General features: G+C 68.0%; 48 protein-coding genes, 1 tRNA gene and 1 riboswitch (1 of these 50 running past the window's edge). Of the genes, 26 read left to right on the top strand and 23 right to left on the bottom strand.

Annotated elements, in window-relative coordinates; genetic code table 11:
* Nucleotides 1-1,138: the 3' portion of an ATP-dependent helicase HrpB gene (gene hrpB, locus ACGLYG10_RS06815; protein WP_244542610.1), read on the top strand. It extends 1,670 nt beyond the left edge of the window; 1,138 of the gene's 2,808 nt are visible here — the last part of the coding sequence; the start codon falls outside the window, past its left edge; it ends in the stop codon at nt 1,136-1,138.
* Between the two features lie 155 nt (nt 1,139-1,293).
* On the opposite strand, the gene ACGLYG10_RS06810 is transcribed toward hrpB, so the two are convergent.
* The 3 genes from ACGLYG10_RS06810 to ACGLYG10_RS06805 all read right to left on the bottom strand — a co-directional run bounded on the left by ACGLYG10_RS06810 (nt 1,294) and on the right by ACGLYG10_RS06805 (nt 2,737).
* Nucleotides 1,294-1,713, bottom strand: a complete 420-nt coding sequence (locus tag ACGLYG10_RS06810; protein ID WP_073329522.1) for a nuclear transport factor 2 family protein — start codon at nt 1,711-1,713, stop codon at nt 1,294-1,296.
* A gap of 400 nt (nt 1,714-2,113) precedes the next feature.
* Nucleotides 2,114-2,202 (bottom strand) — tRNA-Ser (locus ACGLYG10_RS16190).
* Between the two features lie 88 nt (nt 2,203-2,290).
* Entirely contained in the window at nt 2,291-2,737 is a 447-nt protein-coding gene (locus tag ACGLYG10_RS06805; protein WP_073330435.1) for a nucleoside deaminase, read from the bottom strand.
* Nucleotides 2,738-3,081: 344 nt separating this feature from the next.
* On the opposite strand from ACGLYG10_RS06805, the gene betT reads away from it, so the two are divergent.
* Nucleotides 3,082-5,220, top strand: a complete 2,139-nt coding sequence (betT, locus tag ACGLYG10_RS06800) for a choline BCCT transporter BetT (protein ID WP_073329519.1) — start codon at nt 3,082-3,084, stop codon at nt 5,218-5,220.
* Here betT and ACGLYG10_RS06795 read toward each other — a convergent pair.
* A complete protein-coding gene (locus tag ACGLYG10_RS06795; RefSeq protein WP_139240884.1) occupies nt 5,175-5,834 on the bottom strand; it encodes a hypothetical protein in 660 nt (219 codons plus the stop codon). The genes betT and ACGLYG10_RS06795 overlap by 46 nt on opposite strands.
* A 302-nt stretch (nt 5,835-6,136) precedes the next feature.
* Here ACGLYG10_RS06795 and upp point away from each other — a divergent pair, with 302 nt between their 5' ends.
* Nucleotides 6,137-6,775 carry a uracil phosphoribosyltransferase gene (gene upp / locus ACGLYG10_RS06790; protein ID WP_073329509.1) on the top strand — a complete coding sequence of 213 codons (639 nt, stop codon included), beginning with the start codon at nt 6,137-6,139 and terminating at the stop codon, nt 6,773-6,775.
* 73 nt (nt 6,776-6,848) lie between these two features.
* Here the strand turns inward: upp and ACGLYG10_RS06785 are convergent, their stop codons facing one another.
* The 3 genes from ACGLYG10_RS06785 to ACGLYG10_RS06775 all read right to left on the bottom strand — a co-directional run bounded on the left by ACGLYG10_RS06785 (nt 6,849) and on the right by ACGLYG10_RS06775 (nt 9,741).
* Nucleotides 6,849-7,733, bottom strand: a complete 885-nt coding sequence (locus tag ACGLYG10_RS06785) for a MetQ/NlpA family ABC transporter substrate-binding protein (RefSeq protein WP_073329506.1) — start codon at nt 7,731-7,733, stop codon at nt 6,849-6,851.
* Nucleotides 7,734-7,900: 167 nt separating this feature from the next.
* A complete protein-coding gene (locus ACGLYG10_RS06780; protein WP_073329503.1) occupies nt 7,901-8,647 on the bottom strand; it encodes a methionine ABC transporter permease in 747 nt (248 codons plus the stop codon).
* Complete coding sequence (locus tag ACGLYG10_RS06775; protein ID WP_073329500.1) at nt 8,644-9,741, bottom strand: methionine ABC transporter ATP-binding protein; 1,098 nt, start codon at nt 9,739-9,741, stop codon at nt 8,644-8,646. The genes ACGLYG10_RS06780 and ACGLYG10_RS06775 overlap by 4 nt, the downstream gene beginning before the upstream one ends.
* Nucleotides 9,735-9,825, bottom strand: a riboswitch (SAM riboswitch). (Overlaps the previous gene by 7 nt.)
* Before the next feature lie 204 nt (nt 9,826-10,029).
* Between ACGLYG10_RS06775 and ACGLYG10_RS06770 the strand changes: the two genes are divergently transcribed.
* A complete protein-coding gene (locus tag ACGLYG10_RS06770; protein WP_083565705.1) occupies nt 10,030-11,229 on the top strand; it encodes an alpha/beta hydrolase in 1,200 nt (399 codons plus the stop codon).
* Nucleotides 11,230-11,261: 32 nt separating this feature from the next.
* Here the strand turns inward: ACGLYG10_RS06770 and ACGLYG10_RS06765 are convergent, their stop codons facing one another.
* From ACGLYG10_RS06765 to ACGLYG10_RS06740, 6 genes are all read right to left on the bottom strand, one after another.
* Nucleotides 11,262-11,825 carry an arsenate reductase/protein-tyrosine-phosphatase family protein gene (locus ACGLYG10_RS06765; RefSeq protein ID WP_083565786.1) on the bottom strand — a complete coding sequence of 188 codons (564 nt, stop codon included), beginning with the start codon at nt 11,823-11,825 and terminating at the stop codon, nt 11,262-11,264.
* 225 nt (nt 11,826-12,050) lie between these two features.
* A complete protein-coding gene (locus tag ACGLYG10_RS06760; protein ID WP_073329494.1) occupies nt 12,051-13,106 on the bottom strand; it encodes a LacI family DNA-binding transcriptional regulator in 1,056 nt (351 codons plus the stop codon).
* A gap of 23 nt (nt 13,107-13,129) precedes the next feature.
* Nucleotides 13,130-14,578 carry a glycoside hydrolase family 13 protein gene (locus ACGLYG10_RS06755; protein WP_170866477.1) on the bottom strand — a complete coding sequence of 483 codons (1,449 nt, stop codon included), beginning with the start codon at nt 14,576-14,578 and terminating at the stop codon, nt 13,130-13,132.
* Nucleotides 14,575-15,390, bottom strand: coding sequence for a carbohydrate ABC transporter permease (locus tag ACGLYG10_RS06750; RefSeq protein WP_073329489.1), 816 nt, complete (start codon nt 15,388-15,390; stop codon nt 14,575-14,577). The genes ACGLYG10_RS06755 and ACGLYG10_RS06750 overlap by 4 nt, the downstream gene beginning before the upstream one ends.
* A 9-nt stretch (nt 15,391-15,399) precedes the next feature.
* Nucleotides 15,400-16,362, bottom strand: coding sequence for a carbohydrate ABC transporter permease (locus ACGLYG10_RS06745; RefSeq protein ID WP_083565703.1), 963 nt, complete (start codon nt 16,360-16,362; stop codon nt 15,400-15,402).
* 1 nt (nt 16,363) lies between these two features.
* Nucleotides 16,364-17,659, bottom strand: coding sequence for an ABC transporter substrate-binding protein (locus ACGLYG10_RS06740; RefSeq protein ID WP_073329486.1), 1,296 nt, complete (start codon nt 17,657-17,659; stop codon nt 16,364-16,366).
* 148 nt (nt 17,660-17,807) lie between these two features.
* Between ACGLYG10_RS06740 and ACGLYG10_RS15860 the strand changes: the two genes are divergently transcribed.
* A complete protein-coding gene (locus ACGLYG10_RS15860) occupies nt 17,808-18,266 on the top strand; it encodes a hypothetical protein (protein ID WP_139240883.1) in 459 nt (152 codons plus the stop codon).
* Between the two features lie 86 nt (nt 18,267-18,352).
* Here the strand turns inward: ACGLYG10_RS15860 and ACGLYG10_RS06730 are convergent, their stop codons facing one another.
* On the bottom strand, nt 18,353-19,288 hold the full coding sequence (locus ACGLYG10_RS06730; protein ID WP_073329481.1) for a hypothetical protein: 936 nt from the start codon (nt 19,286-19,288) through the stop codon (nt 18,353-18,355).
* Nucleotides 19,289-19,503: 215 nt separating this feature from the next.
* On the opposite strand from ACGLYG10_RS06730, the gene ACGLYG10_RS06725 reads away from it, so the two are divergent.
* The 4 genes from ACGLYG10_RS06725 to ACGLYG10_RS06710 all read left to right on the top strand — a co-directional run bounded on the left by ACGLYG10_RS06725 (nt 19,504) and on the right by ACGLYG10_RS06710 (nt 22,383).
* Complete coding sequence (locus tag ACGLYG10_RS06725) at nt 19,504-20,193, top strand: flavodoxin (RefSeq protein ID WP_073329478.1); 690 nt, start codon at nt 19,504-19,506, stop codon at nt 20,191-20,193.
* Between the two features lie 29 nt (nt 20,194-20,222).
* On the top strand, nt 20,223-21,617 hold the full coding sequence (locus tag ACGLYG10_RS06720) for a ferric reductase-like transmembrane domain-containing protein (protein WP_083565701.1): 1,395 nt from the start codon (nt 20,223-20,225) through the stop codon (nt 21,615-21,617).
* Nucleotides 21,618-21,835: 218 nt separating this feature from the next.
* Nucleotides 21,836-22,114 carry a type II toxin-antitoxin system RelB family antitoxin gene (relB, locus tag ACGLYG10_RS06715; protein WP_073329473.1) on the top strand — a complete coding sequence of 93 codons (279 nt, stop codon included), beginning with the start codon at nt 21,836-21,838 and terminating at the stop codon, nt 22,112-22,114.
* Complete coding sequence (locus ACGLYG10_RS06710; RefSeq protein WP_073329468.1) at nt 22,111-22,383, top strand: type II toxin-antitoxin system RelE family toxin; 273 nt, start codon at nt 22,111-22,113, stop codon at nt 22,381-22,383. The genes relB and ACGLYG10_RS06710 overlap by 4 nt, the downstream gene beginning before the upstream one ends.
* Before the next feature lie 739 nt (nt 22,384-23,122).
* Here ACGLYG10_RS06710 and ACGLYG10_RS06705 read toward each other — a convergent pair.
* Nucleotides 23,123-24,145 carry a LacI family DNA-binding transcriptional regulator gene (locus tag ACGLYG10_RS06705; RefSeq protein ID WP_073329463.1) on the bottom strand — a complete coding sequence of 341 codons (1,023 nt, stop codon included), beginning with the start codon at nt 24,143-24,145 and terminating at the stop codon, nt 23,123-23,125.
* 293 nt (nt 24,146-24,438) lie between these two features.
* Here ACGLYG10_RS06705 and ACGLYG10_RS06700 point away from each other — a divergent pair, with 293 nt between their 5' ends.
* The 5 genes from ACGLYG10_RS06700 (at nt 24,439) to ACGLYG10_RS06680 (ending at nt 32,067) form a co-directional block, all read left to right on the top strand.
* Entirely contained in the window at nt 24,439-27,579 is a 3,141-nt protein-coding gene (locus ACGLYG10_RS06700) for a glycoside hydrolase family 2 TIM barrel-domain containing protein (protein ID WP_073329457.1), read from the top strand.
* Nucleotides 27,579-29,018 (top strand): MFS transporter, encoded by a 1,440-nt coding sequence (locus tag ACGLYG10_RS06695; RefSeq protein WP_073329452.1) that lies wholly within the window; start codon nt 27,579-27,581, stop codon nt 29,016-29,018. The genes ACGLYG10_RS06700 and ACGLYG10_RS06695 overlap by 1 nt, the downstream gene beginning before the upstream one ends.
* A gap of 223 nt (nt 29,019-29,241) precedes the next feature.
* A complete protein-coding gene (locus tag ACGLYG10_RS06690) occupies nt 29,242-29,979 on the top strand; it encodes a hypothetical protein (protein ID WP_073329447.1) in 738 nt (245 codons plus the stop codon).
* Between the two features lie 271 nt (nt 29,980-30,250).
* Nucleotides 30,251-31,159, top strand: coding sequence for a fructose bisphosphate aldolase (locus tag ACGLYG10_RS06685; RefSeq protein WP_073329444.1), 909 nt, complete (start codon nt 30,251-30,253; stop codon nt 31,157-31,159).
* 26 nt (nt 31,160-31,185) lie between these two features.
* Nucleotides 31,186-32,067, top strand: coding sequence for a fructosamine kinase family protein (locus ACGLYG10_RS06680; RefSeq protein ID WP_073329439.1), 882 nt, complete (start codon nt 31,186-31,188; stop codon nt 32,065-32,067).
* Nucleotides 32,068-32,207: 140 nt separating this feature from the next.
* Here the strand turns inward: ACGLYG10_RS06680 and ACGLYG10_RS06675 are convergent, their stop codons facing one another.
* From ACGLYG10_RS06675 to ACGLYG10_RS06660, 4 genes are all read right to left on the bottom strand, one after another.
* Nucleotides 32,208-33,080 carry a DUF5926 family protein gene (locus ACGLYG10_RS06675; protein ID WP_073329435.1) on the bottom strand — a complete coding sequence of 291 codons (873 nt, stop codon included), beginning with the start codon at nt 33,078-33,080 and terminating at the stop codon, nt 32,208-32,210.
* 141 nt (nt 33,081-33,221) lie between these two features.
* Nucleotides 33,222-34,913, bottom strand: a complete 1,692-nt coding sequence (locus ACGLYG10_RS06670; protein ID WP_244542608.1) for a DUF5129 domain-containing protein — start codon at nt 34,911-34,913, stop codon at nt 33,222-33,224.
* A 35-nt stretch (nt 34,914-34,948) separates the two neighbouring features.
* A complete protein-coding gene (locus tag ACGLYG10_RS06665) occupies nt 34,949-36,583 on the bottom strand; it encodes a DUF5129 domain-containing protein (RefSeq protein WP_244542607.1) in 1,635 nt (544 codons plus the stop codon).
* Nucleotides 36,584-37,093: 510 nt separating this feature from the next.
* Nucleotides 37,094-38,128 (bottom strand): LacI family DNA-binding transcriptional regulator, encoded by a 1,035-nt coding sequence (locus ACGLYG10_RS06660; protein WP_073329429.1) that lies wholly within the window; start codon nt 38,126-38,128, stop codon nt 37,094-37,096.
* Nucleotides 38,129-38,232: 104 nt separating this feature from the next.
* Between ACGLYG10_RS06660 and ACGLYG10_RS06655 the strand changes: the two genes are divergently transcribed.
* From ACGLYG10_RS06655 to ACGLYG10_RS06645, 3 genes are all read left to right on the top strand, one after another.
* The gene (locus ACGLYG10_RS06655; RefSeq protein WP_073329426.1) at nt 38,233-41,340 is read left to right on the top strand and encodes a glycoside hydrolase family 2; all 3,108 of its coding nucleotides are present in this window, start codon (nt 38,233-38,235) and stop codon (nt 41,338-41,340) included.
* 4 nt (nt 41,341-41,344) lie between these two features.
* Nucleotides 41,345-41,815, top strand: a complete 471-nt coding sequence (locus ACGLYG10_RS06650) for a NanQ anomerase/TabA/YiaL family protein (RefSeq protein WP_073329424.1) — start codon at nt 41,345-41,347, stop codon at nt 41,813-41,815.
* Nucleotides 41,816-42,032: 217 nt separating this feature from the next.
* Nucleotides 42,033-43,523, top strand: a complete 1,491-nt coding sequence (locus tag ACGLYG10_RS06645) for an amino acid permease (RefSeq protein WP_073329421.1) — start codon at nt 42,033-42,035, stop codon at nt 43,521-43,523.
* 693 nt (nt 43,524-44,216) lie between these two features.
* Here the strand turns inward: ACGLYG10_RS06645 and ACGLYG10_RS06640 are convergent.
* Complete coding sequence (locus ACGLYG10_RS06640) at nt 44,217-44,804, bottom strand: TetR/AcrR family transcriptional regulator (RefSeq protein ID WP_073329418.1); 588 nt, start codon at nt 44,802-44,804, stop codon at nt 44,217-44,219.
* A 263-nt stretch (nt 44,805-45,067) separates the two neighbouring features.
* Here ACGLYG10_RS06640 and ACGLYG10_RS06635 point away from each other — a divergent pair, with 263 nt between their 5' ends.
* From ACGLYG10_RS06635 to ACGLYG10_RS06625, 3 genes are read left to right on the top strand one after another with little or no spacing between them, the layout of a single operon-like run.
* The gene (locus tag ACGLYG10_RS06635; protein WP_073329414.1) at nt 45,068-46,024 is read left to right on the top strand and encodes an aldo/keto reductase; all 957 of its coding nucleotides are present in this window, start codon (nt 45,068-45,070) and stop codon (nt 46,022-46,024) included.
* A 54-nt stretch (nt 46,025-46,078) separates the two neighbouring features.
* Nucleotides 46,079-46,498, top strand: coding sequence for a nuclear transport factor 2 family protein (locus tag ACGLYG10_RS06630; RefSeq protein ID WP_073329411.1), 420 nt, complete (start codon nt 46,079-46,081; stop codon nt 46,496-46,498).
* On the top strand, nt 46,474-47,502 hold the full coding sequence (locus ACGLYG10_RS06625) for an aldo/keto reductase (protein ID WP_083565698.1): 1,029 nt from the start codon (nt 46,474-46,476) through the stop codon (nt 47,500-47,502). The genes ACGLYG10_RS06630 and ACGLYG10_RS06625 overlap by 25 nt, the downstream gene beginning before the upstream one ends.
* 546 nt (nt 47,503-48,048) lie before the next feature.
* On the opposite strand, the gene ACGLYG10_RS06620 is transcribed toward ACGLYG10_RS06625, so the two are convergent.
* Nucleotides 48,049-49,458: a family 4 glycosyl hydrolase gene (locus tag ACGLYG10_RS06620; RefSeq protein WP_073329408.1), complete on the bottom strand. Its 1,410-nt coding sequence runs from the start codon at nt 49,456-49,458 to the stop codon at nt 48,049-48,051.
* Nucleotides 49,455-50,204, bottom strand: coding sequence for a DeoR/GlpR family DNA-binding transcription regulator (locus tag ACGLYG10_RS06615; RefSeq protein ID WP_073329405.1), 750 nt, complete (start codon nt 50,202-50,204; stop codon nt 49,455-49,457). The genes ACGLYG10_RS06620 and ACGLYG10_RS06615 overlap by 4 nt, the downstream gene beginning before the upstream one ends.
* Before the next feature lie 111 nt (nt 50,205-50,315).
* On the opposite strand from ACGLYG10_RS06615, the gene ACGLYG10_RS06610 reads away from it, so the two are divergent.
* The 6 genes from ACGLYG10_RS06610 (at nt 50,316) to ACGLYG10_RS06585 (ending at nt 56,751) form a co-directional block, all read left to right on the top strand.
* Nucleotides 50,316-51,329 (top strand): carbohydrate kinase family protein, encoded by a 1,014-nt coding sequence (locus ACGLYG10_RS06610; RefSeq protein WP_073329402.1) that lies wholly within the window; start codon nt 50,316-50,318, stop codon nt 51,327-51,329.
* On the top strand, nt 51,326-52,216 hold the full coding sequence (locus tag ACGLYG10_RS06605) for a carbohydrate ABC transporter permease (protein WP_234415993.1): 891 nt from the start codon (nt 51,326-51,328) through the stop codon (nt 52,214-52,216). Before ACGLYG10_RS06610 ends, ACGLYG10_RS06605 begins: the two co-directional genes overlap by 4 nt.
* Nucleotides 52,203-53,132 carry a carbohydrate ABC transporter permease gene (locus ACGLYG10_RS06600; RefSeq protein WP_083565696.1) on the top strand — a complete coding sequence of 310 codons (930 nt, stop codon included), beginning with the start codon at nt 52,203-52,205 and terminating at the stop codon, nt 53,130-53,132. The genes ACGLYG10_RS06605 and ACGLYG10_RS06600 overlap by 14 nt, the downstream gene beginning before the upstream one ends.
* Nucleotides 53,133-53,232: 100 nt before the next feature.
* On the top strand, nt 53,233-54,594 hold the full coding sequence (locus tag ACGLYG10_RS06595) for an ABC transporter substrate-binding protein (protein WP_083565694.1): 1,362 nt from the start codon (nt 53,233-53,235) through the stop codon (nt 54,592-54,594).
* A 58-nt stretch (nt 54,595-54,652) separates the two neighbouring features.
* Nucleotides 54,653-55,402 carry a PIG-L deacetylase family protein gene (locus ACGLYG10_RS06590; protein ID WP_234415992.1) on the top strand — a complete coding sequence of 250 codons (750 nt, stop codon included), beginning with the start codon at nt 54,653-54,655 and terminating at the stop codon, nt 55,400-55,402.
* 122 nt (nt 55,403-55,524) lie between these two features.
* Nucleotides 55,525-56,751, top strand: coding sequence for a Gfo/Idh/MocA family protein (locus tag ACGLYG10_RS06585; protein ID WP_211482992.1), 1,227 nt, complete (start codon nt 55,525-55,527; stop codon nt 56,749-56,751).
* Between the two features lie 55 nt (nt 56,752-56,806).
* Here ACGLYG10_RS06585 and ACGLYG10_RS06580 read toward each other — a convergent pair.
* On the bottom strand, nt 56,807-57,149 hold a 343-nt coding region (locus ACGLYG10_RS06580; RefSeq protein WP_432416217.1), incomplete at its 5' end, for an IS1634 family transposase.

The raw sequence follows: 57,149 nt of genomic DNA, 5'->3' as shown, positions 1-57,149 counted from the left end.
GGCCGGGAGACACGCCGCCCCGCCTGCCACCGCCACCCAGCCCGGCGCCGACCGCAGCGGGGCCGGCACGAAGCCGGCCGACGACCCCGCCACCGGCTTAGGCGGCTTGGTCGGTCCGAGTGCGGCTGACGCCGTCGGGCTGGTTGCGGCATTGGCCCACCCGGAGTGGATCGCCCGCCGTCGCGGCCCCGTGCCCGGCGCGGGACGTCCGGCCAGCTACGCCAGCGTCGGCGGGACCGGGCTGCGACTGCCCGCGGACTCACCGTTGGCCGCGGCGGAGTGGCTGGCGGTGTCCGACGTAGACCGCGCCCCGGGAACCGCCGAGGCGACGATCCGGGCGGCCGCACCGATCGACGAAGCGCTCGCGCTGGCGGTGGCCGACGCCTGGCTGACCGAGGACGCGCACACCCGCTGGGACGGAGACCGGCTGCGGGCGGAACGGGTGCGCCGTCTGGGCGCGATTCAGCTGGCATCCGTTTCCGATGGGGCACCGACACCGGCGCAGGTGGCGGACGCCGTCGTCGAACGGTGCCGCGGCGAAGGGCTCGGAGTGCTGCCCTGGCGTGGTGCCGCCGAGCTGCGGGCGCGGTTGGCGCTACTGCACCGGACACTGGGCGAGCCCTGGCCCGCCGTCGACGACGCCGCGCTCCTGCGGCGCGCCGACGAGTGGCTGATTCCGGCCGTAAAGGCGCTGGCAGCCAGGTCCGGCGGACGCTTCGACCTGAGTCGACTGGAAATGACGGCGTGCCTGCGCGCCCTGCTGCCCTGGCCGGCGGCGACGCGACTGGACGAGTTGGTGCCGGAGCGGCTGCAGGTGCCGTCGGGCTCGCACGTGCGCGTGGACTATGTGGGTGAGCGGGGCGAGACGCTGGAACGTCCGGTGCTGGCGGTGCGGGTGCAGGAGTGCTTCGGCTGGGCGGACACCCCGCGGATCGTCGACGGGCGCGTGAGCGTGGTCATTCATCTGCTGTCGCCGGCGCGGCGGCCGGTGGCGATCACCGATGACCTGCGCTCCTTCTGGCAGCAGGGCTACCCACAGGTGCGGGCCGAGTTGCGCGGGCGCTACCCCAAGCACGCGTGGCCGGAGGACCCGTGGACGGCGCCGGCCATCCGCGGCACCGGGCGACGCCCGAACTAGCGGCGTCCCTTCGTTTCTGGACCTGCCCTTGTCACCAAATGCACCACTTTCCGAGCGCCGACCGCCGTCAAGTGACGACTAACCGCGTGTCGCCGCGAGCGAGTCGGCAGATGCGCCAACGGCTGGGCGTAAAGCGGTGCATTTCATGACACCGTCTAGAAGCGGCTGGCGTCCAGGCGGCTGAAGCGCCAACCGGTTGGGTTGCGCGCGGTGCTGGCGGCGGGATCCGGGACGACGTACCCGACGATTTGCAGATTCCAGGTGCCGCGCGTGCCCCAAACCGTTGCGTTGATGCGGGAGCGGCCGCGCACCACGGGGAAGCCGTCGATGGTGTCGGGCTCGGCGGAGACGAGCTGCGAGGAGTGGTAGGTCAGGGTTCCATCGCGGATGTCGGACAACCACTCGACCTTGGGCTGGGGGTAGCCGGTCATATGGGTCAGGACGCAGTCCTCGGTGAGCAGGGCGTCGATGGCGGCCGTGTCCGCCGCAACCATCGCATCGCAGAGTAGGCGGTACAGCCGGATCGACGCGTCTTCGGAGTCGGCCGGGTGCACGGGCGGATTCGTCGCAGGCATAGTCCGGACTTTATGGCTTGACGACGACGCCGAACCAGGACGTGGCAGGACACCCGAGGTTGTGCGGACAACGGTCGGCGTGGGCGAGGTCGGCCCTCGCGAGTCCGCTCCCGGGCGTGCGTCTGGTACACCGCGGCTCGTACACGAGTTCCCCGCAAAGACACGAGTCTTGGAGGTTGGTGGGTGCAGGGCACGTGCAAAGCTCCGAAACTCGTGTTCCTGACGCAAACGCGTGTGCGTGGCTCCAGGGCACTAGCGGTCACGCCGCCCACCGCGCGGGCCCAGGCCCGCACCCGGGCGACGCTCGTTCCGCTGTACCCACTGGGACCCCACGGCGGGGAAGCGCTACATGGAAGAATCCCCGGACTCCGACTTCTCGTCTGGATTCCGGGGATCGGCTTGGCGGTAGCGCTGGGATTCGAACCCAGGGTGGCTATGAACCACACAGACTTTCGAGATCTGCACCTTCGGCCGCTCGGACACGCTACCTAGCAGATGGACAGGTTACACGCCGTGCCGCTCGATGCCCAGTCCCCGCGGCCTGCGAGGTCGCTCACGGCGGCGCGGAGGCGCTCACCTACTCCGACTGGCCGGGCCGCCGGATAGCGAAGAACTCCCGCAGTAGCGCCTGCGCCTCCTGCTCACGCAGTCCCGCCACCACCTCCACCTGGTGGTTGGTGCGCGGATCGCGCAGGACATCGCGCACGCTTCCGCACGCCCCGGTCTTCGGCTCCCAGGCCCCCAGCACCACCCGCTCCAGGCGGGCCAACTGCGCGGCCCCCGCACACATGGTGCACGGCTCAAGGGTCACCACCAGAGTGCAGCCGTCCAGGTGAGATTGTCCCAGCGCCGCGCCCGCCGCCCGCAGGGCCCGGATCTCGGCATGCGCCGTCGGATCATGCTCCGCCTCTCGCGCGTTGGCGGCCTCGGCAATTACCGTGCCCTCCCCGGACAGGACGACGGCGCCCACCGGCACCTCCCCGGACGCGCCCGCATGCCGCGCGAGTTCTAGTGCGCGGCACATGGCGGCGTCGTAGCGCTCGCGGAGCAGACCGGAAAGACTCACGCACCCACCCTGCCACAGTTCACCCACCCACCCCACAGTCGGACCAAAGTCCTACCCGACGGCCCGAAAACACCGCAACATCGGGCGGCTTGCGAGGCGCGGAAGGGAAATGTGGGAAGAATCTCGCCGACACCCGTTTATCCCCGACCTCATGCGGCCGTCAAGTCCCCCCGCCACCCGCATTTCGACCGCTTTCGCTTGCCAATCCGCGAGATCCCTGAAAGATTCACAATCCTGTAAACGCCACCACGGCCTTTTGCACGCGGCCACATGTGCGCCCATGCATCACCAGTGCATCCCCAATGCATCGAGGAGTGCCAGTGCCTGATTCACTCAGCAATCAGACGACACCAGCAACATCCGAAGCCCCTGAACAACGCCGTCTGAACACGGTGGTCTTCGCCGTCTCGGCGGCCATTATCGCCTCCATCACCGGCGCCGCCATCGTCGCTCCGGAGACGGTCTCCGCCGCCTTCAATGCCGCCGTGTCCTGGGCAGGACGCTGGTTCGGCTCCTTCTACATCCTGCTGGTGACAGTTGCGCTGGTGTTCGTGATCGTCCTGGCGCTGTCGAAGTTCGGGAAGATCCGCCTGGGGCCGGACAACTCCACCCCGGACTTCTCCACCTTCTCCTGGGCCGCCATGCTCTTCGCCGCGGGTGTGGGGACGGGAATCATGTTCTACGCGGTCGCGGAGCCGGTGGCCCAGTACATGAGTCCGCCGACCGGTGACGCCCAGACCGTCGAGGCGGCGCGCAACGGCATCGTGCTGACCCTGCTCCACTACGGCATCAGCGGCTGGGGCCTGTACTCGATCCTCGGTATGGCACTGGGCTACTTCGCCTACCGGAGGCACCAGCCGCTGGCCGTCCGTTCCACCCTGCGGCCGCTGCTCGGCGACCGCGTGGACGGCCTGCTCGGCGACGTCGTCGACGCCGCCGCCCTGGTGGGTGGGGCAGTCGGCATCTCCGCCTCGCTCGGTGTGGGCGTCGTCCAGTTGAACGTCGCCCTCACCATCCTGTTCGGCCTCCCGCAGGGGACCGCCACCCAGATCGGCCTGATCGCACTGAGCGTCATCATGGCCACCGTCTCCGCCGTTTCCGGTGTGGACCGGGGCGTGCGCGTGCTGTCCAATATCAACGTGCTGCTCGCAGTCGGACTGGCCCTGTGGGTGCTGCTGACCGGAAACACCGCCTTCCTGATCGACGCCCTGGTCGGCAATATCGGCGACTTCGTGACCCACTTCCCCGGCCTGACCCTGGAGACCTACGCCTACGACCGTCCCACCGAGTGGCTCAACAGCTGGACACTGTTCTTCTGGGCCTGGTGGATCACCTGGGCCGCCTTCGTCGGCATGTTCCTGGCGCGCATCTCGCGTGGCCGTACCGTGCGCGAGTTCGTGGTCGGCTCCCTGGTGCTGCCCTTCTCCTACGTCACCATGTGGGTGTCGATCTTCGGCAACAGCGCCTTGGACCTGATCCGCTCGGGCAACCTCGACTTCGCCGAGCTGACAGTGGAGCAGCCGGAACAGGGGCTGTACACGCTGCTCGGCTACCTGCCAGGCGGGAAGTTCCTGATCGCCCTGTCCCTGTTCATCGGCATCCTGTTCTACGTCACCAGCGCAGACTCCGGTGCCCTGGTCATGGCCAACCTGTCCAGCCGCGCCCTGCCGACCTACCACGGCGACCCGCAGGACGCCCCCGCCTGGCTGCGCATCTTCTGGGCCGCCCTGACCGGGGTGCTCACCATCGCCATGCTCGTGGCCGGCGGCATCCCCATTCTGCAGCAGGCCACCATCGTCATGGCTCTGCCGTTCTCCTTCGTGATCATCGCCGTCATGGCGGGGCTGTGGCGCGCCATGCGCACCGAGGCCACCCGCGAGCAGGCCCGCGGCATCGCCAACCGCAACCGGCTGCTGGGGGCCACGGGCACCGCCGCCGGCATGAACCGGATCCCCTGGCGCGACCGGCTGTCGCACACCTTCGACGTCGTCTCCCCGGCCCGCGCCCAGCGCGCCATGTCCAACCGCGTCGTGCCGGCCCTGGAGGCGGTCGCCGACGAGCTGCGCAAGGAGGATATGGTGGCCGAGGTCGTCGTCGCCGGCCCCGAGGCGCAGGATCCCGACGACGAGCGCAACTTCCTGGGCTCCGCCACCCTCGTGGTCACGCCCCCGCCCACGCTGGTGCAGGCGGCCGAGACGCAGGGCGAGCGTCGCACCGGCTCCCACTTCCGGTACGCGGTGCGCATGGTGCAGGCACCGGTGCCGGCCTTCGGCGTGGTGGTCCACGAGGCCGACGACCTCACCGTCCGCCTGGAGGTGCGTCCCCGCGGCGGCGGTCAGGGCTACGACGTGATGGACTGGTCGCGCGAGCAGGTCGCCCACGATGTCCTGGACCACTACGAGCGCTGGCTGGAGTACCTGGGCGCCGCCGAGACCGTCTGAGACCGAAGCCAAGGCTGCGCCATGGCCGGCACCGTATCCGAACCGCCTCCCATGGAGGCGGAGCTACTGCGCGCATCCGAGGAGCGCTCCGGGGAGTAGTCGTCTGGGATATCTCCCGTTTCCGTACCTACTTCGGTGCTTTCAACAACGTCCTCGACCACGCTGTAATTACCAGCATCATCGACCGTCAGTTGGATGAAGTGCCGGTCACTCCAAACACCGGGCGCCTCAGGATCATCCGCTCCCTCATAGGTGAAGGTTGTGGATACATTCACCTCCGCCAGGACCGTACCATCGTCTTGAGCCGCCGCCTGAAGCAGAGTCACCTCGCTGGCCGCGGAGGTGACCGGAGTTCCGTCATCACTCATCCCGTCTCGCACTTCAATTATGCTGGACTGCACGGATGTCAAAACAGAGCCCGTCGGGGCCTCCGGATCTGTCCACATATCGTCCAAACCATCCTGGTACTCCTCGATTGCTGCAACAATCGCGTCCGCATCCACAGCAGACTGGGGCGCCGCTGATTGATGCAGCTGAGGAACCACCGCCAGCGCAAAGGCAATTATCGCGACCACGCCTAGTACACGCGCTGCCGCCTTCCCTGTTGGACTCATCTTCGACCTCCAAGGGGGAATATCGCAGCGGCCTGCGTAACAGAGTCTCTCCGGATGAGAGGACTACTCGCTACCACTTCGTGGGATACATCATATCATGCGAATATGGCGCGGCTTCCGAACGGTCTCTTAATTCGCTCACGAGACGTCGAGCTGACACTAATACTACACATAGATTTCATCCTCTAACGCGTTCGTGTCCAGTGTTATGAGGCTGCTGGTGTTCAGACGGGACCACACTCCGCCGCCCGGCTCCGGCCTATTCCACCCTCAGCTCGTTTTGGGCGTCGTAGGCTTGGCCCATGCGCCTGCACGTTGCCGACCACCCGCTCATTGACCACAAGCTCTCCGTCCTGCGCGACGAGAAGACCCCCTCGGCCGTCTTCCGTCAACTCGTTGACGAGCTGGTCACCCTTCTCGCCTACGAGGCCACGCGCGACGTGCGCACCGAGAAGATCCGCATCCAGACGCCGGTAGCCGCCACGACCGGCCGGCACCTGGCCGAGCCGCGGCCGATCGTGGTGCCGATCCTGCGCGCCGGCCTGGGGATGCTCGAGGGCATGACCCGGCTGCTGCCCACCGCCGAGGTCGGCTTCCTGGGCATGAAGCGCAACGAGGACACCCTGGAGGTAGAGACCTACGCCAATCGGCTGCCGGATGACCTGTCCGGCCGCCAGTGCTTCGTCGTCGACCCCATGCTCGCCACCGGCCACACCCTCGTGGCCGCCATCAACTATCTGCTGGAGCGCGGCGCCCGCGACGTGACCGCCATCTGCCTGATCGCCGCCCCGGAGGGGCTGGCGACCCTGGAGGCAGCCGTCGGCGACCGCGCCGACGTCACCGTCGTCACCGCCGCCCGCGACGAGCGCCTGAACGAGCACGCCTACATCGTGCCCGGCCTGGGTGACGCCGGCGACCGCCTGTACGGCATCGTGGACTGAACGGGCCGCCCCGCCCACCCCTTGCGGGCGTGGAGCGGAGCGACCCGGCAGCGGTCGCGTCGGCGCGGAGGCGTCAGAAGGCGGGGATGACGGACTCGTCGGTCCAGGTCTCCTCGATGTAGGTACGCAGTTCGTCGGAGTTCAGCAGTTCGGCGAGCTCGACCAGGTACTCGTTGTCCTTGTCGGCGGTGCGCACGACCAGCTGGTTGGCGTACGGGGAGCCCTCACCCTGCTCCAGGACGAGCGCGTCCTCGCTGGGCTTGAGATTGGCGTCGAGCGCGTAGTTGCCGTTGATGACGGCCAGCTCGGCGTCGGCCATCGACGCGGCCACCTGGGCGCCGTCGACCGTCACCAGATCGAAGTTCTTCGGGTTGTCGGTCACGTCCAGGGTGGTGGGGATCTCGACGTCGGGGGCGAGCGTGATCAGCCCGGCGGTCTCGAGCAGCTGCAGCCCGCGGGCAGTGTTGGCGGGGTCGTTGTTGAGCAGGATGGTTCCGCCTTCGGCGGCCTCGTCGACCGAGCTGTAGCCCTTGTCCGTGTAGATGCCCATGGGCTCGATGTGGACGTCGGCGATGGCGACGAAGTCGTAGCCCTTCTCCTCGATCTGCTGCTCCAGGAAATTCGGCGTCTGATAGAAGTTCGCCGCCAGGGAGCCGTCGTCCAGGGAGGTGTTGGGCGTCTGGTAGTCGTCGATCTCGACGATGTCGAGGTTGAGCCCGGCGTCGGCGGCCAGGTTGTCCTGCACCCACTGGAGGATGGTGACGTGCGGCTGCGGGGTGGCGCCGATGGTGATGGTGGCCGTGTCGCCGTCGACTTTGATGCCGTCGACGGCGGCCGTGGTGCCGGATCCGTCGGTGGAGGTGTCACTGGAGGAGCCGCCGCAGGCGGCCAGGGTGAGGGCGACGGCGGAGGCGAAGCCACCGGCCAGGACGCTGCGGCGGGTGATGGTGGAGGTCATGATGCGATTCCTTGTCCGTGAAGGTGCCTGCAGGTGTCTGCAAGGCTTGCGGTTGGTTGGGTACGTGGGTGCCGGCGGACGGCTCGTGCCGCCGCGGGACCGGCCCGGGATGGGGCAGCCGAGCCGTTGGGGCCATGGGGGCTCCGGGGACTCCGGCTGGTCGAGGCTCAGCGGTGGTCGACCAGCCGGCTGAGCATGTCGCCACACACCTGGATGACGGCGACGATGAGCACGATCAGCACGACGACGATCACCATGACGTCGGGGTCGTTCTGCCGGTAGCCGTGCTGGATGGCCAGGTCGCCCAGGCCACCGCCTCCCACCGTGCCGGCCATGGCGGTGTAGCCGAGCAGAGTGATCAGGGTGACCGTGGCGGACTGGATGAGCGTGGGCATGGCCTCGCGCACCAGCACGCCCCAGGTGATCTGGCGGCCGGAGGCGCCCATCATCAGGGCGGCTTCGACCTTGCCGTGGTCGACGTCGTTGATGGCGGTCTCCACCAGGCGGGCGTAGAAGGGGATGGCGCCGATGGTCAGGGGCACGCAGGCGGCACCCCAGCCCAGAGAGGTGCCCACGAGCGCGCGGGTGAAGGGGATGAGCGCCACCATCAGGATGATGAACGGCATGGAACGGCCGATGTTGACGATCTGGGAGAGCACCTCGTAGACGGCCCGGTTGGCGTGCTGGCCTCGCTTGCCGGTGGTGACCAGCGCCAGTCCCAGCAGCAGGCCGATGACGATCGTCAGGGCGCCGGATACGCCCAGCATCTGGAAGGTCTCCAGCGTGGCCGGGCCGAGCTTGCGCTGGATGGCGGGGTTGTTGAACCAGGTGTCGTCGCCGCTTGAGGCCAGGGCGAGGACGCCGGCGCGGGCGGTCGCGGAGAGAGTCCCGGCGGCAGCGATCAGGCTGTTCATGCGCGCACCTCCGCGGTGACGCCCGCCTCACGCAGGGCGGTTAGCACGCCCGGCGCCTGGTCGGCGGGGATGGTGAGCGCCAGGCGGCCGACCTGGGCGGTGCCGAGGGTCTCGAACAGACCGCCGGCGACGTCGGCGCCCCGCTCGGCGGCGAGCGAGAGCACCTGCGCGGCGGCGGGCTGGCCGGGGTGGGAGGTGAGCGCGACGTCGATGACCACAGCGCCGTCGGCGAGCTCCCCGTCGGGGATCTCCGGGGTGGGGACGAGTTCGTGGGAGAGCCGGGAGTCGACGTCGGAGACGACCCTCTCAATCGGCCCGGACTCGACGACGCGACCGGCCTGAAGCAGGCTCACGGAGTCGCAGATCTGCCGCACCACGCTCATCTCGTGGGTGATGATCACGACGGTGACGCCGAGGCGGTCGCGCACGTCCCGGATCAGGCCCAGGATCTGGCGGGTCGTCTCCGGGTCCAGGGCGCTGGTGGGCTCGTCGCACAGCAGCACGGAGGGCTGGTCCGCGAGCGCGCGGGCGATGCCGACGCGTTGCTGCTGGCCGCCGGAGAGCTGGGAGGGGTAGGAGGAGCCGCGGTCGGCCAGACCCACCAGGTCGAGCATGCGGGCTACGGTGTCGTGGCGCTGCCCCTTGGGCACGCCGGCCAGTGCCAGCGGGTAGGCGACGTTCTGGGCGGTGGTGCGCGAGTCGAGCAGGTTGGCGTGCTGGAAGACCATGCCGATGGCGCGGCGGGCCTCGCGCAGGTCGCGGGCGGACAGGTCGGTCATGTTCTTGCCGGCGACGCGCACCTCCCCGAAGGTGGGGCGCTCCAGGCTGGTCAGGCAGCGCACCAGCGTGGACTTGCCGGCGCCGGAGGTTCCGACGATGCCGTGGATGGAGCCGGCATGCACGTCCAGGTTCACCCCATCGAGGGCGCGCACCGTGTTCCCGCCCGGGAGCTTGTACACCTTGTGCACGTCGCGCAGGGAGATCATGGGTTCCGCGGGCGCTGCCTGTACGGCGCCGGCTGGCGACTGCGCGCCGTCGGCCCCCACCGAAGCGGGTGGCGCGGATGCGGGTGATTGCGTCACGTGGTCCTCCATCGGTCCTGGCGGTAGCACCCTCACCGCGAACGGGGGTTGCTGCAACGTCGATGAGCCAGGTCTCTCGGTTGCTCTGGATGGTCGGTGCCTACGTTAGGCGGCGGGCGGGGCCCGGAGCAAGCCGACGGTCGAAAACGACGCGCGCATCACTGCGCGAACACGAGTTTGTGCCATGAACACGAGTCTTGGAGGTTTGCAGGTGCAGGACACGTGCAAACCTCCAAAACTCGTGTATCCGAGAAGAACTCGTGTGCCACCGATCGTCGCCGTCCGTGACAGGATGCAGCCATGGCATCCACAACGACGCCGGACCCGCTCGGCCACCCATCACCTGCCGGAGCCGCGTCGGCTCCGGAACCGTTGCCGGAGACGGTGCCCGACATCCTGGGCGAGCCGTGGGTCGCGCGCACCATTCCCGTCACCGACTCCCCCGCCGCCCCGGGCGCGGACCACGCCGTGCTCGTCCACCAACGCGAGGCCGTGCCGGCTCCGGGCCCCGACGGGCGGCCGGGCGCACCCCGGCATGAGCGCGCAGTGCTGTACCTGCACGGTCGCAACGACTATTTCTTCCAAACCTGGCTGGCCGACGCGTTTTTTGACGCCGGATACGAGTTCTACGCATTGGACCTGCGCGCCTGCGGTCGGGCGGGCGTGGGCTACTGGTCCCCGCACGACGTGCGCGACCTGCGCGTGCATGACGAGGAGATCGCCGAGGCCCTGCGGATCATCCGCAGCGAGCACGGGCACTCCACGGTGGTGCTCAATGGGCATTCCACCGGCGGGCTGCAAGCCGTCATCTGGGCCGGAGACCACCCCGGGTCGGTCGAGGCGGTCACGCTGAACTCCCCGTGGCTGCAGCTGAACTCCTCCGGCCTGGTGCGCTCCTACGGCTCGGCCCTCGTCGATCTGCTCTCGCGCCGCGACCCCGACCGCATCATCGACAACCCCGCGGAGCTCAAGGCGCTCGAACCGGCCGGAGCCGCCCCATCCGAGTCGTACACCGAGGGCGCACCGGCGGCCTCTCCACAACAGGCCGGCACCGACGCCGCCACCACCGTCCCCGTGGATACGGATCCGGGCCCCATCGAGGTGGACATCTACGCCCGCACCCTGCACCGCCGCTGGGGCGGGGAGTGGGACTGGGACCTGTCACTGAAGCCCTCGCCGTCGTTCCCGGTGCGGGCGGGATTCCTGGCCGGTATCCGCCGCCTGCAGCGGGAAGTGCACCACGGGCTCGGTATCGACGTGCCGGTGCTGGTGTGCTGCTCGACGGCGTCGGGCGGCCCGGGTATTTCGCGCCAGGAGGCGCTGCGGTGCGACACGGTGCTGTCGGTGGAGCAGATCGTGGAGCGGTCGCGGTTCCTGGGCGAGGACGTCACCGTGGTGCAGATCCCCGGCGGCGTGCACGACCTGGTGTTGTCACCCTCCCCCGTGCGCGAGGAGTACCTGTCCACGCTCACCGGCTGGCTGTCCGAGCGGCTGGGCTGAGCGCCCGGCCGGCCAGCGCACAGCGGGGCCGCTCACCGTGCCCCGGCCGCTCCCACCAGCTCCGCGAGTGCGGGGGCCAGGGCATCGCTGACGCGTTCGACGACGGCGAGGGTGTCGACGAAGTCGGCCATGGTGCCGTACCAGGGGTCGGGCACGTCCAGGTTTGCCGCGTGTTCGGGTGCGCCGGGCGTGCCTGCCGCCGCCGTCGGGTCGTACTCGCGGAACATGCGGATGCGTGCGGGATCGACGCCGAGGCGCTCGCTGCGGCGCCTCAAGACACGCCGGTGGGCGCTGGTCATGGCCAGTATGAGGTCGGCCCGGCGCAGTTCGGCGTCGGCGATGCGGTGGGCGGCGTGCTCGGCGATTGCGGCCGCGGTGGCGCGCGCGGCCGGATCGGCGCCGACGCCGTAGCCACTTTCGGTCAGGATGCGTCGGGCGCGGGGGTCCATGGGGTTACCGGACTCCTCGTCGGAGACGCCCGCAGAGGTGACGACGACGCTGCCGGGCCCGCCGGTGGGGACGTCGGCCGCGAGCAGCCGGTCTAGGAGCACGACCTCGGCCATGGCGGAGCGGCAGATATTGCCGGTACACACCATCACCACTTGGTAGGCGGCAGCCGGATCGCGCGGCACAGGCAGACGTCGTACGGCGTCAGCCGGCCAAGCAACCGCGACCGGGACGTCAGTCGGGTTGGGGGCCGCTGAGGTGTCGATCGCGTTGGGCTTTGCAGAGCCGAGTTGTGCAGTCATGGCAGGAGCCTGGCTGAGTCGGCGCGGTGTTTCAAGGTCAGATGTTGCGCTGCAAAACACAAAGCCGAGGGACTAGTCATCGACATGCCGATGGCTCTGAGCAGGCCCGGAAGAGTCTCTGACCACCAGACTGCCGTGAATCGTCTGGTGCTCGGGCAGAGTAAAGGCCTCATCCGGACTTCGGTTCGCCGCGATGGCGTCGACCAACCTGTCGGCCGCCAAACGTCCTTTAGTACGGATGGACTGCCGCACTGTGGTCAGGCTCGGACGCGCCCACCGCGCCTCGGAAATGTCGTCAAAGCCCGTGACCGAAACCTCTCCCGGCACATCCACACCGTGCTCGTTCAAGGCGTCCAACGCGCCGAGAGCGATTACATCAGAGAAGCAAAGGAACGCTGACGGGCGGTCCCCAGACTCCCAGATCCTACGTACCCATTGGCTGCCTGCCTCGCGCGTGCAGGGCAGCTCCGTCACGCGCAACCTCACATCGCTCGTAAGCCCACGATCTTCGATCGCGTCACGGACACCCTCGTACCGCCGCAGCAGCGTTCCATGCCAACCACTAGGGCCGGCATCCTGCCCAGACTCGAAGGCGAGTACCTGAATATCGCGGTGCCCAAGGTCAAGTAAGTGCCGGGTAACCTCCCCCGTTGCCTCGACCTCATCGAGCCCGACCGCGGGCACCTCAGCCAACGGGTCACCGTCTATGACAACAAACGGCATTTGTTGCCGTTGGATGGCCCTGATCTCGCTCCTGTCGCGCTCGATACCGACCACGAGAAAGCCATCGACCACGGACACCGGGACGGACTCGGCCAAAGAGCCCTTCAACGGCGGGATCAGCAGGAGGAACATCCCCTCACGAGTACAGACCTGGCCGATGCCTGCGATGAGTTCGGCGTAGTACGGATTCGCGAAAATGTCATCGATGGGCTGCGGCAGCAATAGGCCCATGTTTCTCGTGGTGCGGGTCCTGAGCATCCGCGCCGCCGGATCTCTCACATATCCGAGTTCTTCGGCCGCCTTATATATCTGCTCAACCGTGCTACGAGCCAGACGACCTGGATTGTTATATGCGAAGGAGACCGCCGACGTCGAAACACCGGCCCGCTCGGCGACGTCCTTCATCGTCGCCCGCGGAGCACGCGGCGTCACCGTACCTCCTCAACGAGCCTGACAGACCTTCCGGGAACCACCAACCAGTCACCGACAGCCGTCGGTGGTTTTGCGAAACGACCGCCAACGAGCGTCATCAAGTCCCGCCCGTGCGGCGGGACCAAGTCGGCGGGAACCACCGTCGCCGCCGAGTTTCGATTGATGAGTGTAGTAGTAGTCCCATTCATTGTGTTGTTCCTTAACGCAATGACGTCACCGACGGCATAGGGGATCTCGAGGCGTCCGCGCCCCAACGACATCGAGTCCCGTCGCGCTCCCGTAAAGGACTTGAAGACAGCCAACAACTCATGGTTCCAATCGTTCCGATCCCATGACATACAACCACGGCAGCCCGGATCATTGTCCCCACGCATGCCGACCTCATCTCCGTAGTAGATCATCGGCGCACCCGGGAACGCAAACATCAGGGCAAGCGCCTCACACACCGCTGCCACATCGTCGCCGCACTCCTGGAACAGACGCGGAGTGTCGTGGCTGCCCAACAAGTTCATCATTGCCGGCGCGGCGTGCCACGGGATCGCATCTTGAAGCGTCAACGCGGCGCGCGCCGTGGTCGACGCATCCGCCTTCCGCGTGGCCGCGTAAGCCAGGGCCAGATCACGCAACCCATAATTCATTGTCCCGTCGAAAGTGTCACCGTGAAGCCAGCGCGTTGGAGACTGCCACTCCTCACCGATCAGGCAGGCATCCGGAAAACGCTCCTTCACGACGCTCCGGAACCGCTTCCAAAATACATCATTAATGAAATACGGAACATCTAGTCGCCACCCATCAATACCGCGCTCGAGCCAATGCAGGGCCGCCCGGAAGTGGTGCTCTCGTACCTCCGGATTGTAAACATTCCACTTCGGAAGATAGGCGCACCCAGAGCACGTCTCATAGTTTGGCGCCGGATCGGACACGACAGGAAAGTCTTCGACCAAAAACCAATTGACGTACCTAGACTTGGCGCCCTTATCAAGCACATCCTCGAAGTACGGGTGATGCCAGCCGCAGTGGTTAAACACGCCGTCGAGCACTACCCGCATACCTCTACGATGCACCGCATCGAGAAGTTCATCGAAAGCCATGTCCCCGCCCAGAACGGGATCGATCGCGAAGTAGTCCTCACCGTCGTACCGATGGTTTGTCCCAGCAGTAAACACCGGGGTCAGATACAAGGCATTCGCGCCCAGCGACTGAATGTGATCCAAGTGCTGCGTAATGCCTTGAAGGTCTCCGCCGAAGAAGTTCTCACGAGTAGGCACACCGCCCCACGGCTCGACATAAGCCGGATCATTGCTAGGGTCGCCGTTGCAGAAGCGTTCCGGGAACACCTGATAGAAGACCGCGGACTCAAGCCACCGCGGTACCGACACCGGAGCATCGAGCCGAGCCCCTGCAGCTACTGCCGCATATTCCACTTCATAACCTTTCGTCGTCACTGCTTGACCCCACCCGAGGTCAACCCTCTGATAAGAGACCGCTGGAAGAACAGGAACATTATGATGGTCGGGACCGTCGCCATCAATGTGCCCGCCATCAGCAGGTGCCATGATGTGCCGTAGCGCCCCTGGAATGCCGTGAGACCGACTTGGATAGTACGCATCTCATCGCCGTTCGTGACCAGCAGCGGCCATAGAAAGTCGTTCCAGGCGAACAGCGTTGCAAATATGGTCAACGTGGCCAGAGCGGGACGCGCCAGCGGCAGGACTATCTTCACGAACACCTGAACCCTGTTACAGCCATCAATCCGCGCAGCGTCTTCCAACTCCATGGGTATCGTGGAGAAGTACTGTCGGAGCAATACAATCCCGAATACATCAGCCAGGCGCGGGACGATCAACGCAGAATATGTGTCGATCCACCCCAGGGTTACGATGATTGAGAAGGCTGGAATGATGGTAACAAAGGTTGGCACCATCATCGTGGACAGCAGAACGAAGAACAGCAGTTTCTTGCCTGGGAAGTTCAGTCTAGCGAACGCATAGGCCGCCAGCGAGTCCAGGACCAGATGTCCAATGACAATGCCGAGAGTCATTAGGATCGAGTTGAGGTAATACCGTCCGAAGGGCGCCGCCTGCCAAGCGCGTACGTAGTTCTCCCAGTGCCACTCTGTCGGAAGCACCGTCGTGAACACTTCTGACCGCTTCTTCACGGACGTCAATAACATCCAGAGGAATGGCGCCACCACCGTGAACGATCCTGCAACAAGCAGAACGTGGCGCACGCATCGTGTTACCCGTGTCTCATTCATGGTTGTTCCTCATGCCAAATCCGACTCACCAGAACCAGACCAGCGCCACTGCACTGCGGTCACGCCGAGAACCAATAGAAGACATACGAACGCAATTGCCGCCCCATAACCGAAGTCACCCAACCGGAACGAAGTGCGGTACATCAGCATACCGAGCACGTCAGTGCCGCCTGAAGGACCGCCTCCCGTAAGCACGTAGACCAAGTCGAACGATTGGAAAGCCGTGATAAGAGCCTGAATGACTACGAAGAACGTCATCGGCCGCAATAGCGGAATGGTTATATGTTTGATCTTCCTCCACGTCCCGGCTCCGTCTAACGCAGCCGCCTCGTAGCACGAGGCTGGAAGTGTCTGAAGTGCGGTCAGGTACATGATTGCATTGAATCCCAGGTTCTTCCAGACGGTGAGCAATATCAGCGCCGTTAGCGCGCTCCAGCGGTGACCGAGCCAGTCATAGCCGTTCACCCCCAACGATTCCAATATCTTGTTCAAGATTCCCGAGGGATCCAGCACGTACTTCCATATGATCGCCGCGGCGACCGACGACGACACCGTTGGCAGGAAGTAGATCCCGCGATACAAGGCGCGTCCCTTGATAGGAGCGTCCAACAACAGCGCGATCGTCATCCCCGACACCACAGACAGAACTGCCACGCCCGCGGCGTAAACGATTGTCACCAGCAGGGAGTTGATAACGGCCGGGTCATGAATCAGGCGTCTATAGTTCGCGATCCCCGTAAAGATCTGTTGCGTACCGAATCCGCTCCACGATGTCAGGGACAGGTATGCCGCGGATATCATCGGATATATTACGAACACCGCTATGACGACGACCGCCGGCGCCAGGAATGCCGCAGCTACCAGAGATTCGCGCAACTGTCGGGAGTACTGCCGTGACCGGGTCGGGCGCGACGATGACTCTGGCGTTGGAGAGCCGCGGAGAACCGCGCCCTCCCCGATCACAGCTTGCATGTCAGTTCCCTTCACTCAGAGCCTTGTTGACTGCGTCTTCCGCCGACTGCAAGGCTTCGTCGACGCTTAGGGTTCCGTTGAGCGCCTTCTCCACCTCAACAGCGAAGGCGTAGGAGGCTTTCGGGTACAGAGGAGTTGCCGGCCGCGTGTTCGCTGTTTCCATCGCGTCTACGTACGGCTGCAGCAGTGGCTGCGTCTCGGCGACCCACGAGGTGTACTCGTCCGACGTTCCTACATCCTGCCGAACAGGCAACATGCCCGTGGTCTTGCACCACTCCAGAACCTGATCGGTCTCAAGGAACCAGTTCAGGAATGCGATCGCTGCGTCCGCGCCGTCACCTTCGAACACCAGTGCCTGCTCGCCGCCGAGGTTTGTCGCCGCCTTACCATCCTCGGGGTATGGGGCCTGCCCGGACCCGAAGTCGAACGGCGGATCCTCCTGCCAGATCCCTACCATCCACGAACCCTCCTGGGCCGCTGCCGCAGATCCCTTCTCAAACTCACCCCATGACGTAGACGGTGATGGCACCAGACCCTCGTCAATGAGATCCACCCAGAACTGAAGCGCCTTCTTACCTTCTTCGGTGTTGAACGCCGCGGCTGTGTTGTCTTCGTTGAGGAACTGACCTCCGGCCTGCCACAAGTTGACCTGGAAATTCCACGTAAGGCCCTCACCGTTGTCCCCGGCCTGGGTATAGAGCTCATATGGCGGCTTCCCGGTCTTCTCGAGAATGGTCTTGCCGTTCTCCCGAAGTTCTTCCCATGTCTCGGGAGGTGTGGCCGGATCAAGACCCGCCTCTGCGTACAGGTCCTTGTTGTACAGCAATCCGAGGTTGTTCGCCGATACCGGCACCGAACGCAGAGCGTCACCGTCGCTGCCGTAGGCAACGAGGCTCGGGTATATGGCGTCAACGACGTCCTGTGACAGCCCCGTTGAAAGATCCACAGTCTTCCCTGTCGCTGAGATCTGTGGCGCCCACACGAGATCGCCGATAACCATGGTCGGCAACGTATCGGTCTGCGCTGCGGTCTGGATCTTCGTCAGCATGTCCGAGTTGGGGACGTTCACGACAGTCATCTTCGTGCCGGGATGCTCGTCCTGGTACCGCTGGACCGCAGCGTCGAACGCGTCTGCGTTCGTACCATCCCAGTAGTGCCAGATCGTGACCTCGCCGGACGCTTGGGATGCGCCGTCGGCCGACGAGCCGCTGCCTCCAGAGGAACCCGGCGCGCATGCCGCTACCGTGCCCAGAGTCGCGGCCACCGCACTTGCGAAGAGAAACGTGCGTCTGTTCATGTCAACTCCTTAAGGGGTTTCGCCACCATCGACCGATGCTGTGCCCCTCGTCACATGTGCATCGATTTACTATCATACACTACAGGCCCGGCGGTGTCGACCAGGCCACACCAGACAAGGGAGTCTTCAACACGACAACACGAACACGATGGCTTCGCGCGGCAGTCGCGTGCGCTGCATCGAGCGCACTGGCCCTCTCGGGCATCGTCCTCACGCCAGCAGCGGCTGCGGACGGACAACCGCCGGCGGCATCACGGGCAAGCAGATCACAGTAACGTTGCCAGAGCACAGCACCGCGATCTTCGTGGAGGCCGGCACCGTTTCCGATCACACGCCGACACATAATCCCACTACTCTTATACGGGTCCACTATGACGTGGGCTGGGGCAACAGCATCGCTATTAGGGGCAACGCCTATCCCTTCACCTGGAACGCCGGGCGCGGCGCTCACACCGTTAGCGACGACGTGTGGGAGTACAGAACCGAGCGCATCTCCGAGGGGCAGGCGTTCGAAGTCAAGGCACTCATAAACGATGAGACCTGGCAGACCGGCGGCAATGTCACGGTGACAGGAGGCTCGACAATAGATATTTACCCGACCTTCTGAACACCACCATCACTTTGTTTCGACGACCTCAGCGTGGTTCAAGGAAAGCCATTCCTTGAACCACGCTGTTCTCGAAGACCAAGAAGTTACCGTTCATGCAGGATCACGGAGAACCCCAGCGCGAAGGGGAAGCCCGGGCGCAGCAGACACTCGACGACCGGACGGGCCATGTCGGTCAGGCGCTCGAGTTCCAGCCCCTGGCCCACTTGACCGCTCTTGGACAGCAGGCTCTGGTAGGGGATGTCCAGATCCAGCAGGGTCATGTTGTCGGCCCGCTTGGCGTGCGCCCAGGCGCCGTCGTCCATGTCCAACAAGGTACCCAGGTGGAAATGCATGACCTGGCGCGCATCCACCTCGCTGGGCACGGACAGCAGGTGGTGAGCCTCGGGATCGCGGGGGGCGCGCAGCGTGAACAGCAGGATCGCGCCGTCGCGCGCCGCCCGCAGCATGAGGCGACCGATGTGGACGGCGAAGCGGGTGTGGTCAAGGCCGCTCGCCACTCCCATGGCCTCCTGGGCCGGCAGCGCCGGCGACAGGCGGATGGGGGCGCCGTCACCCGGATCGTTGATGGCGCGGCGGCCCGCCGGCGTGGCCGCACGCAACTGCAGTACCGGGCCGTCGTCGGAGTCGGGAGCGGCCGGCAGCAGGGTGGCGGTCTCAACGAGTTCCTGCCAGCCGTTGGGCGTCGCCGTGGGGCCGGGTTCGGTCTGCACGTACCCCAGGCCGAGGATGGAGGCGAAGTCGACGGCATCGGCGGGACGGTGCCAGGTGATGTCGGCGCCGTCGTGCCACAGGGGCAGGATGTCGTTGAACGGCAGCCCGAAGCGCACGTGCTCGGGCGCCGGCGGTGCCACATGACGGCCGTGCGAGCGCTCCCGCGGCCGGGACCGGCCCGGAATGTCGGCGCTGGAAACCGTATCCGGTCGGCGCCCCGGGAAGGGAGTCCAGGGTTCTGACCGCCCGCTCTCCGGGAGTCCCCGTGGCGCGGCCTGGCCCCGCTTGCCCCCGAAGTACTCGCTCATGGGGCCAGCCTAAGACGCCGACGTCGAAAAGGCGCTGTCGCGACGCGACCCCTGCGCGTTCGGCAGAACTGCGTTCACGGGGCGCTTCACCGCGCGGGTCATGCAGGTCATCCAGGCCCTCACCGGCCCTCCCTGACTGGGCCGGCCCTCAATAGTCTTCATTCATAGGCCCTCTGGCCCTGGGCATTCCTACAACACCACCGGAGAGTGATTCCATGTCCCAGCGCGCCCGCATCGTCGCGCTTGTTAGCGCCCTCGCCGTGGTCGTGGCCGCCGTCGTCGGCTATGAGCTGGCAGTAAGGCCCTCGGCGACGACGTCTACATCCGCATCGCGCTCGGCGGCCCCGGCGGCGCCCTCCCAGCGGCCGACCGCCGACGCCGAGAACACCCCGGCGGGCGACAGCTCGATCCTGGTCGTCTACTTCTCCCGCACCGAGGGCGTCTACGGGGGCGACCTGACCGTCGGCAACACGGCCCGCATCGCCCAGATGATTCAGGAGCGCACCGGCGCCGACTCCTACGAGATCGTCCCGCTCGCGGACTACCCGAGTGACTACCAGGAGACCACCGAGGTCGCCCAGGAAGAGCTCGACGCCGACGCCCGCCCCGAGATCCGCGACCCGCTGCCGGACGTGTCCGGCTATGACACGGTGTTCGTCGGCGCCCCCATCTGGTGGGGCGAGTACCCGATGGTGGTGCGCACCTTCCTAGACGCCGTCGACCTGAACGGCAAGACCGTCATCCCCTTCACCACCCACGAGGGCTCCGGCCTGGGCAACACCCAACAGCAGCTTGAGGCCCAGTACCCGCAGGCCACGGTACTCGACGGTCTGGCCGTGCGTGGCAGTCAGGCCGCCGACGCCCAGCCGGATGTGGATGCGTGGCTCGAAAACCTCGGTCTGTGAAGACTCGACCCGTACGCCCGGCTGCCGCGATGACACCGCCGAGGCAGGAGGATGGCGCGCCGAAACGGACGCGGCCGCGCGGTCGGCGGGGACGGCGCGACGCGCTGCGCCCACCGTCCTGGTGGGCCGCCTGGGCGGTCAGCCTGGCGGCGCCGGCGCCGCTCATCCTCCTGCTCAACACGCAGCTGCTGGCGCCCACCCGGGACCTGATCCTGTACGACTGCGGCGTGGCCGCCTACACCTGGTGGCTGGTTTCGGTCGCTCTCAGCACGCGCCCGCGGGCCCTGGATCGGCGCATCGGACTGCCGGCGCTCTACCAGTTGCACGGGGGGCTCGGTGTGCTCGCCCTGCTGCTCGCCTCCGCCCACGTACTCAACCTGTTCACCATGCACCCGATCATCTACTGGTCGGGTCGCGTGGCCTGGTATCTGGCCATCTTCGGCGCCGTATACGCGGCATTGTTCATGAGCGGTTGGCTGGTGGATCGCCTGCCCCTAGCGGCGGCCGTGAAGAGACGGCTCGGGCGTTTCCTCACCCATGAGGCCTCGGTGTGGATCCACCGGCTCAACTTCGTGATGATCGGCCTGGTGGTGCTGCACGTCCACGTCATTCCGCGGGTAAGCGCCGCGACCGGCTTCGTCATCGCCGTCGACCTGTACACCCTCGCCGCACTGGCCGTCTACCTGTGGGGCAAGCTGATCGCCCCGGCGGCGCCGAGCCGACAAGGCACCGTAATCGCCAACACCGCCCTGAACGACACCACCCGCCAGGTAGTGATCGCGCCGGCGGCGGGCGCGACGGCGTACGAGCCCGGCGACTTCTGCTTCGTCACCTTCCACACCCCCGGACTGCCCGCCCAGGCCCACCCCTTCTCGGTCACCTTCGCCCCGGAGTACGCCCGGGCCTCGGCGGCCGCGGGGAGTCCGACGACCGCAAGCCCCGCGCCCCTGGTCCTGACGATCCGGGGGGCGGGCGACTTCACCTCCCAATTGTCGCGGCTGCCGGTCGGCGCAGACGTCGCGCTCGAGGGCCCCTTCGGCCGTTTCAACCGGGTCATCGCCGCCGAGGATCGTCCCCTGGTCCTGCTGGGAATGGGCACCGGCATCGCACCCCTGGTGGGACTCGCCCAGGCCTACGCCGCCTCCCGGCGGGTGATGGTGCTGCACTCCGTCTCCCGCCCGGAGGACCTGTACTACGACGACGTGCTTAGCTCCCTGGCCCGACACAACCCCACCTTCCGCTACAACCATCACAGGCATCGCTACACGCGTGCCGATCTCGCCGCGCTCCTGGACGCCGATCTGCTCGCCCACGGGCGCTTCGTCGTCGTCGGCCCCGCACCGGCGGTACTGGCGATGCGGCACACGCTCCGGGCGTTGGGAGTGCCCGCCCGACACCTGCTCGACGAGCGGTTGACCATGTGACACCGGGAGCAGCGCATCTCGGATCGCGCGGCCGCGCACCGCGCGGGGCATGCACCCCGTGGGTGTCGAGGCCCCTCCCATCGGCTTCATGAGCAAGGTCATCACTGGCCGTTCCGTCGGCTAGCAGTGGTCCAGCACGAATCAGGGGCGATCACGGATACCGAACTACCTACGTTGTATACGTTGTTTACGTTGTAAACACTGCATACGATGTAGGCATGTCTTCGACACTCGGCAGCCCGATCTCCGTCAGGCTCCCTAAAGACCTACGTGACCGCGTAGCCGCCCTGGCCCGCACGACGCGCAGGAGCCAGGGCGATATCGTGCGTGAGGTTCTCGAACGCGATCTCGCCGCGTTGGAATGGGAACAGCGCATCTCGGATCGCGCGGCCGCGCACCGCGCCGGGAGGGCAACCGCCATTTCCGCCGAGGAAGTCGATCAACAACTGGGGCTTGAGGGCGACCCCGCCGCTGACGCCATCGACACGATCTCATGACGAACTGGCGGCTCGAGTACGATCCCGACGTCGTCCGCTGGCTGCGGAAAACGGACCCACAGGTGGCGCGCCGTATCCGCGATGCCCTCACGGCGGTGGTACGCACCGGAGATCCACGCATCCGCGGCAAGGCGTTAACCGGGCGGCTGGCAGGACTGTGGCGGTATCGAATAGGCGATTACCGCGTGATCTGCGACATCCAGGACTCCCGGCTGGTGGTGCTTGCGCTTGATGTCGGCAACCGCGACCACGTCTATGACCGAGGCTGATTCTCCATCCCCAGCGCAATGACGACGTCGGACTCCGCTTCCTCTTCGTCGGGCGCAGCGGCTGGCCGACGCCGAAACTACGTTCGCTTTCGCCACGTGACTTCTTTGGAGCATCGGTGTGAGCACGGTGCTTTAGGGGCTCTTCCGATTGTTGGGTGTGGCTGGTGTGTGCCCGGACGCCCCGCCGTGGGACGGAATGATGCTCCGAATTCGGCACAAAGGCCGTCACCGGCGAGGGCTAGGTCGTGTTGTGTAAGTCGTTTGTGCCGGTGGGGCGGTGTTGGCGATGTGGGTGGTGTCTGGTTCTGGTAGCGGATGGTGAGTTCGTCGTATCTGGTGGCTACGGCGCCCCAGCTTGAGTGGGCTGTGTGCACCCGTCGAAGGGGGCGAGTGGGTCTTGCACCGCCCCGGTTGGACCGCCCACGCCCCGTTGGACCGCCCACGCCCCGTTGGACCGCTGTAACCGGCGGCTACGGCGGTCCAACGGGGGAACAGGGGTCCAACGGGGGAACAGCGGTCCAACGGGGGAACAGCGGTCCAACCGGGGAACAGCGGTCCAACCGGGGAACAGGGGTCCAACGGGGGAACAGCGGTCCAACTGACCGGCTCAACAGCCACACACCGCCACCCAAGCACTTACACAATAGGACCTAGGGCCGATTTGGAAACCAAGCGCGTCTGGGGCGGTCCAAGTGCAGCCCGGCGGTCCAAGCAGGCGAAGTGGGGCCGGAGCCGGACGTCAGCGAGCGGGCGGGGCGGTGGAGCCGCGCACAACCAGCTCAGTGGGGATGACGATGCGCCTGCTGCCGTCCTGCACGCCGGAGGCCACCTGCTCGAGGACCAGGTTGACCATCTCCACGCCCGCCCGGTGGAAGTCCTGGCGAATGGTGGTCAGCGGTGGGAAGCAGTACTCGCCCAGCTCCAGCCCGTCGAAGCCGACCACGGACACGTCCTCGGGCACGCGCCGCCCCTGCTCATGGAGGGAGCGGATCAGGCCGATGGCCACCTCGTCGTTGGCGCAGAACACGGCCGTCACCTCCGGGTCGGCGGCCAGCTTCCGCCCGGCGGCATAGCCCGCGGCGGCGTCCCAGTCACCGGAGATGGCCTCGGGCACCTCCCGGCCGGCCTCCTCCAAGCAGGACGCCCAGGCGGCCGATCGGATCAGCGCCGACTGCGAGTCGGCCGGCCCGGTGATGTGATGGACGGTGCGGTGCCCGAGCTGGAGCAGGTGTCCCACCGCGGCGCGCACACCCCCGACCTGATCGGCCGACGCCGACGGGTAATAGCCCACGAGTGCCGAGTCGGATACGGCCACCGGCATACCGGCGGGCAGCGCCAGGTGCTCACGGCCCGCCCGCCCCGCCTGGACGACGACGAGCCCGTCCACCGCCTGCGCGGCCAACCGGTGGACGGCCGCCCCCATGTCCTCGGACTGGGGGCGGTCCACCTGCACCATCGACACGGTGTATCCGGCTTCCCAGGCGGCTTGTAACACGCCATTAGTGGTCTGAGCCTCGCCGGTGCGCAGGATCTGCTGGGTGAGCACACCGATGGCCTTGAAGGATCCGCTGCGCAGGGCCTGGGCGGCACGGTTGGGCGCGTAGCCGAGCTGCTGCATGGCATGCAGCACCCGCTCCCGGGTGTCCGGGCGCACGTTCGTGGCGCCGGCCGAGACACGGGACACGGTCTGGGAGGAGACGCCGGCCAGGCGGGCAACGTCGGCGACCGACGGTGCACCTCGATCGCGTTTTCTCCCAGCCACCTTCGTGAGCCTAGCAGCCCGTCCGGGCGCAAGCGGCAGCCCAATCCACGCCCACGGCAGTGATAACGTCATCATAGCAGATGTACGCCTCCTCAATGACACCTTCGAGTTACCCCACCAATTACTGAACTAACTCGCACCTTCTCAAGCCGTACCCCCTTATGTTAACGTCGACATGTGTGGGGCGCCAGAGCCCCGCCGCCCAGGCACTTCGCGCCGGCGCCACCGGCGTCGTCCGGCCCCGAACCCAGGCGGACCCGCCCGGTCCGCTACCGCACACAGGAGAGTCAACGATGATCCTTCCCGGGCACCACGAGGACCTCACCGTCCTGCACGAGGGCACCCTCCCCCACCGCGCCTACTACGTCCCCGCCTCCGCGCCCACCCACGGTGCGCCCTGGCAGCGAGAGACCTCAGACCGCTTTCAGCTGCTCAACGGCGACTGGGCCTTCGCCTACTACCCGGGCCCATACGCCGTACCCGAGGACTTCTGGGCGCCAGCGGCCCCCACCACCGACCTGGCTCGCATCCCGGTCCCCTCCAGCTGGCAGCACCAGGGATACGACCACCACCAGTACACGAACTACCGCTACCCCATCCCCCTGGACCCGCCCTATGTTCCGCAGGACAACCCCTGCGGCACCTACCTGCTCGACTTCGAGCACGCCGCCCCGGCCGCGGCGCCGTGCACCCACCTGGTGTTCGAGGGCGTCGACTCCTGCTTCTACGTGTGGCTCAACGGCCGCTATCTCGGCTACAGCCAGGTCTCCCACGCCACCAGCGAGTTCGACGTCACCGACTTCCTGATCCCGGGCACCAACCGGCTGGCCGTGCTCGTGCTCAAGTGGTGCGACGGCACCTACCTGGAGGATCAGGACAAGTTCCGCACCTCCGGCATCTTCCGGGACGTCTACCTGTTGGACCGCCCACAGGACTGCCTGTTCGACTACGCCATCACCACCGCACTCGACGACGCCGCCACCGTCACCGTCCGCGCCGGCTTCCGCGGCCAGGCGGTCCCCACCCGCCTGGAGCTGCGCGACGCCGCGGGCGCCGTCGTCGCCGACGGCGAGCTGGAACCCGCCGACACCGGCTCCCCGTACACCCACGCCACCGCCCTGCGCGTCGCCTCCCCGCACCTGTGGTGCGCGGAGGACCCCTACCTGTACACGCTGCACCTGACCACCCCCGGGGAGGTCATCACCGAGCAGGTCGGCCTGCGCGAGGTCACCACCGCGGGCGCCGTCCTGTACGTCAACGGCGCCCCGGCCACCCTGCGCGGCGTGAACCGGCACGAGTCCGATCCGGTCACCGGGCCGACGATCGACGTAGAGCACATGCTGCGCGACCTGCGCCTGATGAAGCACCACAACATCAATGCGGTGCGCACGGCCCACTATCCCAACGATCCGCGCTTCTACCAACTGTGCGACGCCTATGGGTTCTTCGTCATGTCCGAGGCGGACGTCGAGTCCCACGGCACCCAGGTGCGGGTGCTGGCCGACTCCTCCTGGGACAGCCAGGTGGAGCATTGGAACGAGCCCATCGCCGACAACCCCGAGTGGACCGAGCCCACCCTGGACCGGGTGCGCGCCATGGTCGAGCGGGAGAAGAACCGGCCCAGCGTCATCTCCTGGTCGGCCGGCAACGAGTGCGCCTACGGCTGCACCTTCGAGGCGGCGCTGGCCTGGATCAAGGCCGCCGACCCCACCCGGGTGACTCACTACGAGAGCGCCTTCTACCGCGACTCCAAGCGCGCCTACGACTACTCCGGCATCGACCTGTACGGGCGCATGTACCCGGGGCTGGACGAGGTGCACGCCTACCTGGACGCCGATCCGGACAAGCCCTTCCTGCTGGTGGAGTACTGCCACGCCATGGGCAACGGCCCCGGCGACCTGGAGGAGTACTGGGAGCTGATCCTCGCCGAGCCGCGCATGTGCGGCGGCTTCGTGTGGGAGTGGTGCGACCACGCCATCCGTGCCGGGACCGCCGACGACGGTCGCCCCGTCTACCTGTACGGCGGGGACAGCGGGGAGCTACTGCACGACGGGAACTTCTGCGTGGACGGTCTGGTGTCCCCCGACCGCGTCCCCCACACCGGCCTGCTGGAGCTGAAGAACGTGCAGCGGCCCGCGCGCGTGCTCGCCTTCGACGCCGACGCCGGCACCCTCACGCTGCGCAACGACCTGGACGCCACCGACCTGGCCGACTACCTGGAGGTCCGCTACGAGGTTCGGCGCGACGGCGTCGTCGTCGACTCGGGTGAGCTGGTGCTGCCGGATTCGGTACCGCCGCACACCGCCGTCACCATCCCCTGCGCCGCGAGGGTGCCCGAGTCCGGCCGCTGCCACCTACTGGTCTCCTACCGGCTCAAGGCCGCGGCGCCGCTGCTGGAGGCCGGGCACGAGCTGGGCTTTGACGAGGTGCCGCTGCCCAACGCCCACCCGCGCCACCACGTACTGGACCGGCTGGCCGCACTGGCCGGTGCGCCGTCGTCGGACACGACGGCGGCCACGCCCACGGTCACGACGGCGGGCCCGACCGGGCTGGTGGTGGCCGGGGAGTCCTTCAACTATGAGTTCGACACCCGCACCGGCCTGCTCAGCCGGCTCGTCGTCGGCGGCCGCAGCCTGCTGACCCGCCCCATGGAGATCAACACCTGGCGGGCCCCCACGGACAACGACGCCGAGGTGCGCAAGGACTGGGAGACCGCCCAATACCACCGCACCACCACCCGCGCCTACCGGGTGGAGGCCGAGGAGCGCGCGGACGCCGTCGTCGTGCACACGGAGCTGTCGGTCGGGGCGCCCGCGGTGCAGCCGGTGCTGCGGGCGGCGGGCACGTGGACCATCACCCCCTCCGGGCTGATCGAGCTGGACGCGCGGGTCATGCTCGACCCGGACTTCCCGCCGCTGCCGCGCCTGGGCCTGCGCCTGTTCCTGCCGCCGTCCATGACTGCTGTCGCCTACCACGGGCTCGGCCCGCACGAGAGCTACGTGGACAAGCACCGCGCCGGCTACCACGGCACCTTCCGCAGCGACGTCGACGCCCTACACGTGCCCTACCTGCGTCCGCAGGAGGGCGGCTCCCACGCCGACTGCGATTACGTCACCGTCAGCGACGACGTCGCCTCCCTGACCGCGGCCGGTTTCGGACCACTGTCCTTCAACGCCTCCCGGTACACCCAGGAGGAGCTCACCCGCGCCCGCCACGACGTCGAGCTGCGGCCGTGCGGCGCCACGGTGCTGTGCCTGGACCGGGCCATGGCCGGGATCGGCTCCGCCTCCTGCGGCCCCGCCCTGCGGGACATCTACCGGGTGGTCCCGGGGCACCTGACCGACCTGGGCATTCGTCTCTTCCTCCTCCCATCCATCACCCCCGCCCGCGGCGATTCCGTACTCGCGGGCTCGACTCACAGCGAGGTCAACTGATGCAAGAGAAGAAGTACCTCAAGTGGTACAACAAGGTCGGATACGGCTCCGGTGACGTGGCCGGGAACGTGGTGTACGCGCTGCTGTCCGCGTTCGTCATGATCTACCTGACCGACACGGTCGGGCTGAACTCCGGCGTGATCGGCACGCTCATGATGCTGTCGAAGTTCTTCGACGGCTTCTCCGACATCCTCTTCGGCACCCTGCTGGACCGCACCCGCACCCGTATGGGCAAGGCCCGCCCCTGGATGCTGTGGGGCTTCGTGGGCTGTGCGGCGATGATCATCGCCGTCTTCGCCATTCCCCCCAGCCTGGGCGAGACCGCCCAGTACGCCTGGTTCTTCATCGCCTACACGCTGCTGAACTCGGTGTTCTACACGGCCAACAACATCGCCTACTCCTCGCTGACCGCGCTGATCACCAAGAACAGCGCCGAGCGGGTGCAGATGGGCTCCATCCGCTTCATGTTCGCCTTCGGCACCAGCCTGCTGATCCAGACCTTCACCGTCAAGGGCGTGGAGCTGCTGGGTGGAGGCGCCGAGGGCTGGCGGACGATCGCCATCATCTACGCGCTCATCGGCCTGGCCGTGAACACCCTGTCGGTGATGTCCGTGCGGGAGCTGTCCCCCGAGGAGCTCGCCGACCGCTCCGACATGCCCACCGAGGACGCCCGCCGCGCCGCGGCCGCCGACGCCGCAGCGTCAGGCGGGGCCGACGAGAAGCTCCCGTTCAAGGAGTCCATGCAGCTGCTGCTGGCCAACAAGTACTACCTGATCATCCTGGTGGTGTTCCTGATGACCCAGATCTTCACCGCCACGCTGAACATGGGCATCTACTTCATGACCTACATCCTGGGCAACGCGAACCTGTTGGGTGTGTTCGCCTGGGCCATCAACATCCCGCTGATCGCGGGCCTGCTGGCCACCCCCTGGGTGGTGTCCCGGGTGGGCGGCATGTACCGGGTGAACATCGTCGGCTACATCATCGCGGTCCTCGGGCGGCTGGGGGTGGTCGCAGCGGCCTACGCGGGCAGCCTGCCACTGATGCTGATCTGCTCCGGGATCGCCTCCATCGGAATGAGCCCACTGCAGGGCACGGTCAACGCGCTGATCGCGGAGGCCTCCGAGCACACCCTCCTGCGCTCGGGCAAGCGGATCGATGGACTGATGTTCTCCTGCACCTCGCTGGGGGTGAAGATCGGCGGCGGTCTCGGCACAGCGCTCGCGGGCTGGCTGCTGGCCGCGAGCGGTTACATCGCCAACGCGCCGGTCCAGCCCGACTCGGCGATCAACATGCTGTACTTCATGTACCTGTGGATCCCGGCGATCGTCAACGGCATCATCCTGTTCCTGCTCTCGCGGCTGGACGTGGAGCGCGCCAACGATCGTTTGCGGGAGGGCAGCGAGGTCCGGGCAAAGGCCGCGGCGGAGCCGGCATAGGGGTAGCCGCCGTCGTCGTGCCACTCAGCCTGCGATTTACGACCCCGGGGTGCGTTTCACGACCACCCCGGGGTCGTATTTCGTACCCCAAGGTCGTAAAGCGCATGAGTCGGGCCGCAAAGTGCATGGCGCCGCGCCGGTTCACGGCACTGCTCCCGCACCAACGTGCCGTCACCCAGCGCGCCTCGCCACGGTTTCGCATCGGGCCGATAACATTTGGGTCATGTTCAACTCGGCGCTCTCCCGGCAGCAAGACCTCGAGCTCCGCTACCGATCGGCAGTAGTGCGCGACTTGCTGGCCACCGGAGTACGCGTAGCGCGCAGTGGCGGCCTGTCGGAGGTCAACCGCGATTCGGTGACCACCACACTCGCGGTCGGGCTCGGCCGCCTGTACGAGATCGTCCTGGGCCTGCGCAATCTGAACCTGTACGGGCGGTGGGCGCCGCAACCGGGTGATACCGGCAGTACCTACCCGGAGACCCGCCTCGATCTGTTGTCCATGCACGACGCGGTCTTCGACTTCCTCAGCCTGGCTCCCCACGGACTCACGCGCGCCGCCGGGCGCGGACTGAGTCGGATCAACACCGATCCAGCCGTGCCGCGACTCGTGTCCGCCCTGGGCGCCTACTGGGAGCCCACGCAGGGGGGCAGGGCGAGCAGCCAGAGCACGACGGGCGCGTGGAACGGCATCGAGGACGCCGTGCGACAGACCCCGGAGGAGCACGCACCAGATCTTCTCGGTGGTCCCAACGGTGAGCCCGCCGAGTATCTGGCTTGGCGGCGTGCGGCGCGCGCCTCCCGGGACTCCGAGCAATCCTCCGCAAGCGAGCAGCTGGCTGACGCGGTGGAGGCCATCTGGTTCACGCTGGGCGCTTGCGGGCGCGACGGCGCGCTCGGACATCCGGGGGAGATCTTCGCCGCCGAGGTACTACCCGACCGCACCGTGTCGGCTGCGGCCTAGACGACGTCGCACGGCAGCCCGGCACTCCCGGCGCGCGGTGCCGGGCGCGGCAAGCCGTCGGGGTCGGCAGGGGCGGAGTCCCGGCGGACCGACTCAAACGCGGCACCACGCCGCCGCGCCGCCGGTGCCGCGCCGACCACTATTGCCCGCAATCGACTCTTTTTATGAGAACCGTTCTCGCATACAATTGTTTATGCCCGAGCTGGCCCAGCCGCCAACGCCGCGACAACGTCGTCCCGAGCACTCGCACAATCCAGCCAGGAGGCACATCATGCCCACCCAATCGCGCCCCGACCACCGCACCCAGATGGACCGGATCCGGCACGGCGCCGGCTTCATTGCCGCCCTCGACCAGTCCGGCGGCTCCACCCCGCGCGCATTGAAGGCATACGGCATCGAACCCGACGCGTGGAGCAGCGAGGAGGAGATGTTCGATCTGGTCCACGCCATGCGCACCCGCGTCATGACCAGCCCCGCCTTCACCTCCGAGCGGATCCTCGCCGCCATCCTGTTCGAGCGCACCCTCGACTCCGAGGTCGAGGGCCGCCCCACCGCCGACTACCTGTGGGATGTCAAGGGCATCGTTCCCTTCCTGAAGGTGGACAAGGGCCTGGCCGAGGAGGCTCACGGCGCCCGCGTCATGAAGCCCATCCCGGGCCTGGACGACACCCTGGCCAAGGCCGTGGACAAGCATGTCTTCGGCACGAAGATGCGCTCGGTCATCCTGCACGCCGACACGCAGGGCGTCGCCGCCGTCGTCGATCAGCAGTTCGAGATCGCGGAGAAGATCCTCGACGCCGGGCTCACCCCCATCATCGAGCCCGAGGTGGACATCCACGCGCCGGACAAGACCGGCATCGAGCTGCTCCTGCTCGCCTCGCTCAACGCCCACCTGGACGATCTGCCTGAAGGCCGCGATGTGGTGCTCAAGCTGACCATCCCCTCGGTGACCGACTTCTACCACGCACTCATGCGCCACCCGCGCGTCGCCCGTGTGGCCGCCCTGTCCGGCGGTTACACCCGCGCCGAGGCCGTCCGGCGCCTGGCCCGCAACCGCGGCCTGATCGCCAGCTTCTCCCGCGCCCTGCTGGAGGGGCTGGACGTCTCGCAGACCCAGGCGGAGTTCGACGCCGCTCTGGAGGCCTCGATCGCCGAGGTGTACCGAGCCTCGACCACCTGAGCGCGACCGCGTGGAATGCTGGGCGGGTGAGTATCCGACCCGTATTCCGCAAGCAGGACGATCTGCCCGGTGCCACCCGTCTAGAGGCGCAGGGACTGGCCTGGCTCGGCCAGGCCATGGCCGACGGCGGCGCGTGCGTGGTGCCCGCGCGCGTCGGCGACGGCTGGCTGGAGGAGCCGCGGCTCACCGATTCTCGGGTGACACCGGCGGCGGCCGAGGCCTTCGGGCGGGCTCTGGCCGTCACCCACGCCGCCGGGGCGCCGGCCTTCGGGTGCGCCCCGCCCGGCTGGGACGGGCGCACCCAGATGGGGCGCAGCAACATCCGTCTGCGCCCGCACACGGCCGAGTCCGGCACGCCGCGCCGCTGGGGTGAGTTCTACGCTGCGGACCGCATCGCCCCCTACATCCGGCCGGGTCGGGATGCGGGCACGCTCTCCGCCGCCGATGCCGCCCTGCTGGAGCGGGTCTGCGCACGCCTGGCCGACGGCGACTTCGACTCCGCCCAGCCCCGCCTCATCCGCCACGCCGCCGCCGAGCGGGGCGACGCCGTCGCCGTGGCGCGTACGCACGGCGACCTGTGGACCGGCAACGTCTTGTGGGTGCCGACGGCGGAAGTGGCCGACTGGGCGCCCGCCGGCGCGGACCGCGGGGCGGGCGGAACCGTGGGCGTGCTGATCGACCCGCTCGCCCAGGGTGCGCACGCGGAGACCGACCTGGCGGCCTTGGGCGTGTTCGGGCAGCCGTATCTGGAGCGGATCGTGGCCGGCTACAACGAGGTCTCACCGCTGGCGGATGGCTGGCGCGAGCGTGTGGGGCTGCACCAGTTGCACCTGCTGATGATTCACGTGTTCCTGTTCGGGGGCGGCTACGGGCCCCAGGCGGTGGCACTCGCCCGCCGCTACGCCTGACCCGACGCCGGGCGTCGGCGCAAGCGCTGACGCCCAGTCGTCGCGGCTCTGGGCACCCCGCCGCAGGCTCGTGAGCGCCGTCGGCCGTTGCGGCCGGCCCTCACGACGGCGGGGCGTCCGGCCGGCGGGGTGCCATCGCCCTACAGGTTCACCTGGCGGGAGATGATGCCGGCCTTGGCGCGGCGGGCCTCGGCGTCGAGCGGGGCGCCGTCGGCGAGGGCGGCCTCGAGCCGCTGCGCCATGGCCCGCATGGGCTCGGTGAGTTCCTCGGCCTCGGTGCCGGGCACGAGCTCCCACACGGGGATGGCCAGGCCGCAGGCGCGGAAGGCGCCGAGGAAGCGGGCGCCCTCCTCCAGGTCGGACTCGCGGGCGGCGTGGATGCGGGCGAAGGCGTTGAAGAAGGCGTCCTCGTCCTCGCCGCGCACCCAGCGGACGAACTCCTTGCCGTTCATGCGGCACCAGTAGGCGTGCTCGACGCCGGGCACCGGCACGGTGGGGGCGATCCCCTCCTTGGCGTCCTCCACGATCCGGAGCGCCTCGGGTTCCTCGGCCTGCTCGGCGGTGAGCCAGAAGTCGAAGGACTCGCGCACGTCGATGCTGGGGGTGAAGTCGGGGTCGAGGATGTCCTGGAGGCGCTCACCCGGCTCGGGCAGGCCGCTGGGCGCGAGGCCGGTGCCGGGTTCGAGATCGAGCGCCTCCAGCAGGGCGGCGGCCACGTCTCGGCTGGCGTCTCCGGAGCGGACGGTGGTCTGCATGGCCACGAGCACCCGGCCGTCGGCGCGCTTGAGGGAGCGGGCCAGTTCGGGCAGGAGCGTGACCAGCTGGACCTCCTGGCCGCCGTGGTCGGCGTCCAGGCGCACCGTCATGGAGGCGGCGGGGATGATCTGCATCATCGCCACCAGGTCCGGCTCGGCGGGCAGCCCGGCGAAGGGGCGAGCCACGAAGGGGATCTGCTGCTTCTTGGCGGCCTTGCGGTCGCCGTCGCGACGCCGCTGGCGGTTCTTCTTCGACATGCGCGCCAGCCTACCGGGTGGGACCAGCCACGGGCGGCCGACCCCGGCGAGCCGAGGCAACCGCCGGTCGCCGACTGCGCCTGCGCCAAAGGCGGCCGGCTCCACGCGCCCCCGGCCGACCGCACAGCGCCGTCGTTCGCCTCAGAAGTGAGAGCTGGAGCCGGAACCGGAGAAGCTGCCGCCGCCGAAGCCGCTCGAGGAGCCGGACCCGCCGGAGGAGGAACCGGACGAGGGGGATGCGATATTGCTGTAGCCGGTGACCAGGCCGTCGACGGGCCGGGAGAACAGCGGCACCGCGCCGACGCCGGAGGCGCCGGACCCCGAGTACGGCCAGTTCGCGCCGTACGCCCCCGCGTCATGGACACCTGATCGGCGCACAGCCGCGTCGTACAGGCCCGGGGCGTCCAGGCCCACCGACTTGGAGTTGATGCGGATGGTGGTGGCCAGGTCGTAGTGGTGGCGCTCGCTGCGCGCCGAGGAGGACCACCGGCCCTGATAGTCGGCGCTCTCGCCGGCGTACTTACCTTGCGCGTAGTCCTTCTCATAGCGGGCCAGCCGCTTGCGGCCCGTACTGGAGGTGTCCGCCGCCAGCGCCCGCCAGGCCAGGTCGCCGCAGCGGTGGTGAACGTCCAAGTCCATGGCGTCGAGCTCGTCCAGGGCCGCCAACGGCGTCAGGGCCCCGGAGACCAGCTCGCTCGTCATGGCCGCCAGCCGGTCACGGCGTTCCCGGACCAGATCGCGGTCCGGCGCGACATCGAAACTCACCTTGGCCCGTTGCGTGCTGAAGGCGACGGAGGCGCACAGCGCGGCGTAGGAGCCGAGATCCTCGCGCACCGGCCCCTGCTCGTTCTCCCACACCTCCTCCCAGCCGGGGCCCAGGGTGAGGAAGGTAGAGGCCGCGGCTATGACGTCGTCGAGCCGGTCCAGTTCCTTCGCCCTGTCCTCCAACTCCGCGGCATCCCTGAAGCAGCCCAGGGCGAACCACTGAGCCCCACGGGGCTCGCCGAACTCACGGAACAGACGCACCAACTGCACGTACCGTTCCTCGAACCAGGCGAAGCGGGCGAGCACCTGGGCGCCGTATGCGTTGTCGGCGGGGACGGTGCCGGCACGGATCTGGGTGGCGTCGTAGTCCGCGGTTACTTGGGCGAAACACCGCCGGGCCTGCCGCAGGGAATCGCGCGCCGCGTTGCGGCAGAAGAAGATCAGTCCCAGCAGGGCGAGGGCGGCGGCAATGCTCAGGCAGGTCACGAGTACCGCCGCCCGCGCCGAGGTGATGGGTTTGCCGAGCGATTCGGCGGTGCGCTGGGCCATGGCCTCCAGGCCGGCCTCCCACTGCGACATGCGGAAGGAGCCCCTCGCGGCGTCCTGGATCTTTCCCTCGGTGTACTTGCCGACCTTGACGTCCTCGCCGAAGTAGCAGCCGACCCACCGCCCCTGCGGGGACACCGCGAGTATCACCAGCCCGTCGGCCCAGACGTCGGGGTCCGCGGTGGAGATCCACGACGGCTGCCGATTCAGCGCGTAGCCGAGGACGGCGTCGTTGAAGACGGTGTCGGACCCGGACTCGATGTCGACGTCGTCCGTCGTGAACACGGCCAGGCGGATGTCGCGGCGGAAGCCGACACCCTCCAGGGCGGACCGGAGGGCGTCGTCGTCGACCACCTCGGCCTCATCGTGGATCTCTACCGCCGGGGTGTGCGTAGCGCCGAAGGGCGCCGCGATGTACAGCGGGACCACCAGGCCCAGCACCACGACGATCAAGAACTTGCCGGCGAGCGCCATGACGGCGCGCAGGCCGCCCCAACGGACGATCAGATCGGACACGGGCACCCCCGGGATTGTTGACCGCGCACTGCTGGTCTCGCTCAGAAGCGGGAGGAGGAGCCGGAGCCGTGGAAGCTGCTGTGACTGCTGTGACCGCCGCTGAAGTGGCTGGAGGAGCCGGAGCCGTGGTAACCGCTACTGCTGGAGGCGGGAGTGTAGGTGGACGCCCTGCTGTAACCGGTGACCAGGTTGGCGACCGGACGGGAGAACTGCGGCACCGGGCCGGTGCCGGAGGAGGACAGGCCCGGGGCACGCAGGCCCGGAGACTTGGAGTTGATGCGGATGGTGGTGGCGGGGTTGTAGTGCATGCGACCACTGCGGGCGCTCCACCAGCCCAGGTAGTCGGGGCCGCTGTTGCGGTAGGCGCTCGACCGCCGACTGTACTCGTAACGGCCTAGCCGTTCCCGGCCCAGACGGGAGGTATCCGCTGCCAGGGCACGCCGGGCCAGGATGTCGCAGCGGCTGTGCACGCCCGCGGCAATCGTGTCCAGTTCGTTCAGTGCCGCCGAGGGCGTCAGCGTTCGTTGTGCCAACTCAACCGTCATAGCCGCCAGGCGGTCGCGTCGCTTCTGTATCCAGGCGCGGTCGGTTTCGACGTCGAAGCTCACGTGGGCGAGCCGGGTCCTGTTGACAACGGCGGTGCACAGGGCCGCGTAGGAGGCGAGATCCTCGTGCACCGGCCCCTGCTCGTTCTCCCACACCTTCTCCCAACCCAGGCCGAGGGTGAGGAAGGTGGAGGCGGCGGCGATGACGTCGTCGACCCTGTCGAGTTCCTTGGCGCTGGCAGCCAGCTTCTGGGCACGCCGTCGACGGCTGCTCATGAACCACTGGGCGCCGCGCGGGGAGCCGAAGTCGCTGAATAGACGCACCAGTCCCGCGTAGCGCTCCTCGAACCAGGCGAAGCGGGCCAGCACCTGGGCGCCGTGGGCGTCGTCGGCGGGGATGGTGCCGGCACGGATCTGGGTGGCGTCGTAGTCGGTGGTGATCTGCGTGAAGTGACGGCGGGCCTGCTTGTAGGCGTCGCGCGCCTCGCGGCGGGACCAGAACATCCACGCCAGCAGCGCAAGGGCGGCGGCCAAGCTCACAAACGCCACGAGCAGCGCCACCTCCGTGGAAGGGATCGGCCTGCCGACAAAGTCGGCGGTGCGCTGCGCCATGGTCTCCAGGCCGACGTCCCAGCGCGCCAGGCGGAAGGAGCTCTTCGCGGCGTCCTGGATCTTCTGCTGAGTGCGCAGGTCGACCTTGACGTCCTCGCCGAAGTAGCAGCCGACCCACCGCCCCTGCGGGGACACGGCGAGGATCACCAGGCCGTCGGCCCAGACGTCGGGGTCCGCGGTGGAGATCCACGACGGCTGCTCTTTCAGGGCATAGTCGAGGACGGCGTCGTTGAAGACGGTGTCGGAGCTGGCGTAGGGGTCGACGTCGTCCGTCGTGAACACGGCCAGGCGGATGTCGCGGCGGAAGCCGATGTCCTCCAGGGTGGTCTGGAGGGCGACGTCGTCGAGCACCTCGGCCTCGTCATGGATCTCTACCGCCGGTGTGTGCGTGGCACCGAAGGGGTCCAGTGCGTACAGCGGCACGATCACACCGAGCACGATGATGAGCAGAGACTTGATGGTAAAGGCGGCGACGGCGCGCAGGCCGCCCCAGCGGACGATCAGGTCGGACACGGGCACCTCCGGAGCATTCTTGCAGAACAGTAACGGCTCGGGCGCGGCCGGGGCCATGGGGAGCGCTGCCCGCGCCGCGGCAGGGAGGCTCGCGCCTGCTACGAGCTTTTGCACCCTGGTGTGCGGGTATTTGCCATACACCAGGGTGCAAAACGTCGCAGCAGAGGGCAAAGGTTCGCAGCACACCCGCCCAGCACCGGGGATACCCACGGGCCGTGCACCGGCGTCGGCGCCGGACGGCCGAACTTCCCCGTGTTTTCCAAGGTCTGTCGGGGGTGATCGTCCAGGCGGGGCGGGTTATATGAGTCCTGCCGCCGGACGGTGCGGGTCGCGAGGGTTGGGGAGCCCGCTGACCGACCCACCACCGAGGACAGGCCGGGTACATGGGAGCCCGCGCCGTTCCGCTCCGGCGAAGGAGGCGTGAGCCACCGGGATGTGGGAACCCCGGGGAGGCTCCCCTCGACGCCACGGGCCGGTGGGGCCGGGAGAGACAATCCGGCCCCACCTGGCCGGCAATCACACCGTGTCCCGCTCCACCAGGTACATGTCCATGACCACCGTCTGGGCTTCCACGCCGTCAATCATGTCCACCGCCATCTCGGCGGCGCGCTTCCCCTCCTCCCGCAGCGGCTGATGCACCGTGGTGATCGCCGGCTCATACTGAGCTGCCAGGGGGTGATCGTCGAATCCGACCACCGACACCTCGCCGGGCACCTCCCGTCCGGCCTCCCGCAGGGCCTCGATGACCCCGACCGCGATGCGGTCCGATCCCGCCAGCACTGCGTCGAAACCGATGCCGCGGGCGAGAATCTCACGCATGGCCCGATGCCCGCTGAGTTGGTCCCAGCCGGTGTGGACAACCCGCTCATCGCCCAGGCGGGAGCCGAGTACGCGCCGGTAGCCGCGGATACGGTCGACGGAGGCAGGGTTGTCGGCCGGACCCATGACGCTGACGGGCGCTTCTCGTCCCACCTCCTCCAGCGCCCGGGCGGCCAGAGCGGCGCCTATGACGTCGTCGGAGTAGACCGTGGAGAAGACCCCTCGGTACGGGTCGCCCTCCAATTGGCCGCACAGCACCACCGGCACCGGCAGTTCGGCGAGTCGGTCCAGTAACTCACGGCCCGCATAAGGCGTGATGACGATGACGGCGTCCACGGCGCCCCGGCCGACGTGCTCCAGAACGCGTTCACGCTCCGCAGGCGTGGCCGCCTCCAGGATCATCGGCAGGTTGGGCCCGTCCGTGAGTCGCGAGACGATCCCATCGCACAATCGCGCATAGGTGGGGTCGGTGAACAGTTCGGCGAAGGGGTCGGTGAACAGCAGGGCGATCGCCTCCGAGCGGCCCACAGCCAGCGCTCGCCCCCGCCGGTTGACGACGAAGCCCGTCTGCTCCACGGCTCGCATGACGCGCTCGCGCGTGGCCGGCTTGCACTTGGGAGAACCGTTCAGCGCGCGCGAAACCGTCGACGGCGCCACGCCCGCGGCGCGGGCGACGTCGGCGATGGTCACGCGCCTGCCCGGAGAAGTCACGGGCTCATCTTGCTCGAACATATCGATTCTTGCATCCCACTTGCGTTCCGTGCAACGTACCCCTACATTGTGGAACCGCTTCCACAAAAGCGTGGAAGCGGTTCCATCGTCAAAGGAGCACGTCAATGGTGCATGCGAATGACTGGGAGAACCCGGGTCTGCCCCATCGGCACCGTCTGCCGGCACGGGCCTACTTCTTCGGATACGACTCCCCCGAGGCGGCCGCCACCCGGGACCGGGCGCGTTCCCGGGGATTCACGGACCTGAGCGGTCTGTGGTTCTTCCGCCTGTTCGACTCCCCCCGCCGGGTGCGCGCCGAACACCTGGCCGTACCCCACCCCGAATGGGGGCGGGTGCGCGTCCCTCACCTGTGGCAGGTGGACGGACACGGTCCACTGCAGTACACCGACGAGGGCTTCCCCTTTCCGGTCAGGCAGCCGGAAGTCCCCTCGCACAATCCGACGGGCGTGTACCAGCGCGAACTGCTCCGACCCGTCCTGGCCCCGGGCGAGCAGGCGGTGCTGCGCCTGGACGGGGTCGACTCCTACGCGGAGATCTACCTCAACGGCGCCTTCGTCGGCATGACCAAGGGATCCCGGCTCAGCGCCGAGTTCGACGTGACCGAACTGCTGACCCGGCGCGCCAACCTGCTGACCGTCAAGGTCCTCCAGTTCAGCGACGGCACCTATGTGGAGGACCAGGACATGTGGTGGGCGTCGGGGATCTTCCGCGACGTCTACCTGATGGTCCGCCCGGCCGCGCGGCTGGAGGACTTCCACGTCACCACCCGCCTGAGCGACGACGGCGGCGCGGAGGTGACGGTGGCGGTGCGCACCCGCGCCGCCCGCAACGTCCGCCTGACCCTTACCGGCCCGGACGGGACGCCGCTGCATGGCACGGCCACCGACGCCGCCCCCTGCGTCCTGCACGTGCCCGAGGCGCACACCTGGAGCCCGGAGTCCCCCGCCCTGTACGACCTGGTCATGTCTGTGCACGACGCCGACGGCACCGTCGCCGAGACCGTACCGCACCGCCTGGGCCTTGCCGAAGTGAGCATCGAGGACGGCCGCCTACTGCTCAACGGCACCTACTTCAAGATGCGTGGGGTCAACCGGCACGACCATGACGACCGCCGCGGCCGGGCCGTCGGCATGGCACGGGTGCGCCGGGACCTGGAGCTGATGAAGCTGCACAACATCAATGCGGTGCGCACCTCCCACTACCCCAACGACCCGCGCTTCTACGAGATGTGCGACGAGCTGGGCCTGCTGGTGATGGCCGAGACCGACCTGGAGACCCACGGCTTCGAGAACACCGGCGACATCGCCCGCATCACCGACGATCCCGCCTGGGAGCCGACCTTCGTGGACCGCATCGAGCGGCTGGTGATCCAGGAGCGCAACCACGCCTGCATTGTGGCCTGGTCACTGGGCAATGAGTCCGGCTTCGGCTGCAATATCCGCGCCATGTACGCCCGCTGCAAGCAGCTGGATGCGCGGCCGGTGCACTACGAGGAGGACCGGGACGCCGAATGCGTGGACCTGGTCTCCACCATGTACTCGCGCGTGTCGCAGATGAACGACTTCGGCGAACACCCGCACCCCAAGCCGCGCATCCTGTGCGAGTACGGCCACGCCATGGGCAACGGCCCCGGCGGCCTGGCGGAGTATCAGCGGGTCATCGACCGCTGGGACTCCATCCAGGGCCAGTTCATCTGGGAGTGGTGCGACCAGGGGCTGGTGGCCCAGACCGCGGACGGCCGCGAGTACCACTCCTATGGCGGCGATCACGGCGACTACCCGCATAACTCCAACTTCTGCATCGACGGGCTCGTCTTCCCCTGGCAGGAGCCGAGCCCGGGCCTGGCCGAGTACAAGCAGGTGATCTGCCCGATCGGCGTGGTTTGGGAGGAGGGCGAGCTGCGGGTGCGCAACGGCCGGTTCTTCACCGACGCCTCCGACGTGGTCCTGGACCTGGAGCGGGTCGTCGACGGCGTCGCCGAGCCGCTGGGTCGTCTCGCGCCGGGGCCGCTGGCACCGCAGCAGGAGATGCGCCAGGTCCTGCCGGTGGATGTCGAGGCGGGGCGTCTGACCCACCTGCGGGTGCGTGTGCGCTCCACAGCCCGCCCGCCCTGGGCGCCAGAGGGATATGAGCTGGGCGTGTACCAGTTCGTCGTCGCCGACGACGCCGGCCCCGACGCCGCGGTTCACCTGCGCCCGGCCACCTCCCGCATGGAGGTGCGCGCCCAGGGGGACGAGTTCGTCATCTTCGGAGTGGAGCAGGAGCTCCGCTTCGACATTGTCACCGGCGCCCTGACCTCCTGGGTGCGCGGCGACAGACGGGTGCTGGCGGCGCCGCCCGCCGTCGGCTTCTGGACGCCGCTGATCGACAACCACCAGCAGGAGTTCGACGCGCTGTGGTCCGACCGCCACCTGCAACTGATGCAGACCTCCACCCGGTCGGTGGTGCTGCGGCGGGAGGGGGACGCCGTTGTCGTGGAGGTGGCGCAAATCATCGGTCCGCCCGCGCAGGCGCTGGGCTTCGAGGTGGACCTGAGCTACACGGTCACCGGCTCCACGGTGAGCGTCGGCGCCGTCGGTCGCGCCTGGGGCGACTACCACGACATCATTCCGCGCATCGGCCTCACCTTGGAGGCCCCCGGCTACGCCCGGACGGTCGAGTGGCTGGGGCTGGGCCCGGGTGAGAACTACCCCGACTCCCGCACGGCCGCCGTCGTGGGCCGCTGGAGCGCCGCCGTGGAGGAGATGCAGACCCCCTACGTGGTGCCGCAGGACTGCGCCAACCGGGGCGGGGTGCGCTGGCTGACGCTCACCGACACCAACGGCGCGGGCCTGGCCTTGGCCCGCACCCCGCTGCCGGGCGCCTGCGAGCCGCCGGAGGACTTCGACTTCTCGGTGTGGCCTTGGACGTGCCAAGACATCGACGCCGCCCGCCACCGTACCGATCTGGTGCCCCGGGAGAACGTGACCGTCAACGTCAACCACCGTGTACTCGGGCTCGGATCCAACTCGTGGGGCTCGGAGGTGCTGGAGGCCTACCGGACCCGGTTGGAGGACTTCTCCTTCGCCTTCGACCTGATCCCCCTGGACGGCGGCGACGCCGACGGGGCGGCTCCGACCGGAGGGGCCGGCGAGTCCGCATCCGGCCTGCCCGGGACGGGCACAGCAACCGAGTCCTCCACAACCCCCGCAACCCCCGGAACAGGAGCGTGAACCGATGCGGCTCTTCCCCGATCTCGACTCACTCGCCCGCGAGCGCGGCGCCGTCAAGAAGTGGCGGCGGGTCTGCCAGGCGATCGACCACCTACCGGCAATCCGGCCCGCAGTGGCGTACTCGGTGGGCGACTCCCTGACCTACTGGAGGGACTCGGCCGCCCACCTGCTGGCCGCCTGGGACGCCGGTGACGGCCTGGTCACCTCGCGCCGCTACCTGAACGTGCTGCACGCCGTCGACGCCGATCTGACCGTGCAGGTGGCGCCGGTCGCCGTCGCCCCCGTGCGCACCCCCTATGACGACCTCACCGACCGGGAGGTGCACGAGGCCGCCGAGACGCTGCGCACGGTGACCGTGCCCGCCGGGGGGATCGGCGTGGTCGACGTCTCCGAGGTGTTCCGGCTGCTTCCCGGCAGCGGCGAGGCCGCCATCATCCGCGTCACCGTCGAGGAGGCCTCCTTCCCCAACAAGTAACCGAACCGAGGCGCCGTCGGCGCCGTGCATCCACCGTCCTATCAACCGCAAACCCCACGCTTTTCCTGCGGCGCGGCTCCGGCCGCGACCTCCTGGTCACGCCGACGGCCCGGACGCCGCGGCGAGGGGACACCTCCTCGTCGTCGCCAGTGGACCCGCCTGAGACGCGAGTAACGCCGTGGGGCCGCACTTATCCACATGAACAAGGGACTGCACCATGTCTTCGTCTTCTGAAACTCGGGCGCGGATCGGCCAGTTCGCGCTGCTGACCATGACGGTCTCCGCCGTCTTCAACATCCGCAACGTCATCAACAACAACGTTGCGATCGGCCTGGCCTCGGCGCCGGCCTTCTTCCTGGCCACGCTGCTGTACTTCGTTCCGTTCACCCTCATCATCGCCGAGTTCGTGGCCATGAACCGCTCCTCGGAGTCCGGCGTCTACCAGTGGGTGAAGACCTCCATGGGCGGGCGCTGGGCCTTCATGACGGCGTTCTGCTACTGGTTCGTCAACCTATTCTACTTTGCCTCCCTGCTGCCGTTGATCCTGGTGTTCACCTCCTACCTGCTCACCGGCGGGGACAGGGAGATGTCACCGTGGCTGATCACGGTGCTGTCGATCGCGATCTTCGCGGTGGCCACCTGGGTGTCCACCAAGGGCGCGAAGTGGATCGGCACCGTCACCTCGATCGGCGCGTCGGCGGTGCTGGCGCTCACGGGCGTGTTCATCGTCGCCTCACTGGCGGCCCTGATCGGCGGAGTGGAACCGGCCTCCCCCATTACGCTGCGGGCACTGCGTCCGGACACATCCTCCTTCGCCACCACCTGGGCGTTCTTGGGGACATTGGCCTGGATCATCCAGGGCGTGGGCGGCGCGGAGTCGGTGGGCGTGTTCCTCAACGACCTGCGCGGCGGCGTGAAGGCATTCGTACGCACGATCGTGGCCGCCGGGCTGATGATCGGCCTGCTGTACGCGGTGGCCTCGCTGCTGATGAACGTGTTCGTCCCGACGGGCGGCCTGGACTACTCCAACGGCCTGTTCGTGGTGATGGGGGCGGTCGGCGAGCACTTCGGGGTGCCGGCGGCGCTCACCTTCCGGGTGGTGGGGCTGGTGCTGCTCGCGGCCACGCTCGGCTCGCTGCTGATGTGGACCTCGACGCCGGTGAAGATCTTCTTCTCCGAGATCCCCCGGGGCGTGTTCGGAGGGAAGCTCGTCGAGCTCAATGAGCAGGGCATTCCGTGGCGGGCGGCCTGGCTGCAGTTCGCCATCGTGGTGCCGATCCTGATCATCCCGGCGCTGGGATCGAGCAACATCGACGACCTGCTGGGCATCGTCATCAACATGACCGCGGCCACGGCGCTCATCCCGCCGCTGCTGATCCTGCTGGCCTACCTGGTGCTGCGCCTGCGTTACGACGCCGCGCCCCGGGAGTTCCGCATGGGCTCGCGGCCGGTGGGGCTGGCGGTGGCGGTGTTCCTGCTGGCCGTGTTCGCCTTCGTGTTCATCGCCGGCACGACGCCGCTGGATCAGCCGCTGTGGCTGACGCTGGTGTACAACGTGGGCGGCGTGGTCGTGTTCCTCGGTCTGGCACTGGCCTGGTACCAGCGCTACATCAACCGGCTGCGGGGCCGCGATCCGCGGGCGGCCCGCTCCGAGCTGGCGCCGTCGTCCAGCACGCGTGAGCAGGAGGCCGCGAACCGGAGGTCATAAGTGGACGACGGCGGGAACACTGCCGCCGCCGACCTATGACGCGGTCTCATGGCTCTACCACGAGCTTTTGCACCCTGGTGCACGGCGAATTGCCGTGCACCAGGGTGCAAAACATCGCAGCAGAGGGCAAAGGCTCGCAGTACACCCGCCCAAGCACGCCCACCCAGCACCACGGGGCGGCCCACGGGACCGGTACACCAGGACCGACCCCGGACGGCCGAGCTTCCCCGGACTTTCTCAGGGGGGTTGGGGGTGATCGTCCAGGCGGGACGAGTTACATGGTTCCTGCCGCCGGACGGTGCGGGTCGCGAGGGTTGGGGACCCCGAAGACCGAACCGCCACCGAGAACCAGGCCGGGTACATGGGAGCCCGCCCCGGTACGCTCCGGCGCAGGAGGCAGAGCCCCCGGGGATGTGGGAACCCCCGGACGCGGCCACCTCACCGCCAAGGCCGGTGGGGCCGGGAGAGACAACCCGGCCCCACCGGCCAGACCATGCCCGCACACACCCAGCACGTCAGCTACGCCCTCACCCCCACCGGTCGAACCACGCGGGGGCGCTGCGCAGGCCCCGCGCTCGCGGTCGCAAAGGCGACCGCATCAGCGCTTGAAGTGAGGGTGTAGCTGTATAAAGTGAGGACGTCTGTGACGTGAGTGACGGCGAGGCCACGGCGTCGTCGCGGCACCAGCACCGGTCACTTGCGGCCGGACGCCCCCGACCACTCCGAGGTGAGCGCATCGGTCCCCTGGCACACCAGCCTGGCCGCCGTCTCGGCCGCCCGCGGCAGAGGAATGGCCTTGCCGTCGGCCACCCAGGCGCGGTACATCGCCAGCCCGGCCTGCGATACGTAGGCGTAGAGCAGGTGCCAGAGCTCCGGGGTGAAGCCCGCGGGCACGTTCTCCGCATGCTCGCCGCTGGCGTCGTCCTGCAGCTGCCGCCGTATCCCGTCCCAGGCCGGGTCGCAGGTGATGACGTCGTAGAGCTCGTCCTGCTCGGCCCCGAAGTAGAAGAGCTCGCGAGTTATCTGGGCGAAGTCGGAGGCCCCCAGGTGTGCCGTGCGCTCGCGCCAGGCCGAGGCGTAGGCGGACATGACCTCGGCCAGCAGGTCGTCGAGCGTCTCGTAGTAGCGGTAGAAGGTCTTCTTGTTGATGCGTGCCCGCTCGCACAGGGCCTTGACGGTGATGGACCCGTAGCCGCCCTGAAGCATCATGGCGCGGAATGTGCGGTCGATGGCCTCGAGTGTCTTGGTGACGCGCAGGTCCTTGGCGGGGGTGGTGCGCACGGTCTTCCTTTCACGAGATATGCAACTCGGGCCGCATCGGGGTTGCTTAAGCCACCTTCTCGGCGGAGTCGTCCATTGTTGCCGGCACGCGCCCTTCGTAGGATAAGTAACGCGAGTTGCAAAACACAGTGTACGGCGTGGTCGTCCGCACCAATCACGCCGCACCGGAGATGCCGGCCCCGCGGCGTGGCAAGCCGCCTCGTCGCAGCCCACGGCGTCGTCGTACTCGCGGAATACCGCTCAAAGGCAAGAGGAGACATGGCATGAACACGCGCCGGATCGGTGAGCTGACCGTCTCCGAGGTGGGCATGGGCTGCATGGCCTTCAGCCACGGATACGGCCGCATCCCGCCCGAGCAGTACAGCCTCGAGGCCATCCGCGGCGCCTACGAGCACGGCTGCACCTTCTTCGACACCGCCGAGATCTACAGCCCGGGGCTGTCCGGCGTCGGGCACAACGAGCGCATCGTGGGGCGTGCGCTGGAAGAGGTGCGCGACGACGTCGTGCTGGCCACCAAGCTGTTCGCCTCGGGCGGGCGGGGCTCCGTCTACGGGGAGATCCGCTCCCACCTGGAGGCCTCGCTGGAGCGCTTGCGCACCGACTATGTGGACCTGTACTACCTGCATCGCCTGGGCTCCACGCCGGTGGAACAGGTCGCCGAGGCCATGGGTCGGCTTGCCCGGGAGGGCCTGATCCGGGGCTGGGGGCTGTCGCAGGTCGACGTCGACGTGATCCGCCGCGCCCACGGGGCGTATCCGCTCACGGCCGTGCAGAACATCTACTCGATGGTGGAGCGCGACGTGGAGGCGGAGGTGCTGCCCTACTGCGAGGAGCACGGCATCGGCCTGGTGGCGTTCAGCCCCGTGGCGAGCGGGCTCCTGTCCGGCAAGGTCACCGAGAGCACCGAGTTCGAATCCTTCGACGACGTGCGCACCTGGGTGCCGCAGCTGTCCCGGCGCAACCTCCGCGGCAATCGACCCATCGTGGAGCTGGTGAGCCGCTACGCCCGGGCGAAGGACGCCACCCCGGCGCAGATCAGCCTGGCGTGGATGCTGCACAAGTGGTCCTGCACGGTGCCCATCCCCGGCTCGAAGAACAAGGAACGCATCATCGAGAACCTGGGCGCGAGCCGGGTGGAGCTGACCGACGCGGAGTTCCGGGCCCTCGATGCCGAACTCGGCACGCTGCGGGTGCACGGACACCGCGGCTTCAGACGATGAACCGGCGGCAACGGGCCGGGAGGCAAACGGAGGACAGGGTAAGGAGGACAGGTAATGACCGAATACGACTTCTCGGTGTTCGGCAACGTGACCATCACCGGGGCGGACCTGAATGCCATGAGCGCGGAGGAGCTGTCCGTGCTCCACCGGCAGGCCCAGTACTGCCAGGCCATGACTGAGGCCGATATCGACACCATGCGGGAGATCGTGTCCGCGGACATGACCTTCACCCATATGAGCGGCAGGCGGCAAAGCCGTGAGGAGTACTTCGCCGACGTCGCCGACGGCCGCCTGAACTACTTCACCATCGGCATCGAGGACCCGCGGGTCCGAGTGGCGGGCGACACCGCAACGATCACCTTCACGTCTGTCCTGAACGCGAACGCCTACGGCGCCAGGGGGACCTTCCGCATGGCCGGCTCACACCACTACCGCAGGAGGGGTGACGCATGGATCGCCGTCAACGCGAACTGAGTCCATTTGCCGCGCGGCCGGGAGGCCTGGCCGCGATCCTCCTGCTGCTGTGCCTGGCGCTCACCGGATGCACCGCCACAGGCGGAGGCGGAAGCGGGGCCGAGACCGAAAGCGGTGACGCAGGCCCCGGTGTTGGCGCCTCCCCGCAGGGCCCGGCCGTGTCCGGCTACCCCGCCTTCGACTTCGACGCCCGGACCGTCACCCTGAACAGCGGCTACGAGATGCCGATCCTGGGCCTGGGCACCTTCTCCCTGTCGGACGAGGAGGCGGCGGACTCGACCTATTGGGCCCTCAAGGCGGGTTTCCGGCTGATCGACACCGCGCGGATCTACGGCAACGAGACCGGCGTCGGCAGAGGCCTGCAGCGGGCCATCGACGAGGGCGTCGTCGCCCGCGAGGACGTGTTCATCACGACCAAAATATGGACCACCGACTACGACGACGCCGACGCGGCGATCAACACCTCCCTGGAGCGGCTCGGCGTCGACTACATCGATTTGATGATCCTGCACCACAGTCAGCCGGCGAACGACGTGGACGCCTACCAGGCGCTGGAACGCGCGGTGGGGGACGGTCGGCTGCGGTCGATCGGCCTGTCGAACTATTACGAGCCGGAGGACTTCGACCGGCTCGTGGAGGCGACCAGCATCCGCCCCGCACTCCTACAGAATGAGACGCACCCGTACCATCAGAGCGGACAGATGAAGGAGCACATCGCACAGTACGGAACGGTGCTGGAAAGCTGGTTCCCTCTGGGTGGGCGCGGCAATACCCAGACGCTCTTCGACGACGAGACGATCAGCGACATCGCCCGGGCGCATGGCAAGTCCGCCGCGCAGATCATCATCCGCTGGCACCTGCAGGTCGGCAATGTCTGCATCCCCGGCTCCTCCAACCAGCAGCACATCAACGAGGACTACGACGTGTGGGACTTCGAGCTGACGGAGGCCGAGATGGCGCGGATGGCGGCGCTTGAGCGCGATGCGCGGTTCTCGAACTACTGAGTGACGCCGCGGAAAGGCCGCACAGCGATTACGGGAACCACAAGTTGTCGGCGCGCCCGGCGTCGACTGCGCGCCGGCCTGCTGAGAACGCGACGGTGAAAGTGTCCATCCGTAGCGGCTTTGACAAGTTGGGAGGCCAACAACGTAAATAGAAAACGGTTATTTGCCCAGCTCAGAGCGTGTTTGCACGACAAACCAACGCGCGCCACATGTTCAAAGCCGCGACCGATGGACACTTTTCCGGCTCTTGGCCTTTGTCGGTGTAGTGGTTCGAGCCGAGTCGGCGTCAGCAGCTTCGACACTCCGGCGAAGGAGCAGGAGCGGATGTTCCTGTCCCAGCACATCGACTTCGACGATCAGAAGTAGACGAGTAGGCGGACACCTTTACATGAGGCACTCCGGCCGAGCCTCTCACTACATACAGTGAGACGCTCACTTCCTACAGTGAAGGGTTCAGTCTATAGAGTGAAGGCATCAGTGACATGAGTGAGGTCGCAACTGAAGACGCGGCAAGCCGTTGATACGTAACTCCTCCCAGCCCGACTCTCACCGCCCAAAGGTCCGGGCCACCAGGGGGTTGCGGGCCAGGTAGCCGTCCAGCACCCGCCGCGCCACGTTGACGGAGTCGATGAGCGGGTGGCCGGCGAGCGCCCGCCACGCCAGCGTCTCGTCCCCGCTGAGCGCGGCGTCGATGACCAGCTCCTCGCAGCCCTTGACCGTGGTCACCAGCCCGAGCTCGGCGCCCGCGAGCGCCCCCACCCGCTGCGGGTGCACGCCGTCGCCGTCGACGACGCACGGCACCTCCACCACGGCGTCCTCGCGCAGCTGGGGCACCAGCAGGCCGCCGCCGGCGGAGCACGCGTCGGCGTTGCCGACGTCGAGGATCATGCGGGCGGGCACGCCGGTATGCACGGCGGTCATCAGGTCGAGGGCCACCTGCTGGTAACCGCCGCCGGCAATGTCCTCCTCACGGCGCCCGGCGCGGTCAGCGGCGTCGCGAGACTCGGCCATATACGTGGCCTCGCGCTCGACGTGCGCCCGCCGCCACAGCTCCCCCGCCCGCTGCGGATCGGCGGCGACGGCGTCGTAGAACTCCCCCTGCCTCCGCTCCAGGAACTGGCCGCGGGTCTCCGCCTCGGCGCGGATGCGCTCCAGCGACTCCCGGCCCAGGTAGTAGTAGAAGAGGTACTCGTTCGGCAGCATCCCGAGCGCGCGCACCCAGTCGAAGCCGATGATGCGCGCCTCCTCCATGCGGTCCAGGGCGGCGTCGTCGGCGAGCAGGCCGGGCAGCCGGTCCTGACCGTCAACCACGAGGCTGCGCAGCCAACCCAGGTGGTTCAGGCCCACATAGTCGAAGTCGAGCCCCGCCCCCGGCCCGATCCGGGACGCGCGCGCGGCGTCCCCGCCGACCGCCGTCGTCGCCCGCCGCACCAGCCCGATGGGGGTGTCGCAGATGCCGACGACGCGCCCGCCCAGCACCGTGCGCATGGCCTGGGTGATGATGCCGGCGGGGTTGGTGAAGTTGATGACCCAGGCCTCGGGGGCGAGGTCGCGGACGGTGCGGGCCAGCTCCATGGCCGCCGGGATGGTGCGGAAGGCGTAGGCGTAGCCGCCGGCGCCCACGGTCTCCTGCCCGAGCACGCCCTGCTCCAGGGCGACGAGCTCGTCCAGCACGCGCCCGTGGGTGCCGCCCTCTCGCATGGCGGAGAAGATGAAGTCGGCCCCCCGCACCGCCTCCTCCAGGTGCGTGGTGGATGTCAGCGCGGGTGCGTGCGGGAAGTCGAGGTCGGCCAGTACGGCGCGCATGACCTCCAGGCGCCGCGGGGAGACGTCGTACAGGCACACCTCATCCACCACCAGCCCCGGGTGGTGGCCGGAGCCCGCCCGAGCGGCGGCGAGTACCTCGATCACCTGGGGCACGCGGAACCCGCCGCCACCGACGATGAGCAGTTTCATGCGAACAGCACCTCCGTGGCTGTGCCCGCCAGGTCCGGCAGCGGGGCGGTGCCGGGAGCGGCGGTGGTTATGACGACTTCGAGTTCGTTGATGGGGCACACCGGCAGTAGCCCGGCCCCGGGGAACTTGTCGGCCGTGGCCACCAGGCAGGTGCGCTCGGCCGCGGCCCGAAGCGCGCGCTTGACCGGCACCTCGATGCCGGTGGAGTCCATGACCGTGCCGTCCGCCCGCACGCCGGAGGTGCCCATGAAGGCGATGTCGGCGCTGATCTGGGCCAGGGCGTTCTCGGTCAGCCCGCCCACCAGAGACAGGTAGGAGGGGCGCAGCACCCCGCCCAGCACGATGAGTTCCACGTGCCGGTCCTCCCGCAGCACGTCGACGACGGCGAGTGAGGCGGTCACGACGGTGATGTCCCGTCCCCGCAGGTGCCGGGCGACGGCGGCGCCCGTGGTGCCGATGTCGATGAGGACGACGTCCCGATCGCGTACGAGCCCGGCCGCCGCCGCACCGACGCGGTCCTTCTCCCCGGCCGCCCGGGCGGCGACGTGGGCGAAGGGCTGGGCGTCCGCCTCGATCGTGCCTCCGCCGCGCACCCGCCGGAGTCTACCCTCGCGACCCAGGGCGTTCAGGTCGCGGCGGATGGTGGAGGCGGACACCTCCAGCGCCCGGGCCAGATCGGCGACCGAGACGCCGCCGCTCTCCTTCACCATCTCCACGATCGCCGAACGACGCTGCTGAGCCAACATGCGCACAGTCTATCGACCTCACGTCATTTATGCGCGAAATCGCGCATTTTTGAGCAATTTCAAGTACACTTACGTGCGCCGAGCAACCGGCGTGTCTGATGAGGAGGTCGCATGCCGCATCGCGCAGCTCCCGCCGACCCGGACCGCCGGGCCCTCGTCGTCGGGCCCACCTTCCTCGACGTCGTCATGAGCGGCCTCACGCATGCGACCGCCCCCGGGGAGGAGCAGCGGGTCGAGGACTGCGCCCTCATGCCGGGAGGCGCCGCCAACCAGGCGGTCACCCTCGCGCGCCTCGGTCTGCCGACCGGACTGTGCACGTACCTGGGAACGGATCGGGCCGGAGTCCTCGTCACCGACATGCTTGAGGCCGAGGGTGTGGATCTGTCCCGGGCAGAACGCACCCGACGGCAGAATGTCACCGTCTCCCTGGCCCTGGACGGCGACCGCGCCCTGACCACCTGCGGGGAGGACACGGCGCCCGTCCCGGCCTCGGGCTGGCCGACACCGACGGCGCTCGTGGCGGATCTGGGTGCGATTCGCACGGGCCGGGAGGCCGTCTCGCGCTGGCGCTACGGCCCGGCACCCACCATGGTCTTCGGCGACACCGGCTGGGACCCGACCGGACGCTGGAGCGAGGAGGACCTCGCCCCGCTGGATCTTGTGGACGTGTTCACCCCCAACGAGTCCGAGGCGCTCCACTACACGCGGACGGGCACCGCCGCCGAGGCCGCCCGGGCACTGGCCGAGCGGGTGCCCGTCGTGGTGGTCACCTGCGGGGCCGACGGCGTGGTCGCCTGCGACGGGGAGGAGCTGCTGACGCTGCCGGCCCTGGACGTGCCCGTGGTGGACACCACCGGCGCCGGGGACGCCTTCACCTCCGGACTGGTGTGGGCGTACCTGCATGATCTGGGGCTGCACCCGGCCGTCTCCCTGGCCTGTGTGGTAGCCGCCGCCACCCTGGGGCGGCCGGGCGGATCACTCAACGCGCCCAGCCCTGCGCAGGTGGCCGCGCTGGTCCGCACCACGCCCCTGCCGGAGGGGTTCAGCACCGACTTCCTGGAGCTCATCGAAGAGTACGCGGCACTTTCCCGGCACGAATATGCCGATCGCGGTGTTGTGTTGTGAAGGCGAACAACTTCATTCGCCGAGCTCGTCTCCGGGAGGCGATCTCCGGATACCTCTTCCTCACGCCGAGCGTCATTGGCGTGTCCCTGTTCATGGTTGTGCCGGTCGGCATCGTGCTCTGGCTCACCGTGCACAAGTGGGACATGATTTCTGATCCCGAGTATGTCGGACTCACGCAGATCAGCGAGGTCCTCGGCGATCCCGAGTTCCTCTCCTCCCTCCGGGTGACACTGCTCCTAGTCGCCCTGGTGGTGCCGATTCAGATCGGCCTAGGGCTCGCGTTGGCCAATATGCTCACCAAAGGTGTGCGCGGCACGAACGTATTTCGCACCCTCATCGTCATCCCCTGGATCTCCTCCCCTCTGGCCCTGGGTGTTGTGTGGTCGTGGATCTTCGCGCCCACCGGCGGTCTGCTCTCGGCCATCGCCGGAACCCGCCTGGAGATCCTCGTTTCGGAGACGTGGGCGCTGCCGGCAGTCGCACTCGTCGTCATTTGGAACAACGTCGGCTACACGTCCCTGTTCTTCATCGCCGGCCTGCTGTCCATCCCCTCCGAGCTCATAGAGGCGGCGTGGGTCGATGGCGCCTCACCCACCCAGATCTTCTGGCGGATCAAAGTACCGCTACTGCGCCCGACCTTCTTCTTCGTCTCGGTGACCACCATTATCGCGGCATTCAATATCTTCGATCAGGTCTTCGCACTCACGCACGGCGGACCCGCAGGATCGACGTCGGTCCTCGCCTTTGAGATATATGAGCAGGCCTTCGTCAATTGGGACATGGGGAGGGCCGCCGTCATGGCGGTCGTCATGATGCTCATCCTGATGGTCATCACCGCCGCCCAGAACCTCTACTTCCGCAGGAGGACGACCTATGAGCTCCTCTGACGACGCCGTCGCGATCGGCACCACTCCTGTTCACACGCGGCCGAGTCTCCGCTCGCAAGGCCGCAGCGGGCGGGGATGGGGGCGTGTCAGCAACCGGCGCGGCCCGCTAGCGGTGCTGGGAATCTACCTGGGACTGGGCCTTGCCGCGATCATCATGGTTCTGCCCTTCCTGTTCAGCTTCATGACGGCGTTCAAGTCTCCTAGAGACTTCGCCTCCCATTCGCCGTTGGCCCCGCCCGACCCCTGGACACTCGACTCCTTCGCCGCGGTGTTGGGCGGTCGCATCGACTTCGCCAGCGCCATCTGGACCACTCTGGCGATGGTCGCCGTCATGGTTGTCGCGCAGATCGGCTCCTCCGTCATGGCCGCCTACGCCTTCGCCCGCCTCTCCTTCCCCGGACGTGACATCATCTTCTGGATATTCCTGGCGACGATGATGCTGCCCTCCAGCGTGCTCGTGATCCCGCTGTACCTCATGATGGCCAAAGCCGGAATGAACAACACCTTCTGGGGCATCGTCATCCCCTTCATGCTGGCATCGCCCTACGCCGTCTTCCTCCTGCGGGAGAACTTCCGGTCCATTCCGCAAGAACTCATCGACGCCGCGCGCGTAGACGGTGCCGGGCACGTGCGCACACTGCTTCAAGTCGTTCTGCCGATATCGCGTCCCATCCTCGCCACGCTGACCCTCATCACGGTGGTCAGCCAGTGGAACTCCTTCATGTGGCCGCGCGTCATCGCCAGCCAGCGGCCCAAGGTGATAACCGTGGCGACGGCCGCCCTGCAGTCCCAGTACAACGCCAATTGGACGTACGTAATGTCCGCCACAACCATTGCACTCGTACCCCTCATCATTCTGTTCATCGCCTTCCAGAAGCAGATCGTCGCCTCGATCGTGTTGACCGGACTGAAGTAGGCCCGAATAACCATGTTCCGAACGCCGCGATCCGACACCGGCCGTCCACCAAACCCCGGAGAACAACGTCGACCTCGACACCGAGAAGTGAGGAGACCTCATGTCACGCACCACCGCCACCATCTCCCGACGCTCCGCGCTACACGCCGCCGGAATGTCCCTCTCCGCCAGCGCCGTCATGTCCGTACTCGCCGCCTGCGGCTCGTCCTCGTCCTCTGACAATTCGGCGGAAGGTGACTCGATCACCTTCCGCCTGTGGGACGAGCAGGCGGCCTCTGCCTACGAGGACGCCCTCAAGACCTTCACGGCAGACACCGGCATCGATGTCCGAATCGAGCAGGTCGCCTGGTCGGACTACTTCACGACGCTACGCAATGACATCGCCGCGGACTCCGCACCCGATGTCTTCTGGACCAACAGCTCCAACTTCGTCGACTACGCCGCCGCCGGCCGACTGCTCAACATCGATGAGGCGTTCCCCGAGTCCGAACGTGAGGGCTGGCTCGACGCGGCGATCACGCAGTACACCCACGACGGTGCTCTGTGGGGCGTTCCCGCTCTGGCCGACCCGAATATCGCCGTGTACTACAACAAGGAACTGCTCGAGAAGGCGGGCATCACCGTCGCCGACCTCGAGGAGCTGGCCTGGGACCCCCATGCCTCAACCGACACGCTGCGGGAGACCGCCGCCCGTCTCACCCTGGACGGCAACGGCCTGACACCTGCGGACAACGGTTTCGACCCGAACAACATCGTCCAATTCGGCTACAACGCCGCACTGGACCTGCAGGCGATCTACCTCCCCTGGCTCGGCGCCAACGGCGCCTCCTACCAGGACTCCGAGGGCACGCTGAACTTCGCCTCCGCTGAGGGCATCGACACCTTTCAATACATAGTCGACCTCATCAACAAGGACCACGTGGCACCGTCCGCCGCGGACACCAACGACAACGGAGACTTCTCCCGCGACCAGTTCATACAGGGCAAGATGGGACTGTTCCAATCCGGCGCCTACAACCTCGCCAACGTCAACGACGGCGCGAGCTTCGAATGGGGGATAGTCCCGCTGCCGCAGGGGCCCAGGGGCCGGGGAGGCGTCATCAACGCCATTGTTGCGGCCGGCTCCGCCAATTCGGACAATCCGACCGCTCAGAAGCAGCTCCTGGCATGGATCGCCGGCGCCGACGGCTCGAAATGCCTTGGGGAGACCGGCGTCGGACTCCCGGGCAATACCGATGCCCAGGAGTCGTGGACGAACTACTGGAATGAGCAGGGAGTAGACGTCTCCGCCATGACGGATATCGATACCGACACCGCCCTGCCGGGACCGTTCGGCTCGAACATTCAGGGGGCCATGGACGCCTCGGTGAAGATCCTCTCTGAGGTGTTCCTCGGCCGTCGGGACGTTGCCGAGGGAGTCGAAGCGGCCCAAGAGGCCGGGAACAAGGTCATCGAGGACTGAACCTCAAACACGTCGACCGACCATCCCACACTCTCCGAAGGAAAGTGAAGGAGAGCGCGTGTACAGGCGCGAGGACAACCGCGCCACACGGAAGGAGACCATTGTGGAGTATGAGCGCGTGCTGGGCATCTACGCCCACCCCGACGACGCAGACGTCGGGGCCGGCGCCACCCTCGCCCGTCTGGTCCGGGAGGGCGCCGACGTCGCCCTGCTGCTCGTCACCGCCGGTGACGCCGGCGGCTTCACGGCCGAGGGCCAGGAGCGCATGGCGGAGCGGCGCCGGGCGGAGCAGAGGGCCGCCGCGGCTCATCTCGGCATCAGTGACGTCTCCTTCCTGAGCGGCGTCGCGGACGGCCATGTTCGCGAGGCCACGGGACTGGTGCGCGAAATCGTCGCCGCAATCCGACGCCACGCCCCTGATCTGATCCTCACCACCTCACCGGAGTACAACTTCGCCTCCACCGCTGCGAACCACCCCGATCATCGGGCGGTGGGACACGCCGTCGTCGAGGCCGCCTATCCGGCCGCCGGCAACCCCTTCGACTACCGCGATCTCCTCGCACAGGGGCTGGAGCCCCACGACCCGAGCGAAGTCTGGTTCCAGGGGCACAGGGAGATCAATCATGTATCACCGGTGACCCAGGGCGATCTGGACCGCAAGATCGCGGCCGTACGCAGCCATGTGAGTCAGTTCCCCGATCTGGACCGGATGGAGCGCCTCCTGCGCGAAGCGGCCGTACGCGACGCCGCAGGCGCGCCCGAAGGAGCGGAATTCGCCGAGTGCTTCTTCCGCTGGCAAGTGCGCTGACCCGCGTCCGGTTCGGATCCCGGAAGGCACCGTCAAGGGATAACCCCCGTTGCCCCCGCCTCGCCCGGGGTATAGCGTCGTTGCCGTCTCGACGATGAAGTCTGCAGCCCGAGGAGACCGCCGTGAGCAGCGACGCCCACACCACCGATCACGCCCCCACGCCGCCCGCGCAGCCGCCGCGCTTTCCGCGCCACCCCGCCGCGCCCGAACCGACCCGCCCCTACAGCGCCCCCATGCCCGACCAGAGCCCGGCCCCGCCGCCGCACGGGCCGGTTCGCTTCGGCGTCATCGGCGCCGGCTGGCGGGCCCGCTTCTTCCTGCGCCTGGCCGCCATGGCCCCCGAGCGCCTGGAGTGCGTAGGTGCCCTGGCCCGCCGCGCCGAGTCGCGCCAGGCGCTCGCCGAGGAGTTCGGCGTCGCCACCACCGGCTCCCTCGACGACCTGCGAGCCCGCTCCCCCGAGCTGGTCGTGCCGTCGGTGGGCTGGGCCGCCATGCCGGACCTGGTTCGTGAGCTGGTGGACCGTGGCATCCCGGTGCTGTCGGAGACTCCGCCCGCGCCAGACCCCGACTCGCTGCGCGCCCTGTGGCGCAACGTCGGCGCCTCCGGCCTGGTCCAGGTCGCCGAGCAGTACCCGCGCATGCCCGGCCACGCCGCCCGCCTCGCGGCCATCCGCGCCGGCACCATCGGCACCCCCACCTGGGCGCAGGTCTCCTCCACGCACGGCTACCACGCCGTCTCGCTGCTGCGGCACTTCCTGGCCGACGACGACGCCCCACTGGGCGGTCCCGTCACCGTCACCGCCCGCAGCTTCCCGGCCCCGCTCCTCCAGCCACTCGGCCGCGACGGCTGGAATGCGGTGCCCGCCGTCGAACCGGGCGAGACGGTGCTGGCCACCCTCGCCTTCGACGGCGGCCGCACCGGCGTCTACGAGTTCACCTCGAACCAGTGGCACAACCCGCTGCTGTCGCGGCGCGTGCTGGTGCGCGGCACGCTGGGGGAGATCGTCGACGACGCCGTCACCCGTTGGGTGCCCGACGCCGGGGCGGTGACCAGCCGGATCGAGTACCGGCGCACGGGGCGCGACCTGAACCTGGAGGGCAATGATCTGATCCATGCCAGCCTGGATGGGCGGGTCGTCTACCGCAACCGGTGGGTGGGAACGCGCATGAGCGAGGACGACCTCGCCGTCGCCACCATCCTTCAGGACACCGGCCGGTGGGCGCGCGGCGAGGGCCCGGCCCCCTACCCGCTGGCGCAGGCCTGTCAGGACCACCTGCTCTCCTGCGCCATCGACGAGGCCGCCGCCTCCGGTCGGGACGTGACCACCGACGTCGAGGACTGGGCCTGAGGTCCGGCGCCCACTGACCGAGGCTGACAACACTACTGACCTGAGTCCTGACAGTTTAGTGCCCTGCGGCGTTCAGGTTGTTGAGGATTTGCTGTGCGGTCTGGGTGAGCTGGGGCTGGGCGGTTATTTGGTGGCCGTTGATGGTGATGGTGACTTCCTGGAGGGGCCGCAGTTCGCGGACGAGTCGTTTGATGCTGATGCCGGTGGCGGCTTGTAGGTGGCGGGCGACGGCCAGGGATGCCATCACCGCGGTGAGATGGGCTTGAATGGCGTCGTGGGTGTGGTGGAAGACGGGCCTGGCCCGCAGGTCGTGCTTGCTCATGCGGAATGATTGCTCCACGTGCCACAGCTCGTGGTAGGAGGCGATCACCTCACCGGCGGGCATCACCGTGGCGGGG

Source organism: Actinomyces glycerinitolerans (assembly GCF_900098745.1).
Lineage (GTDB): Bacteria > Actinomycetota > Actinomycetes > Actinomycetales > Actinomycetaceae > Actinomyces > Actinomyces glycerinitolerans.
The sequence above is the reverse complement of the archived record's forward strand: the minus strand, read 5'-3'. Positions and strand labels throughout refer to the sequence as shown.

What these genes read in the sequence shown, in the direction of transcription:
- ACGLYG10_RS06810 (WP_073329522.1), bottom strand. Translation starts at nt 1,713, where the DNA reads ATGCCTGCGACGAATCCGCCCGTGCACCCGGCCGACTCCGAAGACGCG.
- ACGLYG10_RS06805 (WP_073330435.1), bottom strand. Translation starts at nt 2,737, where the DNA reads ATGTGCCGCGCACTAGAACTCGCGCGGCATGCGGGCGCGTCCGGGGAG.
- betT (WP_073329519.1), top strand. Translation starts at nt 3,082, where the DNA reads ATGCATCGAGGAGTGCCAGTGCCTGATTCACTCAGCAATCAGACGACA.
- ACGLYG10_RS06795 (WP_139240884.1), bottom strand. Translation starts at nt 5,834, where the DNA reads ATGAGTCCAACAGGGAAGGCGGCAGCGCGTGTACTAGGCGTGGTCGCG.
- upp (WP_073329509.1), top strand. Translation starts at nt 6,137, where the DNA reads ATGCGCCTGCACGTTGCCGACCACCCGCTCATTGACCACAAGCTCTCC.
- ACGLYG10_RS06785 (WP_073329506.1), bottom strand. Translation starts at nt 7,733, where the DNA reads ATGACCTCCACCATCACCCGCCGCAGCGTCCTGGCCGGTGGCTTCGCC.
- ACGLYG10_RS06780 (WP_073329503.1), bottom strand. Translation starts at nt 8,647, where the DNA reads ATGAACAGCCTGATCGCTGCCGCCGGGACTCTCTCCGCGACCGCCCGC.
- ACGLYG10_RS06775 (WP_073329500.1), bottom strand. Translation starts at nt 9,741, where the DNA reads ATGGAGGACCACGTGACGCAATCACCCGCATCCGCGCCACCCGCTTCG.
- ACGLYG10_RS06770 (WP_083565705.1), top strand. Translation starts at nt 10,030, where the DNA reads ATGGCATCCACAACGACGCCGGACCCGCTCGGCCACCCATCACCTGCC.
- ACGLYG10_RS06765 (WP_083565786.1), bottom strand. Translation starts at nt 11,825, where the DNA reads ATGGTGTGTACCGGCAATATCTGCCGCTCCGCCATGGCCGAGGTCGTG.
- ACGLYG10_RS06760 (WP_073329494.1), bottom strand. Translation starts at nt 13,106, where the DNA reads ATGAAGGACGTCGCCGAGCGGGCCGGTGTTTCGACGTCGGCGGTCTCC.
- ACGLYG10_RS06750 (WP_073329489.1), bottom strand. Translation starts at nt 15,390, where the DNA reads ATGAATGAGACACGGGTAACACGATGCGTGCGCCACGTTCTGCTTGTT.
- ACGLYG10_RS06745 (WP_083565703.1), bottom strand. Translation starts at nt 16,362, where the DNA reads ATGCAAGCTGTGATCGGGGAGGGCGCGGTTCTCCGCGGCTCTCCAACG.
- ACGLYG10_RS06740 (WP_073329486.1), bottom strand. Translation starts at nt 17,659, where the DNA reads ATGAACAGACGCACGTTTCTCTTCGCAAGTGCGGTGGCCGCGACTCTG.
- ACGLYG10_RS15860 (WP_139240883.1), top strand. Translation starts at nt 17,808, where the DNA reads ATGGCTTCGCGCGGCAGTCGCGTGCGCTGCATCGAGCGCACTGGCCCT.
- ACGLYG10_RS06730 (WP_073329481.1), bottom strand. Translation starts at nt 19,288, where the DNA reads ATGAGCGAGTACTTCGGGGGCAAGCGGGGCCAGGCCGCGCCACGGGGA.
- ACGLYG10_RS06725 (WP_073329478.1), top strand. Translation starts at nt 19,504, where the DNA reads ATGTCCCAGCGCGCCCGCATCGTCGCGCTTGTTAGCGCCCTCGCCGTG.
- ACGLYG10_RS06720 (WP_083565701.1), top strand. Translation starts at nt 20,223, where the DNA reads ATGACACCGCCGAGGCAGGAGGATGGCGCGCCGAAACGGACGCGGCCG.
- relB (WP_073329473.1), top strand. Translation starts at nt 21,836, where the DNA reads ATGTCTTCGACACTCGGCAGCCCGATCTCCGTCAGGCTCCCTAAAGAC.
- ACGLYG10_RS06710 (WP_073329468.1), top strand. Translation starts at nt 22,111, where the DNA reads ATGACGAACTGGCGGCTCGAGTACGATCCCGACGTCGTCCGCTGGCTG.
- ACGLYG10_RS06700 (WP_073329457.1), top strand. Translation starts at nt 24,439, where the DNA reads ATGATCCTTCCCGGGCACCACGAGGACCTCACCGTCCTGCACGAGGGC.
- ACGLYG10_RS06695 (WP_073329452.1), top strand. Translation starts at nt 27,579, where the DNA reads ATGCAAGAGAAGAAGTACCTCAAGTGGTACAACAAGGTCGGATACGGC.
- ACGLYG10_RS06690 (WP_073329447.1), top strand. Translation starts at nt 29,242, where the DNA reads ATGTTCAACTCGGCGCTCTCCCGGCAGCAAGACCTCGAGCTCCGCTAC.
- ACGLYG10_RS06685 (WP_073329444.1), top strand. Translation starts at nt 30,251, where the DNA reads ATGCCCACCCAATCGCGCCCCGACCACCGCACCCAGATGGACCGGATC.
- ACGLYG10_RS06675 (WP_073329435.1), bottom strand. Translation starts at nt 33,080, where the DNA reads ATGTCGAAGAAGAACCGCCAGCGGCGTCGCGACGGCGACCGCAAGGCC.
- ACGLYG10_RS06660 (WP_073329429.1), bottom strand. Translation starts at nt 38,128, where the DNA reads ATGTTCGAGCAAGATGAGCCCGTGACTTCTCCGGGCAGGCGCGTGACC.
- ACGLYG10_RS06655 (WP_073329426.1), top strand. Translation starts at nt 38,233, where the DNA reads ATGGTGCATGCGAATGACTGGGAGAACCCGGGTCTGCCCCATCGGCAC.
- ACGLYG10_RS06650 (WP_073329424.1), top strand. Translation starts at nt 41,345, where the DNA reads ATGCGGCTCTTCCCCGATCTCGACTCACTCGCCCGCGAGCGCGGCGCC.
- ACGLYG10_RS06645 (WP_073329421.1), top strand. Translation starts at nt 42,033, where the DNA reads ATGTCTTCGTCTTCTGAAACTCGGGCGCGGATCGGCCAGTTCGCGCTG.
- ACGLYG10_RS06635 (WP_073329414.1), top strand. Translation starts at nt 45,068, where the DNA reads ATGAACACGCGCCGGATCGGTGAGCTGACCGTCTCCGAGGTGGGCATG.
- ACGLYG10_RS06630 (WP_073329411.1), top strand. Translation starts at nt 46,079, where the DNA reads ATGACCGAATACGACTTCTCGGTGTTCGGCAACGTGACCATCACCGGG.
- ACGLYG10_RS06625 (WP_083565698.1), top strand. Translation starts at nt 46,474, where the DNA reads ATGGATCGCCGTCAACGCGAACTGAGTCCATTTGCCGCGCGGCCGGGA.
- ACGLYG10_RS06620 (WP_073329408.1), bottom strand. Translation starts at nt 49,458, where the DNA reads ATGAAACTGCTCATCGTCGGTGGCGGCGGGTTCCGCGTGCCCCAGGTG.
- ACGLYG10_RS06615 (WP_073329405.1), bottom strand. Translation starts at nt 50,204, where the DNA reads ATGTTGGCTCAGCAGCGTCGTTCGGCGATCGTGGAGATGGTGAAGGAG.
- ACGLYG10_RS06610 (WP_073329402.1), top strand. Translation starts at nt 50,316, where the DNA reads ATGCCGCATCGCGCAGCTCCCGCCGACCCGGACCGCCGGGCCCTCGTC.
- ACGLYG10_RS06600 (WP_083565696.1), top strand. Translation starts at nt 52,203, where the DNA reads ATGAGCTCCTCTGACGACGCCGTCGCGATCGGCACCACTCCTGTTCAC.
- ACGLYG10_RS06595 (WP_083565694.1), top strand. Translation starts at nt 53,233, where the DNA reads ATGTCACGCACCACCGCCACCATCTCCCGACGCTCCGCGCTACACGCC.